The organism is Kitasatospora sp. NBC_01246 (assembly GCF_036226505.1).
Taxonomy (GTDB): Bacteria; Actinomycetota; Actinomycetes; order Streptomycetales; family Streptomycetaceae; genus Kitasatospora.
Genome location: NZ_CP108484.1, coordinates 2058528 through 2115116 on the forward strand (window position 1 = coordinate 2058528; position 56589 = coordinate 2115116).

Sequence of the window (56589 nt, forward strand, 5' to 3'; positions counted from 1 at the left end):
AAAGACGAAGTGGTTCGATGAACATGCTCCGCCTGCGCGACGACTACCGCCGAGCCCAACTGGCCATCGCGGCCCTGTTCTGCTTCCTCGGCTTCCAGTACGCGACGTGGGTCTCCCGCCTGCCCGCGCTGAAGAGCCGGCTGGACCTGAGCGAGGCCGAACTCGGCCTGCTGCTGATGGTCTGCGGGGTGGGCGCGGCGGTGTCCTTCCCGCTGGTCGCGGCGCTGATGAGGCGGCTCGGTTCACGGCTGCTCGCCACCCTGTCGGCGCTCGCCCTGGGCCTGGTGCTGCTCGGACTCACCGTGGCGCCCAACTACCCGGTGACCCTGGTGGTGGCCTGCTTCGACGGCATCGCGGTCGGCTGCCTGAACGTCGCGATGAACGCGCAGGGCGCCGCCCTGGAGGTCAAGTACCGGCGGACGGCGATGTCCAGGCTGCATGCCACCTTCAGCGCCGGCTCGCTGCTCGCCGCCCTGCTCGCCTCCGGCGTCAACGCCTTCACCACCACCCTGTCCGTGCACTTCGGCCTCGCCGCCGTCGTCCTCCTGCTGCTCCTCGGGCTCGCCCAGACGGGCATGCTGACGGATGACCGGAAGGCGGCCGCGGAAGCGCCGGAGGCCGCCGAGCCGCAGGCGCCGAAGAAGCGACGCGGGCTGACGCTGCCCTCGCGGGTGACGATCTGGATGGGCCTGGCGATGGTGTTCGGCACCATCACCGAGGGCGCCATGAACGACTGGTCGGCCCTCTACCTGAAGGACGTCGTCAACGCGGCGCCCCAGCTGGCCCCGCTGGGCATCGCCGTCGTCTCGGTCATGATGGTGGCGGCCCGGATCTTCGCCGACGGCTGGCGCACCCGCTTCGGCGACGGGCGGATCGTCCGCTTCGGCAGCCTGCTGGCGGGCGGCGGCCTGGCACTCGCGCTGCTGGCCGGCGGGGTGGTGCCGACGCTGCTCGGGTTCGCCTGCGTGGGGCTGGGCGTCGCGGCCGTGACCCCGTGCATCTACGTGGCCGCCGCCCGGCAGGGCTCGGACGCGCTGGCGCTGGTCGCCGCCACCGGGACGACGGGCCTGCTCGCGGGGCCGGCGGTGATCGGCTTCATCGCCAACGGCAGCAGCCTGGTGTGGGGCATGGCCGCGGTGGCCGCGTCCGCCGCCGTCGTCTCACTCTGCGCGACGCAGATCCGCTGGCCCGCGCTGGGCGGCGCGGACGACGCGGAGCCCGCCGCGCCGGCCTCCGCCGGCCCCGACGGCATCGCGCCGCCCGAGGCCGCCCTGCGCGAGGCCTGAGCCCGTCGGGGCACCGGGTGGGATCCCACCCGGTGCCCCGGGCCCGACCACCGGCTACCCCGGGGCCGCCCACCGGTGAAACGCGGTGGAACCGGACCGGCCCCGATGGCTAGGGTCGAGGGATGACCACTCGCACCTTCCGCGTCACCGTCCGCGGCTCCTTCGACGGCCTCGACGCCGACCAGCACGCCGAACTCCTCGCCCGCGCGGCCGAACACGACGTGCTGTACGCGTCGTTCACGCCCGAGGGGCACCTCAGCTACGACCTCGCCTCGCGCCCCGCCTTCACCTTCCGCTTCCTGGACTCGGGCGAGGCCGAGGAGGACATCCTGGAGGCCGCCGACCGGGCCGAGGGGGCGGCGAAGTCCTGGCTCGACGAACACGGCTACGGCTACAAGAACCTCCGGTCGCAGGCCGAGGACCTCTCCCAGGCCGCTGTCGGCAAGCGCCAACGCCGAGCCGCCCGCACCGCCTGATCCCACCCCGCACGATCCCGCACCCCCCGCTCCGCCACCTCCTCGACGGCTCAGTCCGCAGCTATACTTGAGCAGTCAAGGAGGTGGCAATGAGTTCCACATTGGACGCGGCCCTGCGCCTGGTCCGGGCGCAGGCGGCCCTGGTACGGCGGTTCGACGCGAGCCTGAGCGGCCTGCACGGGGTCAGCCTGGCCGATTTCACCCTGCTGCTCCGGCTGGGCCAGGCGCCCGGCGGCCGGATGCGCCGGGTGGACCTCGCCGAGGCGCTCGGCCTCACCGCCTCCGGCGTCACCCGGGGGCTCGCCCCGCTGGAGCGCATCGGCCTGGTGACCCGCGAGCCGGACGCCCGGGACGCCCGGGTCGCCTACGCGGCGCTCACCGACACCGGCCGCACCCTGCTCCGGGACATCCGCGCCACCGCCGAACGCGTCGCCGACGAGCTGTTCGCCGCACCCTCCTGGAGCCCGGACGACATCGCCCTGTTCGCCGGCCTGACCACCCGCCTCGGCGGCACCGGCCTCACCGACCGCCCCCTGACCACCGACCCGCCGCCGTCCGCCTGAGCGGATCATGACCGGGTCGTCCCATCTGTCGGGCACCGGGATCGCTGACCTGCTGACCCCGGCGGGCCCCTTCCTGACCGGCGGACCCGGCGCCCACGGCACCGCCGTCCTCACCCGCGCCGAGCAGGCGGCGGCCGACGCCACCGCCGACACGGGCCGCCGACTGCTCCAGCACCTCTGGCAACAGGGCGACCCGACCGAACGCCCCGCCCCGGAGGCCCCCGATGGACCGAGTAGACCGGACGGACCGGATGGACCTGACCGACCCGCCGCTGCTCTGCCACTGGACGTCCGCCGAGGGCACCTCCACGCTCGCCGTCCACCGCACCCCTGCCGGGTGGGAGTTGCTCGCGGCCTCCCCGTACGTGTCCGAGTCGCTGCTGTTCGACACGGCCGACGACGTCCGCGCGCTGGCCCGAGCCCTCGTGGAGCTGCCGTCCGGCCCCGAGCCGTTCGAGGCCGAGTGGTACCTCGCCGCCCCCGACAGCGAGGGCGACCAGGGCCACTTCGCCACCCTCGCGTGCGGCCTGGACCTCCGCGCCGGCCACCGCCCGTACCTCGCCTACCAAGCGGTGCACGGGTTCGGCTCCTTCAGCATCCCCGGTGCGGACCTGTACTGCGACGACCTCCCGCTCGACCGGCTCCGCCACCAGGCCGCCGCACTCCTCGCCGCACTCGCGACGCCCTGACGAACCGGCCCCCGGCAGACGCCGGAGGGCCGGCCGCACCCGCGACCGGCCCTCCTTGCCCCGCCTCCCGGCTACGCCGTCCGGCGCAGCAGCGCCAGGTACATCGCGTCGGTGCCGTGCAGGTGCGGCCAGAGCTGGACGTCCGGGCCCTCGCCCAGCGACGGCACGCCGGGCAGCAGCGGGCGGGCGTCGATCCACTCGACCCGGCCACCCTGCTCCCGCAGCACGTCGTTCACCACGGCCCTGGTCTCGGCGAGGTGCGGCGAGCAGGTCGCGTAGCCGACGACGCCGCCGATCCGGGTGGCGTCGATGGCACCGCGCAGCAGGTCGCGCTGGAGCGGGCCGAAGGCGGCGACGTCCGCCGGCCGGCGGCGCCAGCGCGCCTCGGGGCGGCGGCGCAGCGCGCCGAGGCCGGAGCAGGGGACGTCCACGAGCACCCGGTCGAAGCTGTCGGCGCGCCACGCGGGGCGGGTGCCGTCGGCGGCGATCACGGTGTACGGGCCGGGGTTGCCCTCCAGCGTGCGGGCCACCAGCCGGGCCCGGTGCGGCTGCTTCTCACTGGCCACCAGGGCGGCGCCGCGCTGGGCGGCCAGGGCGGCGAGCATCGCGGCCTTGCCGCCGGGGCCGGCGCAGCCGTCCAGCCAGACCCGGTCCGGGCCGTCGAGCGGCGCGGCGGCCAGGGCGAGCGCGACCAGCTGGCTGCCCTCGTCCTGGACGCCGGCACGGTTCTCCTGGACGGCCGGGAGCGCGCCCGGGTCGCCGCCCTCGGCGAGCCGGAGCGCGAACGGGGACCAGCGGCCGGGCTCGGCCTCGGGCAGCGCCTCGGCGAGGTCGGCGACGGCGATCCGGCCGGGGCGGGCGACCAGGGTGACCTCGGGGCGCTCGTTGTCGGCGCGCAGCAGCTCCTCGATCGCGGTGCGGTCGGAGGCGTCGGGCTGCCAGCGGCCGAGCGAGTCCCAGAGGGCGGCGACCACCCAGCGGGGGTGCGAGTGGACGACGGCGAGGTGGTCCTCGGCGTCCTTCTCGTACGGCGGGGCGACCTTGGCGATCCAGGCGTCCAGGTCGTGGGCGCTGATCCGGCGCAGGACGGCGTTGACGAACTTGGCCTTGCCGTCGCCGAGGACCACCCGGGCCAGCTCGACGGTCGCCGAGACGGCGGCGTGGCTGGGGATGCGGGTGGTGAGCAGCTGGTGGGCGCCGAGCGACAGGACGTCCAGGACCGGCGGGTCGACCTTGCTGAGCGGCCGGTCGATGCAGGCGGCGATGACGGCGTCGTAGGTGCCCTGGAGGCGCAGCGTGCCGTAGACCAGCTCGGTGGCGAGGGCGGCGTCGCGCCGGTCCATGCCCTTCTGCTCGGCTTCGCGCAGGAGGGACGGCAGGATCAGGTTGGCGTAGGCGTCGCGCTCGTCGACGGCCCGCAGGGCGCGGAACGCGACGATGCGCGCCGGGTCCTTCTTGGGACGACGGTGCGGACGGGGCGCGCGGCCGGCGCTGGGAGTGCTCAAAAGGTGCCTCAAAGTGCTGCGGTGGTTATCGAACGAACAGTATTCCCCATGGTCCGGGGAGACTCGTCGCCCGGGGAGACTCGTCCGAAGGTACACCCCGGCCCCGGCCCGTGCCGGACCCCGGACCCGCGCCGGGCCCGGCGGCCCCGCCCGGGCGAGGAGGGACCGGCGGCACGGCATCCGGCGGCACGGCATCCGGCACGGGAGCGCTGTCCCGGCGGAAGCGCCGTCCTACGGGCGCGCGGCGTCCTCGAAGCGCTCGCCGGACTCGATCCGCGCCCCCCGGGCCCAGTCGGCCGCGCGCATCGGCTTCTTGCCCTGTGGCTGCACCTCGCCCAGCTCGATCTCGTGGCTGCCGGTGCCGACCCGGATGCTGTTCTTGCCGACGGCCAACTCCCCGGGGGCGAGCGCGGAGGCGTCCGCCAGCAGCTTCACCGGGCCGGAGACCTTGAGCCGCTCACCGCGGAACAGCGTCCAGGCGCCGGGGGCGGGGGCGCAGCCGCGGACCACGCGGTCGATCCGCAGGGCGGGGTGGGCCCAGTCGATCCGCGCGTCCTCGACGGTGAGCTTCGGCGCGAGCGTGATGCCCTCGGCGGGCTGCGGGACGGCGTGCAGCGAACCGTCGGCGATCCCGTCCATGGTGGCGGCGAGCAGCCGGGCGCCGGAGTGCGCGAGCCGGTCGAGCAGCTCGCCGCTGGTGTCGGCCGGGCGGATCTCCTCGGTGATGACGCCGTAGACCGGACCGGAGTCCAGGCCCTGCTCGATCAGGAAGGTGGAGGCGCCGGTGACCTCGTCGCCGGCCAGCACCGCGTGCTGCACGGGGGCGGCGCCGCGCCAGGCCGGAAGCAGCGAGAAGTGCAGGTTGACCCAGCCGTGCTTGGGGATCTCCAGCGCGCCGGGGCGCAGCAGCGCGCCGTACGCGACCACCGGGCAGCAGTCGGGGGCGAGCTCGGTGAGGCGGGCGATGAACTCCGGGTCGCTGGGCTTCACCGGCTTGAGGACCTCGATCCCGGCCTCCTCGGCGCGCTGGGCGACGGGGCTGGCGACCAGCTTGCGCCCGCGTCCGGCGGGAGCGTCGGGGCGGGTGACCACCGCGACGACCTCGTGCCGGTCGGAGGCGAGCAGGGCGTCCAGGGCGGGAACGGCGACCTCGGGGGTGCCGGCGAACACGAGGCGCATCAAGGGCCTTTCTGGTAGCGGGAATTCCGTGGGAGCGGCGACCGGGGTGGTGGTCAGCGCGCGGAGCCGAAGGTGCTGTGCGGGGAGACCCGGACGACGGGCGCGGGGCCCTCGCCCCAGTCCGCTTCGCGGATCGCCTTCAGCGCTTCCTTGCGCCGCTCACGGTCGAGGCGGTCGATGAAGATGATGCCGTCGAGGTGGTCGGTCTCGTGCTGGATGCAGCGGGCGAGCAGCTCGGTGCCCTCGACCGTGACCGGATCGCCGTACATGGTGAAGCCCTTGGCGACCACGCCGTACGCGCGCCTGGTGTCGTAGCGCAGGCCGGGCAGCGAGAGGCAGCCCTCGGGGCCGTCCTGCTCCTCCTCGGTCAGCGACAGGTCGGGGTTGATCAGGTGCCCGGTGACGCCGTCCACGTGATAGGTGAACACCCTCAGGGAGACGCCGAGTTGGGGGGCCGCCAGACCGGCGCCGGGGGCGTCGAGCATGGTCTCGGTGAGATCCCGGACGAGGTTGCGCAGTTCCTTGTCGAAGGTGGTCACCGGCTTGGCGGTGGCCCGCAGGACGGGGTCTCCGAAGATGCGGATCGGCTGGATCGCCACGGCGTACGGGCTCCTGTCCGTCGGGGAGTTGAGGAGTGCGGGAGGTGCGGGACTTCGGCGTTCGGGTTTCGAGCGATCGGCGTGCCACGGGCGGGCCCCGGGAGTTCGGACCACGGACCGGTCACCGAGCGGTCACCGACCCGCCCACGACCGCCCGACGGGCCGACCACCGGCCAAGTCTATGCAATCGGATCGCGGCACCGCCCGCCCCTCCGCACCGCTCCCGCACAGGCCTTCGACTCCCGGCACCGTGTTCTGGCATATCCCGAGTCGGCCCGGCTGCGTGACCCCGGCGGGCGGTCCGGCGTTGGTCAAGTGAGATTGACCGGGGCCGGAACGCGCGGGACATCACGTTCCGGCCGAGCTGAACCGTACGGAAGGTGGCACGTAGGCCATGGCCGAGCAGATCAATCACGACGCCCGGGCGCGGGCGAGCCTGCACCTGCTGGTGCGGGACATCGAGCGGGTCCGGCGGCAGGTCGACGCGCTGCGGACGCTCACCGCCCAGCTGGGCAACGTCTACCGTCCGCGCCGCCCCAGTACTTCGGCCGGGTTCGTGGTGTACGGGCGGGCGCCCGCGCCGACGGTGCGGCTGGCGCAGGAGCTGCGCGAGAGCGTGGAGACGCTGGTCGCGGCGGCGGTCGAGTTCGACCGCGCGCTGGGTTTCTCCTGGGACTCGGTGGGCTCGGCCCTCGGGGTCACCAAGCAGGCGGTGCACCGGCGCTACGGGATGCGCCGGCCGACCAGCGAGCTGCTGGCGGCCGGCGGGGTGCCGGCCGGCGGCGTCCCGGGGGTGCCCGGTCCGACCCGGCCGGACCGCTCCGAGGAGCTGCCGGCCGCCGCTCCCGCCCCGACCGGACTGGCCGCGACCGTCCCGGCGGCCCGCCAGGGCGGCCTGGACCGCAGCGCCCTGGACCGGGCCGTACTGGAGCGCGCGGCGGCGCACGACCGCCCTACCCACGACCGGGGCGCCCTGGACCGCCCGGGCATCCCCCTGCGCGGCTGAGCCCGACGGCAGCCCGTGCGGTCCGGCCGATCACGCCGAACCGCACGGGCCCCGCCCGGCCGACGCCGACCGAAACCACCCGACACCCCGGCCGACGCCACCCGAACCACCGGCCCACACCCGCCGACGCCACCCGAACCACCGGCCCACACCCGCCGGACCACCCGACCGCCCCCGGACCTCACCCGATGTCCGTCGGATCGATCCGCACCTTCACCGCCTCCGGCGTCCGCAGCGCGATCCGCGCGATCTGCGCCGCCTTCAGCGCCGTCGCCAGCGCCGCGCCCTGCCCGGGCGGCACCCGCAACAGCGCCCGCTCCTGCTCCTCCCCCCGCAACGCGGGCGCCGGCACCGGCCCCAGCACATCCGCCTCGGAGGGCAGCCGGATCAGCCCGAGCAGATCCGCCACCGCCGCCGGGCTGCCACTGACCGAGGCCATCCGCGACACCGGGGGGAAGTGCAGCTGCGCCCGCTCCTCCAGCTCCATCCCGGCGTGACCGAGCGGGTCCCAGCGGACCAGCGCCTGCACCGGCCGCGCGGTCGGCTCGGCCACCACCACCACCGCGCCGCCCTCCGTCGACGGCTTCACCAGCGCGGCGGCGGTCAGCCAGAGCCGCAGCGTCTCCTCACCGGCCCGCAGGTCCGGGCGGCCGAGCAGTGCCCAGCCGTCCAGCAGCAGGGCGGCCGCGTAGCCGCTGCCGCCCTCCACCACCGGCTCGGCGCCCGGGGTGGAGATCACCAGGGCGGGCTCGGCGGGGACGGTCGCCAGCACCGCGTCCCGCCCGGAGGTCCGGACCGGGATGCGCGGGAACGCCTTGCCCAGCTCCTCCGCCGTGCGCCGGGCGCCGATCACCTGGGCCCGCAGCCGGAACGAGCCGCACTCCTGGCAGTGCCAGTCGGCCGCGCCCTCCCCGCACCACCCGCAGTGCAGCGGCGCGTCGGCGGCCGAGGCCTCCAGCGGGCCCTCGCAGCGGCGGCAGCGCGCCGGCGTGCGGCAGTTCCCGCAGGACAGCCGGGGCACGTAGCCGCGGCGCGGCACCTGGATGAGCACGGGGCCGCCGCTCGCCAGGGCCTCCCGGGCCACCTCCCAGGCCACCGAGGGCAGCCGGGCGGCCTGGGCGGCGGCGTCCCGGTGCTGGTCCTGGTCGGTGACGGTACGGACCCTCGGCGCCACCTGCCGGACGGTCTCCCGGTCGGCCACCAGCGGCCGGGCCCAGCCGGTGCTGACCAGCTGCGCGCCCTCGACCGTGACGGCGTGCCCGCCGAGCAGGACGCCGGCGCCCTCCTCCGCCGCGCGCAGCAGCGCGACCTCCCGCACGTGCGGGTGCGGGCTGCGCGGGTCGCTGTGGCTGCTGTCGCCGTCCGACCAGACGACCACCAGCCCGAGGTCGTGCACCGGCGCGAACATGGCGGCGCGGGTGCCGATGGCGGCGCGCACCGAGCCGCGGCTCACCGTGAGCCAGCGCCGGTAGCGCTCGCGGGGGCCGAGGTCGGCCGCCAGGGTCGCGTGCATGCCCTCGCCCAGCAGCTCGGTCAGCGCCTGGTCGACCCGCGCCACCGACCGGCCCTCCGGCAGCACGACCAGTGCGCCCCGCCCGCTCGCCAGCGTGGCGGCGACCGCCCGGGCGATCTCGTAGGGCCAGCCGGGGCCGGGCAGCGCCGTCCAGACCGCGCGCGGCTGGCCGCCGGCGGCCAGCGCGGCGAGGAAGTCGGGCCCGGCGGGGTAGCGGGACCAGCCGCCGGGCTGCGGTGCCCCGGGCAGCGGGCCGGGCGGCGGCGAGGGCTCGGCCTCGGCCTTGGCGTGCCGGGGCGGTACGGCCAGCTGGAGGACGTCCGCCAGGGTGCCGGCGTACCGGTCGGCGACGGTGCGGCAGAGCCGGAGCAGCTGCGGGGTGAGGACCGGTTCGGGCGACAGCACCTGGGCGAGCGGCGCCAGCGGACCGGGGAAGTCGCTCTTCTCCAGCCGCTCGACGATGAACCCGTCGTGCAGCTCCCCGCCCTCGCGCTGGCCCTTCACCACCCGCGCCCCGAAACGCACCCGCACCCGGACGCCGGGCCGGGCGTCGTCCGCCATCGCGGCGGGCACCTCGTAGTCGAAGAACTTGTCGATGGTCAGGACGCCCTTGTCGACCACCACCCGGGCCACCGGCAGGTGCTCGGCCCGCTTGGCGCCGTGCCACGTCCGGGGCTTGGCCCGGCGGACCGTCTCCCGGATGAAGGCAAGCTGCTCCGGCGCCGCCCCGGCCTCGTCACTCCCCTGCGTGCTGCTCATCGCTCCCAGTACTACCAGGTCACACCGACATGACGCCCGCACCGGCCCCCGACCGGGGAACGCCGCAGGCGGCGGCCGCCCCCGTGTCGGGGCGGCCGCCGCCTGCGGTCCGATCGGTCGGGCCGACCGCGGGTCAGTCCTGTACGGCCTTCTTCAGCTGCTCGACCCGGTCGGTCCGCTCCCAGGTGAAGTCCGGCAGCTCACGGCCGAAGTGGCCGTACGCGGCGGTCTGCGAGTAGATCGGGCGGAGCAGGTCCAGGTCGCGGATGATCGCGGCCGGGCGAAGGTCGAACACGTCGGTGACGGCCTTCTGGATGGTGAGCACCGGCACGGTCTCGGTGCCGAAGGTCTCCACGAAGAGGCCGACCGGCTCGGCCTTGCCGATCGCGTACGCGACCTGCACCTCGGCGCGGCTGGCGAGGCCGGCGGCGACGATGTTCTTCGCCACCCAGCGCATCGCGTAGGCGGCCGAGCGGTCCACCTTGGACGGGTCCTTGCCGGAGAAGGCGCCGCCGCCGTGCCGGGCGAAGCCGCCGTAGGTGTCGATGATGATCTTGCGGCCGGTGAGGCCGGCGTCGCCCATCGGGCCGCCGATCTCGAAGCGCCCGGTCGGGTTGACCAGCAGGCGGTAGCCCTCGGTCACGAGCTTGATGCCCTGCTCGGCGAGCGCCTTGAGCTCCGGCTCCACGACGAACTCGCGGATGTCCGGGGTGAGCAGCGAGTCGAGGTCGATGTCGCTCGCGTGCTGCGAGGAGACGACCACGGTGTCGAGGCGGACGGCCTTGTCGCCGTCGTACTCGATGGTGACCTGGGTCTTGCCGTCGGGGCGCAGGTACGGGATCGTCCCGTTCTTGCGGACCTCGGAGAGGCGACGCGAGAGGCGGTGCGCCAGGGTGATCGGCAGCGGCATGAGCTCGGGCGTCTCGTCGGACGCGTAGCCGAACATCAGGCCCTGGTCACCGGCGCCCTGCTTGTCCAGGTCGTCCTCGTCACCCTCCACCCGGGCCTCGTACGCCGTGTCGACACCCTGTGCGATGTCGGGCGACTGGGCACCGATGGACACCGAGACGCCGCAGGAGGCGCCGTCGAAGCCCTTCTTGGAGCTGTCGTAGCCGATCTCCAGGATCTTGTCCCGGACGAGCTGCGCGATCGGCGCGTAAGCCTTGGTGGTCACCTCGCCGGCCACGTGCACCTGGCCGGTGGTGATGAGCGTCTCCACGGCGACCCGGGACGTCGGGTCCTCTCGCAGGAGAGCGTCAAGGATGGTGTCGCTGATCTGGTCAGCGATCTTGTCGGGGTGTCCCTCGGTCACGGATTCCGAGGTGAACAGGCGGCGAGACACAGCGCTCCCTGGGGTTGCAGCGGCTGCTGACTGAAGGCCCCCGGCGGACCGGGGACATCCGGAAAGACTTGATTCCTGGAGTGTAACGGTCAGCTACCGGCTATCGGGACTCGATTCCGGAAAAGGAGACCGGTTGCTCACCTCTTGAGATCACTCGGCGACCGGTTGCCACCGCTTCGCGACCAGGTCCCAGACCACGTCGGCGAGCGCCTCCTTCGGCCCCACCGGCACCCCCGTCTCAGTGCCGTCCGAGCCCAGAATCACGGCCTCGTTGACGTCCGTGCCGAAGGCCTTGCCGTTGCCGACCTCGTTCACCACCAGCAGGTCGCAGCCCTTGCGGGCGAGCTTCGCGCGACCGTTCGCCAGCACGTCGTCGGTCTCCGCCGCGAAACCCACCACCAGTTGACCCGAACGGGGCCGGTGGGCGGAGAGCTCGGCCAGGATGTCCGGGTTGCGGACCAGCGCGACCGGGGCCGGCTCGACCCCCTCGACCTTCTTGATCTTGCCGCTGGCGTACTCGGCCGGGCGGAAGTCGGCCACCGCGGCGGCCATCACCACCGCGTCGGCGTCCGCCGCCGCCTTCGTCGCGGCCTCCCGCAGCTCCAGCGCGGTCGAGACGTGCACCACGTCGACCCCGGCCGGGTCGGGCAGCTCCGCGTTGGCCGAGAGCAACGTCACCCGGGCGCCGCGCGCCGCGGCGGTCGCGGCCAGCGCGTAGCCCTGCTTGCCGGAGGACCGGTTGCCGAGGTAGCGCACCGGGTCCAGCGGCTCACGGGTACCGCCGGCCGAGACCACCACGTGCCGGCCGGCCAGGTCGGCCGCGGCCGCGCCCCGGCGCAGCAGCGCCCGGCAGGCGTCGAAGATCGCGGACGGCTCGGGCAGCCGCCCCTTGCCGGTGTCCTTGCCGGTCAGCCGCCCGACGGCGGGCTCCAGCACCACGACGCCCCGGCGGCGCAGCGTGGCCACGTTCTCCCGGGTCGCCGGGTGCTCCCACATCTCGGTGTGCATCGCCGGCGCCAGGACGACCGGGCAGCGCGCGGTCAGCAGGGTGTTGGTGAGCAGGTCGTCGGCGAGCCCGTGGGCCGCCTTGGCCATCAGGTCGGCGGTCGCGGGGGCGACCACGACGAGGTCGGCGCTCTGCCCGATCCGCACGTGCGGCACCTCGTGGACCCGCTCCCAGGTCTCGGTGGCGGCGGGACGGCCGGAGAGCGCGGCCCAGGTGGCCTCGCCGACGAAGTGCAGCGCGGCCTCGGTGGGCACCACGGTCACCTGGTGGCCGGATTCGGTGAACCGCCGCAGCACCTCGCACGCCTTGTAGGCGGCGATGCCGCCGCTGACGCCGAGGACGACGCGCGGTGCGTCCGACCGGTCCGTGCTCGCGCTCATGCTTCCCACTCTCTCCTCGCTCGGGACGTGCTCACCCTACGACCCCCCGCCGGCCGGCGGCACGGTGCACCCCGCACCGCCCCCGGGCACGCCGAAGGGCCCGCCGGAACGGATCCGACGGGCCCTTCGACAGAACAGACAGGGAGACCGGCTCAGGCCGCCTCGACCGCCTCGGCGGTGAGCATGCCGGCGTTGATCTCGCGCAGCGCGATCGACAGCGGCTTCTCGTGCACGTGGGTGTCCACCAGCGGGCCGACGTACTCCAGCAGGCCCTCACCGAGCTGCGAGTAGTACGCGTTGATCTGACGCGCGCGCTTGGCGGCGTAGATCACGAGGCTGTACTTGGAGTCGGTGGCCTCAAGCAGCTCGTCGATCGGCGGGTTGATGATGCCCTCGGGCGCGGTCATGGAAGAGGACACGCGAAAACCTTCCGAAAGGTGGAAAAGACAGACAGGTCAGACTACACCGAGCAAGGTTAGCAGTTCGGCCGCTACCTGCTCGACCGAGGTGTTGACAAGGCTCGTGTCGAACTCCGTCTCGGCGGCCAGCTCGACCTTGGCCGCCTCCAGCCGCTTCTCGATGACGTCCTGCGGCTCGGTGCCCCGGCCGGTGAGCCGGCGGACCAGCTCCTCCCAGCTCGGCGGAGCCAGGAAGACCAGCTGCGCCTCGGGCATCGACTCGCGCACCTGACGGGCGCCCTGCAGGTCGATCTCCAGCAGGACCGGCACGCCGGCTTCCAGCTTCTCCAGTACGGCCTGGCGCGGGGTGCCGTAGCGGTTGCCCGCGAACACGGCCCACTCCAGCAGCTCACCGTTGGCGATCAGCTTGTCGAACTCGTCGTTGTCGACGAAGTGGTACTGGACCCCGTGCTGCTCGCCGGGCCTCGGGTGGCGGGTCGTCGCCGACACCGAGAGCCAGACTTCGGGGTGCTGCTTCCTCATATGAGCGACGACCGTGCTCTTGCCGACCCCCGAGGGGCCGGAGAGCACGGTCAGCCGCGGACGCTCACTCATGCACCGATTATCCCGGATCGCGGACGCTCCCGGGACCACGGGGGCACGGTCAGGCGGCACCGCCGCCGAACTCCCGCTCCAGGGAGGCGATCTGGTTCGTACCGAGGCCACGGACACGACGGCTCTCGCTGATGCCGAGGCGCTCCATGATCTGCTTGGCGCGGACCTTGCCCACGCCGGGGAGGGACTCCAGGAGCGCGGAGACCTTCATCTTGCCGATCACGTCGTTGTCGGCCTTGCCGGCCTTGATCACCTCGTGCAGGGAGGCGCCGGAGTGCTTGAGCCGATTCTTGACCTCGGCGCGCTCCCGGCGAGCCTCGGCGGCCTTGGCGAGCGCGGCGGTGCGCTGTTCAGGGGTAAGGGGCGGAAGAGCCACGCCGTTCACCTCAGGGTGTGGAAGGAAGGGATTGAGCTATGACTGGTTTGGTTCCCAGGACACCGGCCGCAGGGGAACCTCACGGCTCTGACCTGCGAGAGCAACGGGAATCGCCGCTCTTCGATGACCTATCGCCGGACACTACCCGGATTGCGGCGCCACGTCAGGAAAAGAACACGAAAAGTCCTGGTCAGCCAAGGCCGACCAGGACTTTCCCGGGCAAAATGACCGCGATTGCGGACCTTTGGCACCACCGATGTGACGGCGCTCACGTCAAGTCGTGAGACCCCGCGCCACCCCGTCACGCCATCGCGGCACATCACGCCACCTCCGCGGCGACGCTTCGGGTGCCACCGAAAGCGCTGCGGCGCCCGCTACTTCACCGCGTCCGCGTACTCCTGGACGAAGCGGTCCGCCGCCTCCCGCAGGGCCGCCGGCGACGGGCCGCGCCGCAGGACGTCGCGGCTGACGCTCGGCACCACGTTGCGCACCGAGGCGCCGAACACCCGCGGCAGGTCCGCCATCGTGGCGCCCTGGGCGCCGATCCCCGGGGCCAGCAGCGGGCCGTTGATCGCCAGGTCGACGCCCGCGTCGGCCAGCGTCGCGCCGACCACCGCGCCGAACGAGCCGAGCGGCTCCGCGCCGGCGTTCTCGGCGGCCAGCTGCCGCAGCACCGCGGCCGCCACCGGCTCGCCGTCCGCGCCGGTCGCGCGCTGCACCTCGGCGCCCTCCGGGTTGGAGGTGAGGGCCAGCGCGAACACCCCGGTGCCGCCTGCCGCCGCCAGGTCGAGCGCCGGCCGCAGCGAGCCGAAGCCCAGGTACGGGCTGACGGTGACGGCATCCGAGAAGAGCGGGCTGCCGGGCGCCAGGAAGGCCTCCGCGTACGCGGCCATGGTGGAGCCGATGTCGCCGCGCTTGGCGTCCATCAGGACGAGCGCGCCGGCCGCCCGGGCCTCCTCGACGGACCGCTCCAGCACCGCGACGCCCCGGGAGCCGAACCGCTCGAAGAAGGCGGCCTGGGGCTTGAGCACGGCCACCCGGTCGGCCAGGGCCTCGACCACGGTGCGGCTGAAGGTCTCCAGGCCCGCCACGGAGTCCTCCAGCCCCCAGGCGGCGAGCAGGGAGGCGTGCGGGTCGATGCCCACGCAGAGCTGGCCGCGGGTGTCGAGGGCGTGCCGCAGGCGGGCACCGAAGGGGGCGAGGGTCATGACGTCCTTCCAGGGCGTAGCACGGGGGTGAGGGGGTCCGGCGGGGGTCAGGAGGCCTTGGCGCTGCCGACGGCGGCCGCCAGGTCGCGGAAGCCTCCGGCCCGGACGCGGGCGGAGAGGCCCTTGTGGATGCGCCGGCACCAGAACGGGCCCTGGTAGATGAAGGCGCTGTAGCCCTGGACCAGGTCGGCGCCGTGCACGATGCGCTGCCAGGCGTCCTCGGCGGTCTCGATGCCGCCGACCGAGACCAGGGTCAGCCGGCCCTCGGTCCGGGCGCGCAGGCGCTGCAGCACCTCCAGCGCGCGGGCCTTGAGCGGGGCGCCGGAGAGGCCGCCCATGCCGATCTCCTCGATCCGGGCGGCGCTCGCGCGCAGGCCCTCGCGGCCGATCGTGGTGTTGGTGGCGATGATGCCGTCCAGGCCCAGCTCCAGGGCGAGGTCGGCGACCGCGTCGACGTCCTCGTCGGCCAGGTCGGGGGCGATCTTGACCAGCAGCGGCACGTGGTGCGCGGTGGAGCGGTCGGCGGCCTCGCGGACGGCGGCCAGCAGCGGGCCGAGGTGCGAGACGGCCTGGAGGTTGCGCAGGCCCGGGGTGTTCGGCGAGCTGACGTTGACCACCAGGTAGTCGGCGTACTGGGCGAGCCGCTCGGTGGACTTCACGTAGTCGGCGATCGCGTCGGCCTCCTCGACCACCTTGGTCTTGCCGATGTTGACGCCGACGACCGGTGTGGAGCTGGTGTGCGGGCGTGCGGCCAGCCGGGCGGCGACCCGTGCCGAGCCCTGGTTGTTGAAGCCCATCCGGTTGATCAGCGCGCGGTCCTCGACCAGGCGGAACAGCCGCGGCGCCGGGTTGCCCGGCTGCGGCTCACCGGTGACGGTGCCGATCTCGACGTAGTCGAAGCCGAGCATCGACAGGCCGTCGATGCCGACGCCGTTCTTGTCGAAGCCGGCCGCCAGGCCGAACGGGCCGGGCAGGTCGAGGCCGAGGGCGGTGGTGCGCAGCGCCCGGTCGCGCGGGGCGAGCACCAGCCGGACGAGGGTGCGCAGGCCGGGCACCGAGGAGGCCAGCCGGACCCAGAAGAAGGCCAGGTGGTGGGCCTTCTCGGGGTCCATCTTCTTGAAGACGAGGTCGAACAGGAGCTTGTACACAGCGGGTCCCAACTGAGGATCGGGCGCGGCCCGTCGGGCGAGGGGCGGCGGCGGGCGACGGGTGGGCATGGCAGTGGGGGGCACCCGGCGGTCGGTGCCCCCCACTGCGGTGGTGCTACTTCGCGCGGCCGGCGTTGATCAGCTGGGCGTGCTCCTGGAGCGACATCACCCCGACCTCGTCGCGCAGCAGCGCGTCGATGCCCTGGACGGCGGCGCCCATCGCCTGGACGGTGGTCAGGCAGGGCACCGAACGGGCGACGGCGGCGGTGCGGATCTCGTAGCCGTCGAGACGGCCGCCGGTGCCGTACGGCGTGTTGATGATGAGGTCGACCTCACCGTCGTGGATCAGCTGGACGATGGTCCGCTCGCCGTTCGGGCCCTCGCCCTCGCTGTGCTTGCGCACCACGGTGGCGGGGATGCCGCCGCGCTGCAGCACCTCGGCGGTGCCGGCGGTGGCGAGCAGCTCGAACCCGAGGCCGACCAGCGCGCGGGCCGGGAAGACCAGGTTGCGCTTGTCCCGGTTGGCGACGGAGACGAAGACCTTGCCCTTGGTCGGCAGCGCGCCGTAGGCACCGGCCTGCGACTTGGCGTACGCCGTGCCGAAGACCTTGTCGATGCCCATGACCTCGCCGGTGGAGCGCATCTCCGGGCCGAGCACGGTGTCCACGCCGCGGCCGTAGATGTCGCGGAAGCGGCTCCACGGCATCACGGCCTCCTTGACGGAGATCGGGCAGTCGGCGGGCAGGGTGCCGCCGTCGCCCTCGGCCGGGAGCAGACCCTCGGCGCGCAGCTCGGCGACGGTGGCGCCGAGCGAGATCCGGGCGGCGGCCTTGGCCAGCGGCACCGCCGTGGCCTTGGAGGTGAACGGCACGGTGCGGGAGGCGCGGGGGTTGGCCTCCAGCACGTACAGGATGTCGCCGGAGAGGGCGAACTGGATGTTGATCAGGCCGCGGACGCCGACGCCGCGGGCGATCGCCTCGGTGGAGGTGCGCAGCCGCTTGATGTCGTAGCCGCCGAGGGTGATCGGGGGCAGCGCGCAGGCGGAGTCGCCGGAGTGGATGCCGGCCTCCTCGATGTGCTCCATGACGCCGCCGAGGTAGAGCTCGGTGCCGTCGTAGAGCGCGTCGACGTCGATCTCCACCGCGTCGTCGAGGAAGCGGTCGATCAGCACCGGGTGCTCGGAGATCAGACCGGCGTGCCGCTCCAGGTAGGAGGCGAGCGAGGCCTCGTCGTAGACGATCTCCATGCCGCGGCCGCCGAGCACGTAGGACGGGCGGGCCAGCACGGGGTAGCCGATCTCGTCGGCGATCGCCTTGGCCTCCTCGAAGGAGAAGGCGGTGCCGTGCTTGGGGGCGGGCAGGCCGGCGTCGCGCAGCACGCGGCCGAAGGCGCCGCGCTCCTCGGCGAGGTCGATCGCCTCGGGCTGGGTGCCGACGATCGGCACGCCGTTGTCCTTGAGCGCCTGGGCCAGGCCGAGCGGGGTCTGGCCGCCGAGCTGGACGATCACGCCCGCGAGCGGTCCGGCCTGCTGCTCGGCGTGGACGATCTCCAGCACGTCCTCCAGGGTGAGCGGCTCGAAGTAGAGCCGGTCGGAGGTGTCGTAGTCGGTGGAGACGGTCTCCGGGTTGCAGTTGACCATCACGGTCTCGTACCCGGCGTCGGCCAGCGCGAAGGAGGCGTGGACGCACGAGTAGTCGAACTCGATGCCCTGGCCGATGCGGTTCGGGCCCGAGCCGAGGATGATCACCGCGGGCTTGGTGCGCGGGGCGACCTCGTTCTCCTCGTCGTAGGACGAGTAGAAGTACGGGGTCTTGGCGGCGAACTCGGCGGCGCAGGTGTCGACGGTCTTGAACACCGGGCGGATGCCGAGCGCGTGCCGGACCTCGCGGACCACGTCGGTCCGCAGGCCGCGGATCTCACCGATCTGCAGGTCGGAGAAGCCGTGCCGCTTGGCGTGGCGCAGCAGCTCGGGGGTGAGCTCGGCGGCCTCGGCCAGCTCGTCGGCGATCTCGTCCAGCAGGAAGAGCTGGTCGACGAACCACGGGTCGATCTTGGTGTACTCGAACACCTCCTCCGCGGTGGCGCCGGCCCGGATGGCCTCCATGACGGTGTTGATCCGGCCGTCGGTGGGGACCACGGCCTTCTCCAGCAGCGCGGTCTTGTCGCCGACCGGGCCGGCCCAGGTGAACTGGGAGCCCTTCTTCTCCAGCGAGCGGAGCGCCTTGTTGAGCGCCTCGGGGAAGTTGCGGCCCATGGCCATGGCCTCGCCGACCGACTTCATGGTGGTGGTCAGCGTGGCGTCGGCGCTCGGGAACTTCTCGAACGCGAACCGCGGGACCTTCACCACGACGTAGTCGAGGGTCGGCTCGAACGACGCCGGCGTCTGCTCGGTGATGTCGTTGGGGATCTCGTCCAGGGTGTAGCCGACGGCGAGCTTCGCCGCGATCTTGGCGATCGGGAAGCCGGTCGCCTTCGAGGCCAGCGCCGAGGAGCGCGAGACGCGCGGGTTCATCTCGATGACGATGACCCGGCCGTCCGCGGGGTCGACCGCGAACTGGATGTTGCAGCCGCCGGTGTCCACGCCGACCTCGCGGATGACCGCGATGCCGATGTCGCGCAGGATCTGGTACTCGCGGTCGGTCAGCGTCATCGCCGGGGCGACGGTGATCGAGTCACCGGTGTGCACGCCCATCGGGTCGAAGTTCTCGATCGAGCAGACGACCACGACGTTGTCGTTCTTGTCGCGCATCAGCTCCAGCTCGTACTCCTTCCAGCCGAGGATGGACTCCTCCAGGAGCACCTCGGTGGTCGGCGAGAGGGTCAGGCCCTGGCCGGCGATGCGGCGCAGGTCCTCCTCGTTGTGCGCGAAGCCCGAGCCGGCGCCGCCCATGGTGAAGGAGGGGCGGACCACGACCGGGTAGCCGCCGAGCGTGTCGACGCCGGCCAGCACGTCGTCCATGGTGTGGCAGATCACCGAGCGGGCGGACTCGCCGTGGCCGATCTTGGCGTTGACGGCCTCGACGACGCCCTTGAAGAGCTCGCGGTCCTCGCCCTTGTGGATCGAGTCGACCTTGGCGCCGATCAGCTCCACGTTGTACTTGGCCAGCACGCCGTTGGCGTCCAGCGCGATCGCCGTGTTGAGCGCGGTCTGCCCGCCCAGGGTCGGCAGCAGGGCGTCCGGGCGCTCCTTGGCGATGATCTTCTCGACGAACTCCGGGGTGATCGGCTCGACGTAGGTGGCGTCGGCGATCTCCGGGTCGGTCATGATCGTGGCCGGGTTGGAGTTGACCAGGATGACCCGCAGGCCCTCGGCCTTGAGCACCCGGCAGGCCTGCGTGCCCGAGTAGTCGAACTCCGCGGCCTGGCCGATGACGATCGGGCCGGAGCCGATGACCAGGACGGACTTGATGTCGGTGCGCTTAGGCACGCTGGCCCTCCATGAGCTCAACACTGTCGTTGTCGTCGCCTCGCATGAGCTCGACGAACCGGTCGAAGAGGTACGCTGCGTCGTGCGGGCCGGCCGCCGCTTCCGGGTGGTACTGCACGCTGAAGGCGGGCACGTCCAGTGCCTGGAGGCCCTCGACCACATCGTCGTTGAGGCAGACGTGGGAGACCTCGACCCGGCCGAACGGCGTGTCGCTCACCTTGTCCAGCGGCGCGTTCACGGCGAAGCCGTGGTTGTGCGCGGTCACCTCGACCTTGCCGGTGGTGCGGTCCTGCACCGGCTGGTTGATGCCGCGGTGGCCGTACTTGAGCTTGTAGGTGCCGAAGCCCAGCGCCCGGCCGAGGATCTGGTTGCCGAAGCAGATCCCGAAGAACGGGGTCCGGCGCTCCAGCACGCCCTGCGCCACGGCGACCTGGTGGTCGGCGGTGGCCGGGTCGCCCGGGCCGTTGGAGAAGAAGACGCCGTCCGGGTCGACGGCGTAGATGTCCTCCAGCGTGGAGTTCGCCGGCAGCACGTGCACCTCGATGCCGCGCTCGGCCATCCGCTGCGGGGTCATCGCCTTGATGCCGAGGTCCAGCGCGGCGACGGTGAACTTCTTCTCGCCGACGGCGGGCACCACGTACGGCTCGGTGGTGGCGACCTCGGGGCAGAGGTCGGCGCCCTTCATCTCGGGCGACTGCTGCACCCGGGCCAGCAGCGCGGCGTCGTCCGCCAGCGCCGGGCCGGAGAAGATGCCGCAGCGCATCGCGCCGCGCTCGCGCAGGTGGCGGGTGAGGGCGCGGGTGTCGATGCCGCTGATGCCGACGACGCCCTGGTTGACGAGCTCCTCGTCGAGCGGGCGGCGCGAGCGCCAGTTGGACGTCACCCGGGCGGGGTCGCGCACGATGTAGCCGGCGACCCAGATCCGGCGGGACTCGTCGTCCTCGTCGTTCCAGCCGGTGTTGCCGATCTGCGGGGCGGTCATCGCGACCACCTGGCGGTGGTACGACGGGTCGGTCAGGGTCTCCTGGTAGCCGGACATGCCGGTGTTGAAGACGGCCTCGCCGAAGGTCTCGCCGATCGCGCCGTAGGCCTGGCCACGGAAGATCCGGCCGTCCTCCAGGACGAGCACGGCGGGGACGCGGTCCCGCCGTTGGCGCTGCGTGGTGGGGGCAGGTGCGGTCATTGAGCGGCCTCTTCCGTCTTCGTCTGCGTACGTGTTGCGAGGTGGGCGATCGCCTCGACCCAGGCGGCGTGCTCGCCGGGGTGGTCGGCCCGGAACCCGGAGTCCAGCGCGGTGCCCTCGTGCGTCCAGGTGACGACGAGCAGTCCGGACGGCACGACCTTGCCGGCGATCCCGGAGTCCGTCCGGGCCCCGGTCAGCTGCTCGGCCGGGATCCAGAAGTCGACGTCGCCGGGGCGCTGCACCAGCAGGCCGTCCGCGCCGAGGGTCAGGTCGGCCCGGCTGCGGGTGCCCAGGCCGTGCGCGACGACCCGGTCCAGCCAGTTCCCGGCGGTGGTGGTGCCGTGGTACCGGCCGCTGGTCTCCAGGATGGTCCGGCCGGCCCGGGCCGGCACGGCGGGCAGCGGCGGGATGCCGGACTGCAGGGTGCGCCGCCAGTTCCAGCCCTGGCGCATCAGCCAGTAGACCAGCCCGATCACCAGCAGCAGGCCGATGGCCCAGCCGATGTACCCGGGCCAGTCGGTGACCCTGGCCTGCTCCTGGGCGAGCCCGGTGAAGGCGCTCACGCGAGCCCGCCCTGCTCGACCAGCTCGCCGGCGAGCACCGTGGCGGTGCCGCGCAGGAAGGTGGCGTGCACCCGGCCGGGCAGGTCGAGGCCACGGTAGGGGGTGTTGCGACTGCGGGTGGCGAAGCTGTCGGGGTTCACGGCACCACGGTACGCGGGATCGAACAGCACCAGGTTGGCGGGCTCACCGACCGAGACGGGTCGTCCGTGGCCGGTGAGGCGACCGATCCGGGCCGGTCGGTGCGACATCCGGTCCGCGACGCCCTCCCAGTTCAGCAGGCCCGTGTCGACCATGGTCTGCTGCACCACCGAGAGCGCCGTCTCCAGACCGACCATGCCCATCGCGGCCACGGCCCACTCGCAGTCCTTGTCCTCGGACGGGTGCGGCGCGTGGTCCGTCGCGACGGCGTCGATGGTGCCGTCCGCGAGCGCCTTGCGCAGCGCCTGGACGTCGGCCGCGGTGCGCAGCGGCGGGTTCACCTTGTACACCGGGTCGTAGGAGCGGACCAGCTCGTCGGTGAGCAGCAGGTGGTGCGGGGTGACCTCGGCGGTGACGTTCCAGCCCTTGGCCTTGGCCCAGCGGATGATCTCCACCGAGCCGGCCGTCGAGACGTGGCAGACGTGCAGGCGCGAGCCGACGTGCGCGGCGAGCAGCACGTCGCGGGCGATGATCGCCTCCTCGGCGACGGCCGGCCAGCCGCCCAGCCCGAGCTCGCCGGAGACCTGGCCCTCGTTCATCTGGGCGCCCTCGGTGAGCCGGGGCTCCTGGGCGTGCTGGGCGACGACCCCGTCGAAGGCCTTCACGTACTCCAGCGCCCGCCGCATGATCACCGCGTCGTCGACGCACTTGCCGTCGTCGGAGAAGACCCGCACCTCGGCGGCCGAGTCGTGCATCGCGCCCAGCTCGGCGAGCTTCTTGCCCTCCAGGCCGACGGTGACGGCGCCGACCGGGCGCACGTCGCAGAAGCCGGACTCCTGGCCGAGCCGCCAGACCTGCTCGACCACGCCGGCGGTGTCGGCCACCGGGAAGGTGTTGGCCATCGCGTGCACGGCGGTGAAGCCGCCCATCGCGGCGGCCCGGGTGCCGGTGAGCACCGTCTCGGCGTCCTCGCGGCCGGGCTCGCGCAGGTGGGTGTGCAGGTCGACCAGGCCCGGCAGGACGATCAGGCCGGAGGCGTCGATCTCGATGTCCGCCTCGACCGCCAGGCCGGTGCCGATCTCCTTGACCACGCCGTCGGCGAGGTGGAGGTCCTGCGGGGCGCCGCCGAGGATCTGGGCGTTGCGGATCAGGTAGGTGGTCACTGAGCGGTCTCCACGGAGTCGGTGCGGGGGGCGGCGTCGGCGAGCGTGGCGCCGCCGAGCAGCAGGTACAGGACGGCCATCCGGACGGAGACGCCGTTGGCGACCTGCTCGACCACGGTGCAGCGCGGCGAGTCGGCGACCTCGGCGGTGATCTCCATGCCGCGGACCATCGGGCCGGGGTGCATCACGATGGCGTGCTCGGGCAGCTGCGCCATCCGGCTGCCGTCCAGGCCGTAGCGGCGGCTGTACTCGCGCTCGGTCGGGAAGAAGGCGGCGTTCATCCGCTCGCGCTGCACCCGGAGCATCATCAGCGCGTCCGTCTTGGGGAGCACGCTCTCCAGGTCGTAGCTGACCTCGCAGGGCCAGTTCTCGATGCCGATCGGCAGCAGCGTCGGCGGGGCCACGAAGGTGACCTGGGCGCCGAGGGTGGTGAGCAGGTGGACGTTGGAGCGGGCCACCCGGCTGTGCAGGATGTCGCCGACGATGGTCACCCGCCGGCCGGCGAGGTCGCGGCCGAGGCCGGCGTTGAGGTGGCGGCGCATGGTGAAGGCGTCGAGCAGCGCCTGGGTGGGGTGCTCGTGGGTGCCGTCGCCGGCGTTGATGACGCTGCCGTGCAGCCAGTCGGACTGGGCCAGCCGGGCCGGCGCGCCGGAGGCGTGGTGCCGGATGACGACCGCGTCGGCGCCCATCGCCTGGAGGGTCAGCGCGGTGTCCTTGAGGCTCTCGCCCTTGGAGACCGAGGAGCCCTTGGCGGAGAAGTTGATGACGTCGGCGGAGAGCCGCTTCTCGGCGACCTCGAAGGAGGTCTTGGTGCGGGTGGAGTCTTCGAAGAAGAGGTTGACGACCGTTCGACCACGGAGCGTAGGCAGCTTCTTGACGGCCCGTCCGGAGAGCTGGGCCAGCTCCTCGGCGGTGTCCAGGATCAGCAGCGCGTCGTCGCGGGTGAGGTCGGCGGCGGAGACGAGGTGGCGCTTCACGCGGGTTACTCCGGGAGGTGCGGTTCGGACGGCCGGGCGGCCAGGGCCTGCGAGCTGCGCTCACTGCGCGGGGGACGCGACGCGTCCGCGTGGTCGCGGTCGCCGACCAGCACGGCGTCCACGCCGTCGCTGTCCGCGAGGCGGACCTGCACGGCCTCGCGCAGCGAGGTGGGGAGGTTCTTGCCCACGTAGTCGGCGCGGATCGGCAGCTCGCGGTGGCCGCGGTCGACCAGGACGGCGAGCTGGACGGCGCGCGGGCGGCCGATGTCGCTGAGCGCGTCGAGCGCGGCGCGGATGGTGCGGCCCGAGAAGAGCACGTCGTCGACCAGGACGACGAGCCTGCCGTCGATGCCGCCGGCCGGGATCTCGGTGTGCTCCAGGGCCCGGGCGGGCTTCAGCCGCAGGTCGTCCCGGTACATGGTGATGTCCAGCGTCCCGAACGGGATCTCCCGGCCGGTGATCTGGGTCAGCCGGTCGCGCAGCCGGCGGGCGAGGTGCACGCCCCTGGTGTGGATGCCGAGCAGCACGACGTCCTCCGCGCCCTTGGCGCGCTCGACGATCTCGTGCGCTATCCGGGTGATCACCCGGGCGATGTCCGTGCCGTCCAGCACCTGGTGCGGCGGGCGCGGCGTCGGTTCGTGATGTGTGGTCATGCCGAAGCGGACCTCCTTCCCCGCCTCACTGGACGGGCCTTAAAGGATGTCTGGAACGCCCCCGCCGACGCGGCGCGGGCTCCCGCCATCGTACCAGCGCGCCCGACGGCAAACCGGCGTCCATCATTCCGCTTCACCGGGTTAACGTCCGCGACGCACCGCGGACGCGGGCCATTCGCACGACTGCCCCATTCGGCTTGACGCAGCTACCTCACTCTACGTAACCTCACAGTGAGTTACGAGACTGGCGTCGAACCCACCGGTAACGACGTCGACTATCGCCCGTGACCCACCACTGAACGCGAAGCAATCTCGTCCGGGGAGATCAATGTCCAGCGACTACGCGAAGCAACTCGGAGGAAAACTCCGAGCGATCCGCACTCAGCAGGGGCTCTCCCTGCACGGTGTCGAGGAGAAGTCCCAGGGGCGCTGGAAGGCAGTCGTCGTCGGCTCGTACGAGCGCGGTGACCGTGCGGTCACCGTGCAGCGGCTGGCCGAGCTGGCGGAGTTCTACGGCGTTCCGGTCCAGGAGCTGCTGCCCGGCGGTACGCCCGGTGGTGCGGCCGAGCCGCCGCCGCGCCTCGTGCTGGACCTGGAGAGACTGACCCAGGTCCCGTCCGAGAAGGCCGGTCCGCTGCAGCGCTACGCGGCGACCATCCAGAGCCAGCGCGGTGACTACAACGGCAAGGTGCTCTCGATCCGCCAGGACGACCTGCGCACGCTGGCCGTGATCTACGACCAGTCGCCGTCGATCCTGACCGAGCAGCTGATCTCCTGGGGCGTGCTGAACCCCGACGCGCGCCGTGCGGTGCGCGAGGAGGAGGCGAGCTGAGGCTCGCCCCCACCGGCTCCCACCGCCTCCCACCAGCAGGAACGGGCAGGGCCAAGCAGAAACGTCACGGCGCGGTGCCCCGGAACGGGGGCCGCGCCGTCGCGCGTCCGGCCCCGGACCGAAACCGGCCCGGGCCGCCCGGGCCGGTTTCGGCGGCCTCAGCGGACCGTGCCCAGGCTGTAGCCGGGCTCGGCCGCCACGCCCTCCAGGCGCACCGCGGCCGCGGTCGGCGCCCAGCCCTGCCCAGCGCTGGCCCAGGCCCAGGCCGCCCCGCGGAAGGCCCGGTCGGCGGCTCCGTCACCGGTGGGGTCGGCAGCCCCGTCACCGGCTCCGCGGGCCGCCGCCGAGCCCTGCGTGCCGTGCAGCACCGCCAGCCCCGGCAGCTCCCGGGCCAGCCCCGCGCAGAGCACCGCGCAGACCAGCTCCAGGTCCTCGTCGTTGATCCGCACCACGCCGTCCTCCCACTGGAGCACCCGGGCCGCGGCCGTCAGCCGGCCACCGGGGGCGTCCACCGCGAGGCGCAGCTCGTAGACCCCGCTGCCCGCGCCGACCAGCATCCGCCGGAACACCTCGGCGCCGCGCCGGTAGGCCTCCCGGACGGCCCGGCCGTGCTCCTCGTAGAGCCCGCCGTCCAGCAGCAGGTCCGCGTGGCGCAGCGTCAGCCCGTTCTCGCGGGCCCGGACCAGCCGGGGCAGGAAGTCCCCGGCGAGGTCCTCGCCCTGGTAGGCGAGGAGCTGGGTCTGCAGCGGCGGATTGACCAGGTAGCGGTCGCGGGCGCCCGGCTCGGCCGGGTCGAGGCCGTGCAGGAGGCAGAACTCCTCGAAGTCCTGCGGGTGGAACATCCGGGCCCGGACGGTGTCGAAGCCGCGCCGGGCCTCGGCGAGCAGGTCGGCGGTGTCCCGCAGGTAGGTCTCGTAGTCCGGGGCGTCGCAGAGGCGCCAGGCGGCGGCGCGCTCGAAGTCGGCGGCGCTGGTCAGCACCCCGATGACGAAGGCCTGCCCCGCGCCGTCCGCCCGGCGCCGCTCGTGCCGCAGCCGCGCGCGGGGGCGGGGGCCGGCGGCGGAGCAGTCGGGGGTGCGGCGGGCGCGGCCGTTGCGGCTCATCGGAGGCTCCTGGGGCGGTGGCGGTCGGCGGCGGCAGGGGTGCCGCCGACCGTTGTCCTCCCCAGCCCCGGGTGTCGCACACGTACGGCGTGTCACAGGAATGTAACCGACCGTGAGGCGAGGCACGTCACCCGGTCGGCGCAACCCGCCGGACCGCGCCGCACCCGGCGGGCGGCCGGGCGCGGCGGGTCGCGGGACGGCGGCGGTCAGGCCTGCCGCGGCACCCGGGCGAGCTGACGCGACTGGGCGACCAGGCGGCCGGACTCGTCCCAGACCTCGGCGTCCTCCTCGAAGTAGCCGCCGGCCACGTTGCGGGTGGCGTGGGTGACGCGCAGCCAGCCGGGCGCCGGCTTCGCCCGCAGGTGGACAGTCAGCTCGATGGTGGGGGCCCAGCCGGGCATCCCGAGGTCGAAGGTGACCGGCGGCAGCGCGTCGGCGACCAGCAGGAGCAGCAGCGGGTCGGGCTCCCGGCCGTCGGCGAGCCGGAACCAGCCCTGGATCCGGCCGCTGCCGGAGGGCTGCCCGAGCGCCCAGCCGATGGTCGCCGGGTCGAGCCGCAGGTCGAACCGCTCCAGGAGGGCGGCCTGCTCGATCAGCTGCTTGGGGGCGTGCTCCACGCCGACGCACTGGTCCGGCGGCGGCAGCTGCGGCGGCTGGGCGGTGGTCCGCACCTCGCCGCCGGCGTCGGCGAGGTCGCCGTGGGTGGCCACCACGCGCAGCCGCTCCACGCCGTCCTGGCTGAGCGAGGCGGTGCCGGTGGAGAGCGAGCGGCCGGTGCGGAGCACCTCGGTACGGACGGTGGCCGGGCCGGGGTGGGAGGCGGAGAGGTAGTAACCGCTGATCGAGACCGGGTCGGCGTGGTCGCCGTGCTCCAGCGAGAGGGCGTGGCCCGCCATCGCGAGCAGCAGCCCGCCGTTGACGCCGCCGCCGATCTGCCAGCCGGCGCCCAGTTCGCCGTCGTAGCGGCCCGGCTCGGCCGGGTGCCTGGTGAGGGCGATGCCCTGGTCGAACTCGCTGCGGATCGCCGTGGTCATGGGGGGTGGCCTGCCCTTCGCTGCGGGGTCACCGGTGCGCGTGGGTCACCGGAGCACCAGGTTACTGGCGAGTAGGGTCCCAACATACGCCACCCGGCCCGAACGCACGACGGCCGCCGGACCCTGTCGGGTCCGGCGGCCGTGCGTCGGAGTGCCGCCTACCGGCGGATGCTCGGCTTGAGCTCCAGGAAGCGGGCGAGCAGGCCGTTGACGAAGGCCGGGGAGTCGTCCGTGGAGAACTCCTTGGCGATCTCGACGGCCTCGTCCAGGACGACCGCGTCCGGGACGCCGTCCTCCCAGATCAGCTCGTACGCACCGAGCCGCAGGACGTTGCGGTCCACGATCGGCATCCGGTCGAGCGTCCAGCCCACCGCGTACTCGGAGATGAGGTCGTCGATCCGGCGGGCGTGCTGGACGTACCCCTCGATCAGCTCCATGGTGTACTCACCGACCTGCGGGGTGCCCTCGTCCGGCTTGGGCTCCCGGGCACGGGCCACCCAGTCGGCGAGGACCCGCTGCGGGTCGACCCCGCGGTGGTCGGCCTCGAAGAGGATCTGGAAGGCTCGCGTACGGGCCTTGCTGCGTGCGGCCGACACGGACTTACTTCACCCGGCCGAGGTAGCTGCCGTCGCGGGTGTCGACCTTGATCTTCTCACCGGTGACGATGAACAGCGGCACGGCGATCTCGGCGCCGGTCTCCAGGGTGGCCGGCTTGGAGCCACCGGTGGAGCGGTCGCCCTGGACGCCCGGCTCGGTGTGGGAGATGGTCAGCTCGACCGAGGCCGGGAGCTCGATGTACAGGGGGGCACCCTCGTACATGGCGACCAGGGCCTCGAAGCCCTCCAGCAGGTACTTCGCGGCGTCGCCGACGACGGCGGGCTCGATCGTGGTCTGGTCGTAGGTGTCCGTGTCCATGAACACGAAGTTCTCGCCGTCCTTGTACGAGAACTGCATGCCACGCTTGTCGACGTTGGCGGTCTCGACCTTGGTGCCGGCGTTGAAGGTCTTGTCGACGACCTTGCCCGTCAGGACCTCCTTGAGCTTGGTGCGCACGAAGGCCGGGCCCTTACCGGGCTTGACGTGCTGGAACTCGACGACGGACCAGAGCTTGCCGCCCTCCAGCTTGAGAACCATGCCGTTCTTGAGATCGTTCGTGGAAGCCACGGGCGCACTTACTCCTGGATATAGCTGTCAAGGAACCAAGGGGTGCGTCCTGCCGCCCCCGGCCGCCTCGGGCGGTCGCGGGTCACAGGGCGAGGAGCTCCTTGGTGGTGATGGTGAGCAGCTCGGGCCCGCCCTCTTCGAGGGGGCGCACCACGAGCGTGTCCTCGATCCGGACACCGCCCCGGCCCGGGAGGTGAACCCCTGGACCGACGGTGACCGGCACGCGGCTGTCCAGTTTACCCATGTCCGACGGCCCGAGGCGCGGGGCCTCCCGGATCTCCAGCCCGATGCCGTGACCGACGGGGTGCGGCGAGCTCTCGGTGTGCCCGGCCGCGTGGAGGATCTCCCGGGCGGCCTGGTCGGGCACGTACTGTTCGACGCCCGGACCGAGCGCCTCCCGCCCGGCCCGCTGGGCCCGGAACACCAGGCGGTGCAGTTCGACCTGCCAGGGCGCGGGGGCGGCGCCGATCACGAAGGTCCGGGCGGTCGAGACGCCGTACCCGCGGTACTGGGCACCCAGGACGACGGTGAGGAAGTCACCCTCCTCCACCCGCCGGTCGGTGGGCTGGTGGGACTGCTGGCCGGAGTGGCTGCCGGTGCCGACCGAGACCGGGAAGGCCGCCCGGTCCGCGCCGTGGTCGATCATCCGGCGTTCCAGCTCCATCGCCAGGTGCCGCTCGGTCCGGCCGACCAGGATCGACTCCAGCAGTTCGCCGAGCGCCTGGTCGGCGATCTCGGCGGCGATCCGCAGGTCCGCGATCTCGTGCTCGTCCTTGATCACCCGCAGCTGTTCGACCGCCCGGCCGAGGTCGGCCAGCCGGACGCCCTCCGCCAGACCCGCCACGGCGCGGTGCCGGGCGACGGTCAGGTCGTGCTCCTCCACCGCCAGGTCGGCCACCCCCAGCCGGGCCGCGGCCGCGGCGGCCGCCAGCGCGGTGTCGGCGCCCGCCGCCACCGGCACCCGGGTGACGTCCTCGACGATCAGGTGCTCACCGGTGTCGTCCGGCGGCAGGTCGTCCGGCAGCGCCAGCAGCGCCCGCTCCCGGGTGAGCAGCAGCGTCGCGCCGCACGGCGGGCAACCGGTCAGGTACCGCACGTTCGCCGCCCGGGTGATCAGCGCCGCATCGGCCCCGGCCGCACTGCCGTGCTCCCTCAGACGCTCCCGCCGGACCGCGTACGCATCAGACATGCGTCGAGCCTACGGAGCCCCACCCCGATCCGCCCGCCGAGCGGATCCGACCGGACCAGGACGGCCCTGGTCGGACACCCGGCCGGTCCGCCGGTGCGGCGTCGGCCCCCGGCGCGGCCCCCGGCGCCGGGGTGCGCGGCCGGTCGACCGGCCGCGCACCCGAACGGACGGTGCGGGCGGCGGACCGGAACGACCGGAGCCGCCGGCGGGAGCGTGCGCCGCCCGACGAGCCCCGGCGCGTACGCGGTCGCGCGGCCGACCAGCGCCTCCACCGCCCGCCGGGGAATGGGCGGGGCGGAGGCCGTGTTGGACCCCGTGAAAACGACTTCCATTTCGGCGAAAGCCGTTTCCCCACCGCCCACCCCTCGGAGGAGGAGAACCATGGCCCGCAGCGAACTGCGCCCCGTCGTCAAGCTCAGGTCCACGGCCGAGACCGGCTTCACCTATGTGACCCGCAAGAACCGCCGCACCGACGCCGACCGGCTGGTGCTGCGCAAGTACGACCCGGTCGCGCGCCGGCACGTCGACTTCCGCGAGGAGCGCTGACCTCCCCCGTGGGCCCGGCAGGGCCCGCGGACCACGGCGAGGCGGCGCCCACCCGAACGGACCGGGTGGGCGCCGCCTCGTGACACCGCGGTGCCGGGGGCCGTCGGGGCCGACTACTTGGTGATGACCCCGGCGGCCTCGTCGGCCGCCGCCCCCTGGGCGGGCACCCCGTCGGCCGGTACCACCGGCTTCGGGCTCCAGCGCTGTTCGACGCCGGCGAGGCGCCAGTAGGCGATAGCCGCCCCCCAGACCACCACGAACAGCCCGACGATCGCGTAGCCGACGTTGTCCAGCGAGATGTCCGCGATCCAGCCGCTGACCGGGTCGGTGAGGTCCAGCTTCTCGTGCAGCACGGCGACCAGCTCGATGGTGCCGATGATGAACGCCACCGCGATCGACAGCCCGGTGATGGTCAGGTTGTAGTACACCTTGCGCACCGGGTTGGAGAACGCCCACTGGTACGCGAAGTTCATGAACGTCCCGTCCAGCGTGTCGAACAGGCTCATCCCGGACGCGAACAGCAGCGGCAGGCAGACGATCGCGTACCAGGGCAGCCCGGCGGCCGCGCCGGAGCCGGCCATCACCATCAGGGTCACCTCGGTCGCGGTGTCGAAGCCGAGGCCGAGCACCATGCCGACCGGGAACATCTGGCCGGGCCGCGTGATCGAGCGGGTCGCCCGGTTCAGCACCCGGGCCATCAGACCGCGCGAGTTGAGGTGCTCCTCCAGCTCCGCCTCGTCGAACCGACCGGCCCGCATCGACCGGAACACCTTGAGGATGCCGAACAGCGCCGCCAGGTTGAGCGCGCCGATCAGGTAGAGGAAGACACCGGACGCGGAGGTGCCGACCACACCGAGCCACTGGTGGGTGGTGGACTCGTCGTCCATCAGCGTGTTGGCCAGCTGGGCGCCGCCCGCCACCAGGGCGGCCATCAGGACCACCATCGAGGAGTGGCCGAGCGCGAACCAGAAGCCCACCGAGACGGGCCGCTTGCCGTCCGCCATGAGCTTGCGGGTGGTGTTGTCGATCACCGCGATGTGGTCGGCGTCGAAGGCGTGCCGCATGCCGAGGGTGTAGGCGGTGATGCCCAGGCCCACCCCGAAGACCTGGGTACCGACCTCGTACTTCTCCGGGGCGACCAGGAAGATCAGCGTCCCGAACGCCACTACGTGCATGGCCAGGATCACCCCCATCAACCCGGCCGTGCGGAGGGTGTCCTCGCGCCGCCAGCGGAAGCTCGGCAGGGCGGAGGACGCCGCGGGAGCAGCGGCGGTTTCGGGCAGGGTCATCTTCGGATCACGCTCCAGCACCTCGTGGAAAGACGTTCGTGAGATGCCGTGGCCGGTCTCCTGGCTGACGGGGCTTCCGGATCCGCCTTCCCAGGCGCGCGAGGCGCCCAGTGGCGTCGTGGATACGGACGACTCCCCCGATCACAGTGGCGAGGGCCGCTCCGGACTCCGGACCCTGAGGGTCCGTCACCGGTCTTCCCGAACACCACGGCGGGCAACACCGTAGGGGGCCGCACCTCACCCTTGCAAGGCTGCGCACCTGCGCAGGTGTCCAGGATCACAGCCACGGGCTGCAACAATGTCCGCATGCATCTCGTACCGGCCGACCGCGCGGGCCACCGCACCATCGACGGGCACCGGGTCTGCGAGGCCATCGCCGCGATCGGCGACCCCGGGCACGTCCGGTCCTGGGCCGAGCGGTTCTCGCTGCTCGCCGACCCGGGGCGGCTCGCCCTGCTGCTCGCCCTGCACCGGGCCGGGCCGCTCGCCGTCACCGACCTGGCGGTCGCCACCGGCATGCGCGACCCGGCCGTCTCGCAGGCGCTGCGGCTGCTGCGCACCGCGGGTGTGGTCACCGGCGACAAGGACGGCCGGGTGGTGCGCTACCGGCTCGTGGACGAGGCCCTGCGCCCCCTCCTCGACGAGTGCGCCGCCGCGGACCACCACGAGCACGGCGAGCCCGCCACCGGGAGCGACGCCACCGGCGGCGAGCCCTCCGCACCCCGGGCCGCCGCGGCCGGCTGACCGGCTGGCCGACTCCCGGCTGACCGGCTGCGCGCGCGGAACACCGCCCCGGGCGCCCCGGGCCGTCGCGCCCGGGGCCCGCCTCACCCCTCCCGCACCAGCCGTTCGAAGCGCTCCAGCGAGCGCCGGGCCAGCGGGTCCGTCGCGGGCCGCAGGGCCCGGTCGAGCAGACCCGCGCCGGGGAGCCGGAACGCGCCGAGGAAGGCGAAGCGGGTGCCTCCGGCCTCGGCGCGGGCCGCCATCCCGCCCAGCAGGAAGCGGCTGCGCATCAGGCACCACCCGGGCGTCAGCTCGACGTCGAAACGGGCCCGCAGTCGGGTGTGGCCGGTCACCAGCGCCTCGGTGCGACCGTCCGCCGGGCTCCCGGCCACGCGGACCGACCGGATGTCCGGCAGCCAGCGCGGGAGCCCCTCCTCCAGGTCGGCCGCGGCCGCCCAGACCCGCTCGAACGGCGCGTCGATCAGCGCCTCCCGGACGGCGGCGCCGGGGGTGACGGCGGCGATCACATGCAGCCGGCGGACCGGGTCGAAGGCCGCCGTCGGCCAGGGGGTCGGTGCGCTCACTGCTGCCACGCCCTTCGAAAGCCGAGCCGGGCCCGGGAGAGCCGGGACTTCACGGTGCCGGGTGCCACGCCCAGCAGTTCTGCGGTGGACCGCTCGTCGAGCCCCTCCAGGTCGCGCAGCACCAGCACGGCGCGGTGCTCCGGCGTCAGCCGGGCGAGGACGTCCTGGATGTCGGTGGCCAGCTGCGGGTCGCCGGGGCGGGGCAGCTCGGAGAGGTCGGCCGGGACGCAGCGGGCGACCCGCCGGACGTGCCGGACGGCCTCCCGCACGGCGATCGAGCGGACCCAGCCGAACAGCGCGGCCGGGTCCTGGAGCTGGCCCAGCTTGCGGAAGACGGCGATCAGCGCCTCCTGCGTCGCGTCGGGGCCGTCGTCCAGCGCGATCGGACCGCAGAGCCGGCGGACGTAGGGCGCGACCAGCTCCAGCAGCTCGCTGACGGCCAGTTGGTCGCCGCGCTGGGCGGCACGGACCAGGCCGGCGAGCCGGTCGGCGGTACGGGTGTCGGGACCATCCACACCCGCACCAGAGGCGCCGGACCGGCCGGACGTTCCCTCCCTCCCCCGACTTCCCGCTGTGACGCTCGTCACGGGAACCTCCGGCCGGGCGGGCCGCTCCTGCGGGGTGACCCACCGTCGGAACCCCCGGAGGACCACCGTGAACCGTCGCCGTACCGCCGCCCTCGCCGTCGCCGGCCTGCTCGCCGCCGACGCCCTGCTGCACGTCTACTGGGCCACCGGCCGCACCTGGCCGGCCGCCGACCCGGCGTCACTCTCCCGGGCGGTGCTCAACGCCGAGGTGCCGTTCACCCCGCCGGTCGTCCTGCCGCTCGCGGCGCTGCTGTTCTCCGGCTCGGCCCTGGTGCTCGCCCGCGGCGGCCTGTTGGACGGCGCGGCCCGCCGGCTGCCGGCGGTGGCGCTGCGCTGGGGGCCGCGCGCGGTGGCCGCCGGACTGCTCGCCCGCGGGCTGGCCGGGCTGCTCTGGGCCACCGGGGTCGGCGTCGACACCGGCTCGGCCTTCTACCGGCTCAACCTGGCGTTCTACACCCCGCTCTGCCTGGCCGCCGCGGCCGCCGCCCTGGCGGTGGCCCGTACCGGGGCGGACGGCTGACCGCGCCCCTCCCCCGGCAGCCCCGCGACCGCCCGGGCGGCACCGGGCAGCCGGCGCCGCCTCAGGCCCGCTGGCAGGTGGGGCACCAGAAGAGGTTGCGCGCGGCGTGCGCCTCGGTCCGGACCTCGGTGCCGCAGACCAGGCAGGGCATGCCGACCCGGCGGTAGACGTAGACCTCGCCGCCGTGGTCGTCCACCCGCGGCGGACGGCCCATCGCCTCGGGGGTGTGCTCGGGTCGGACGGTGTCGATCCGCCCCGCGCCGACGCCCTCGCGCATCAGCGCGACCAGGTCGGCCCAGACGGCGTCCCACTCGGCCCGGCCGAGGTCGCGCCCGGCCCGGTGCGGGTCGATGCCGTGCCGGAACAGCACCTCGGCGCGGTAGACGTTGCCCACGCCGGCCAGCACCTTCTGGTCCATCAGCAGTGCCGCGATCGTCGTCCGGCTGCCAGATATCCGCCGCCAGGCCGGCTCCGGGTCGGCGTCGGCCCGCAGCGGGTCGGGGCCGAGGCGCGCCGCGACGGCGGCCTTCTCGGCGTCGGTGATCAGCGCACAGGTGTTGGGACCGCGCAGATCGGCGTAGGCGTCGTCGTTCGCCAGGCGCAGCCGGACCAGGCCGACCGGCTCCGGCGCGGGGCCCTCGCCGAAGGCGAACCCACCGTAGAGGCCGAGGTGGATGTGCACCCAGGCGTCGTCCTCGAAGCCGAGGAAGAGGTGCTTGCCGACGGCCTCCGCCCCGGTCAGCACCTGCCCGTCGACCAGCTTCGCGCCGTCCGCGAACCGGCCCTGCGGGCTGCTCGCACGGACCGGGCGGCCGCCGAAGGCCCTGGCGTTCTCGGCGGCGAGACGGTGGATGATGTGGCCTTCCGGCACGGGCGTCAGCTCCCCCGGGTGTGCGACAGGATGCCCCCATCATCGCAGCCCGCACCGACGGGCCCGGCCGGGCCGCCGGCCGTCGCGGGCTCCCGGAAGGCGGTACCGAATCCGTGCCGGGGCAGCGCCGGAGCCGCCCGGAACAGCCCCGGGCGGCGCGGGCCTCAGCGGACCGGGATGCCCATCAGCCGGGCCAGGATCACCCGGTCCAGCTCGGCGGCGGTGGCCGCGACGTCCAGCTGGGAGTTGTCGATGATCGGCAGCCCGGAGTTGTACCAGCCGGCCATCCGGCCGTGGATCCGGGCCACCTCCTCGTCGCTCAGCCGCCGGTTGCCACTGCGCCGGGCGTTGCGGCTCAGCACGGAGTCCAGACTGGGCAGCAGCACGACCGGGATCATCCCCGGGCCGATGTGCCGCTTCCAGCCGCCGAGGCCGATCGCCGGGCGGTCCGGGAAGACCGCGTCGTCGATGATGCAGGAGATGCCGTTGGCCAGGTAGTTGCGGCAGGCGAAACCGCAGGTGCGGCGGGCCAGCCGGTACTGCGCCTCGGAGGCGTTGTTCCAGCCGGACTGCGGGTTGGCGAAGCCGGACTGCACCCACTCGCGGACGTCGTCGAGGCTGATGTGGGCGGTGGGCGTGGGCCGCCGCTCGGCCCAGTGCCGGGCGACGGTGGTCTTGCCCGCGCCGGCCGGTCCGATCAGCAGCACGGCGAGTGGCCCGGACGGCAGGTGCGGCTGCGCGGGGTGGACCGGGAGCTGGACGGGCGCGCCCGACGGCAGCAGGAAGTGCCCGGTGGCGCCGGCCGGAACCGGCGCGGGCGCCGCGGCGGTGGGAGCCGACGGCGGCACGGGCCGCGCCGGCGCGGGCGGTGCGAGGGGGGCCGCCGGGGTGCCGGCCGGCGGCACGACCGGGCGACCGGCGTACGGGGGCCGACCGGCGGGCTCGCGCGCGGACCGGTCCGCGCCGTGGCGGACGGATTCGGCGTGGGCCGCCGCCCGCGGCACTCCCCGGGACGCGCCCGGCGCGCCACCGGCGGGCGGTGCGACGGTGGCACTGCCGGAGTACGGCGGGGCCGGCGGAGCGACGGGACGTGGGGGGACTTGTCCACCCCCGGCGTACTGCGTCACGGTCACCTCCCGACTTCTTTCAGCGGGGACACTACACGGCGGTCCCGCAGCGGGCACAGTCCGCCGCCGGGCCGCTGACGAGGGCCGGGGTACCGGATCGGGCCGGCCGGGGCCGCGCCGATCCGGTACCCCGGCCCCGGGTGTCAGCGTGCGGTGAGCTGCCCGCCGAGCGCCCGCAGTGCCAGCTCGTACGAGCCCAGGCCGAATCCGGCGATGGTGCCGGAGGCGACCGCGGCGATCACCGAGGTGTGCCGGAAGGTCTCCCGGGCGTACGGGTTGGAGATGTGCACCTCGATCAGCGGCGCGGTCCGCTGGGCGGCGGCGTCGCGCATCGCGTACGAGTAGTGGGTGAAGGCCCCCGGGTTGATCACCACGGGCACCCCGCCGTCGGCCGCCTCGTGCAGCCACTCCACCATCTGCTGCTCGGAGTTGGTCTCGTGCACCTCGACCTCGAAGCCGAGCTCCTTGCCGAGCACGGTGCAGCGCTCGACCAGCCCGGCGTAGGAGGTGGCGCCGTAGACGTCCGGCTCGCGGCTGCCCAGCCGGCCGAGGTTGGGGCCGTTGAGCACCATCACCCGGGTCACGAGGAGACCTCCGCGTAGGCGGCGACCAGCAGGGACGGGTCGGGGCCCTCCAGCATGGAGGTCCGGCCGAGGCCGTCCAGGACGATGAAGCGCAGCAGGTCGCCGCGCGACTTCTTGTCGATCTTCATGGCGTCCAGCAGCTTCGGCCAGGCGTCCGCGCGGTAGCTCAGCGGCAGGCCGACCGAGGCCAGCACGGTGCGGTGCCGGTCGGCCGTCTCGTCGTCCAGCCGGCCGGCCAGGCGGCCGAGTTCGGCGGCGAAGACCATCCCGATCGAGATCGCCGCGCCGTGCCGCCACTTGTAGCGCTCGTTGCGCTCGATGGCGTGGCCGAGGGTGTGGCCGTAGTTGAGGATCTCGCGCTGGCCGGACTCCTTGAGGTCCCCGGAGACCACGTCCGCCTTGACCTGCACGGCCCGCCGGATCAGCTCGACGGTGTGCGGCCCGGCGGGGCTCCTGGCGCCCTCCGGGTCCGCCTCGATGAGGTCCAGGATGACCGGGTCGGCGATGAAACCGCACTTGATGACCTCGGCGAGACCGGAGACGTAGTCGTGCCGGGGCACCGTCTCCAGGGTGTCGAGGTCCGCCAGCACGCCCACCGGCGGGTGGAAGGCGCCGACCATGTTCTTGCCCTCGGCGATGTTGATGCCGGTCTTGCCGCCCACCGCCGCGTCCACCATGCCGAGCAGCGTGGTGGGCATGGAGACCCAGCGCACCCCACGCAGCCAGGTGGCCGCGACGAAGCCGGCCAGGTCGGTGGTGGTGCCGCCGCCGAGGCCGACGATCACGTCGCTGCGGGTGAAGCCGGTCTGGCCGAGCACCGACCAGCAGTACGCGGCGACCTCGGCGCTCTTGGCGTCCTCGGCGTTGGGCACCTGGAGGACGATCGCCTCGTAGCCCTCGCCCAGCAGGTCCTCGCGGATGGCGTCGGCCGTGGCGGCCAGTCCTTCGGGGTGGATCAGCGCGACCCGCTTGGCGCGGGTCCCGATCAGCTGCCCCAACTCGCCGAGCAGCTGGTGTCCGATCAGCACGTCGTACGGGTCGTGGCCCGCGCTGCCGCCGACGTGAATCCTGACGATGTCACTCATGGGGGGTCTTCAGCTCCAGTGCTTCCATTACGGCGTCCGCGACCTGCCCGGGGGTGCGGCCCGCGGTGTCGACGACGGCGGTGGCCACCTCCAGGTACAGGGGCCGACGCGCCTCCATCAACTCACGCCAACGCGCCCGCGGGTTGACCGCGAGCAGCGGCCGCGGCGCGTCCAGCCCCACCCTCCGGACGGCGTCCGCCGGCGGGACCTCCAGGAACACCACCGGCAGCTCGCGCAGCAGTGCCCTGGTGGCCTCGGCCATCACCGCACCGCCCCCCAGCGCCAGCACGCCGTCGTGGTCCCGGGCGGCGCTGCGCACCGCGGCCGCCTCCAGCTCGCGGAAGTGCGGCTCGCCCTCGTCGATGAAGATCTCCGGGATCGGCTTGCCGGCCGACCGTTCGACATCGGCGTCGGTGTCCCGGAAGGCGACGCCCAGGCGCTGGGCGAGGTCCCGTCCGACGGTGGACTTGCCACTGCCGGGCGGGCCGACCAGCACCACCAGGGGCGCGCTCATCGGACGATCAGGTTGTCCAGGTACCCCTGGACGTTGCGGCGGGTCTCGCTGACGTGGTCGCCACCGAACTTCTCGTTCACCGCGTCCGCCAGCACCAGCGCGACCATCGCCTCGGCGACGATCCCCGCCGCGGGCACCGCGCACACGTCGGAGCGCTGGTGGTGGGCCTTGGCCGGCTCGCCCGTCCGCACGTCCAGCGTCTGCAGCGCGCGCGGCACGGTCGCGATCGGCTTCATCGCCGCCCGCACCCGGAGCAGCTCACCCGTCGACAGGCCGCCCTCGGTACCGCCCGACCGGCCCGACGTCCGCTTGACGCCCTCCGGGGTCGGCACGATCTCGTCGTGCGCCTGCGAACCCGGCACCCGGGCCAGCTCGAAGCCGTCGCCGACCTCGACGCCCTTGATCGCCTGGATCCCCATCAGCGCGGCGGCCAGCCGCGCGTCCAGCCGGCGGTCCCAGTGCACGTGCGAGCCGAGGCCGACCGGCACGCCGTAGGCCAGCACCTCGACGACCCCGCCCAGGGTGTCGCCGTCCTTGTGGGCCTGGTCGATCTCCGCGACCATCGCCTTCGACGCGTCGGCGTCCAGGCAGCGCACCGGGTCCTCGTCGAGGCGCGCCTCGTCGGAGGGCAGCGGCAGCACCCCGGCGGGGGCCTTGGCGCCCGCCAGCTCCACCACATGGCTGACGATCTCGATCCCGCAGGTCTCCTTGAGGTAGGCGCGCGCGACCGCGCCCAGCGCGACCCGGGCCGCCGTCTCCCGGGCGCTCGCGCGCTCCAGGATCGGCCGGGCCTCCTCGATCGAGTACTTCTGCATGCCCGCCAGGTCCGCGTGGCCCGGCCGGGGGCGGGTCAGCGCCTCGTTGCGGGCCAGCCCCGCCAGCACCTCCGGGTCGACCGGATCGGCCGACATGACCTGCTCCCACTTCGGCCACTCGGTGTTGCCGACCATCACGGCCACCGGGCTGCCCATGGTCTCGCCGTGCCGCACGCCGCCGAGGAAGGTCACCTCGTCCTGCTCGAACTTCATCCGGGCGCCACGGCCGTAGCCCAGCCGTCGGCGCGCCAGCGCCTCGGCCACCACCGCGGTGGTCACCGGAACACCGGCGGGCAGGCCCTCCAGCGTCGCGACCAGTGCCGGACCGTGCGACTCCCCCGCCGTCAGCCAGCGCAACGTACCCAACGGAGCTCCTTCATCAGCGGACCGGTCACGGCACTTGCCATGACCCGCCCGGGCGTGCTTCCTCTGTCCCTGGATCCTTTCATGCCGTCGGCATGCCCGGGAGCAGAGTCCGGGTGACGGACAGCAACCGGTCGACCCTCGGACGCGGTGGACGGCGGAGCACCCGGGCCCCGCCGGGAGCGCGGCCGGACCCCTCGCCGCGGCACGGCGCGCCGGGGTGGCACGACACGCTGGACGGGCTTGTCAGGTCCAACCGGCACGACGCGCCAGGGTGGCACGGCACGCCCTTCCGGCACGACACGCCGACGTGACGCAGCGCGCCGATCCGGCACGACACGCCACCCCGGCACGACATGCCCGGGCGGCACCGCCCGCCACCCCGCGCACACCGCGTCAGCGACCGGCGAGCGCCGCCTCACCCGCGGCCCGGATGGCCGCCAGCGGCCCGGGCGCGCGGCCGGTGAACCGCTCGTTCTGCAGGACCGCCTGGTGGACGAGCAGGTCCAGGCCGCCCAGCACGGCGGCGCCGCGCTCGGCGCAGGCGGCGGCCAGCGCCGTCGGCCACGGGTGGTAGAGCACGTCGAACAGCGCACCGGGCGCGGCGGGCAGCCCGGCGGCGAACGCGTCCGTCGCCCCCGCGGGGGTGGTCGACACGGTGAGCGGCTGCGCGAGCGCCTCCGCCCCCCGCTCCCAGTCGGCGGTCCGCACGGTCACCCCCAGGCGCTCGCCCAGCTCGGCCATCTCCCGGGCCCGCTCGGCGCTGCGGACGTAGACCGTCACCTCGCCGGTGCAGATCTGGGCCAGCGCCGCCAGCGCCGACGAGGCGGTGGCCCCGGCACCCAGCACCGCCGCCCCCGCCACTTCGGTGATGCCGCGCTCGCGCAGGGCGTTGACGAGGCCCGGGATGTCGGTGTTGTCCCCGGTGCGCCGCCCGTCGGCGGTGAAGACCACCGTGTTCACCGCGTCGACCGAGCGCGCGGTCGCGCTCACCTCGTCGAGCAGCGGGATGACCGCCCGCTTCAGCGGCATGGTGAGCGACAGGCCCGCCCACCGCTCCGCGTCCAGCCCGGCGAGGAAGCCGGGCAGCCCGGCCTCGTCCACCTCGAAGGCGTCGTAGCGCCAGCCGTCCAGCCCGAGCGCCGCGAAGGCGGCGCGGTGCAGGTGCGGCGAGAGCGAGTGGGCGATCGGCGAGCCGAGGACGGCGGCCCGGTACTTGCTGGTCAACGCTGTTACTCCGTGAACTACTGGCCCCTCAGGGCTACTTGGTGGTGCAGTGGACGGCCACCTTGTCGAAGCCCTGGCCGGCCGCCTTGCAGTACTCCTCGACATCGGCCGCGAACTGCTTGTCCGTCTCCGAGAAGCGGGTGTTCTTCGGGTCCATCGCGATGAAGTACAGCCACTTGCCGTCCGCCGGGTTCAGCACCGCCTTGAGCGCCGCGTCACCCGGGTTGGAGATCGGCCCGGGCGGCAGGCCCGCGTTGATGTAGGTGTTGTACTTGTTGGAGGCGTCGTTGATGTCCTTCTTGTCCAGCACCTTGCGGCCCAGCGAGTACTGCAGCGTGGTGTCCATGCCGAGCTTGCCGTCGATCTTGCCCGTGTCGGCCAGCCGGTTCTGGATCGTCCGGGCCATCTTGGCGAAGTCGTCGGGGTTGTTGCCCTCGGCCTGGAGGATGCTCGCCTCGATGACCACCTCGTAGCCGGTCTTGAGGCCGATCTTGGCGGCCTCCGCGTCCAGCCCCGCGTAGCGGTCGACGGCGTTCTTCACCATCTGCTTGAGCAGGTCCTCGGGCTTCATGCCCGAGGCGATCGAGTAGCGGGCCGGCCAGAGGAAGCCCTCGATGTTGCCGTTGGCGTACGCGGGCAGACCGAGGCTGCCCAGCTGCGCCTTGGCCACCTCGGCCGTGGTGCCCTTGGCCAGCTGCAGCTTGTCGTCGATCTTGGCGTAGGTGGCGGCGGCCGTCAGCCCCTCCTGGACGATCAGCTTCTCACCGCCGTTCGCCTCCACCAGGTTGGTGACGGCGGCCTCGGCCGACATCTCCTTGGGCATGGTGTAGGTGCCGTACTGGATGGTGGTGCACTTCGGGTTCTTCCCGCACGCCTGGGTGAAGGCCTCGATGCTCTTGACCACGCCGGCCTCCTTGAGCGTCTTGCCCATCTCGGCCCCGACGGCACCCTTCTTGATCTCCACCATGACCGAGCCGCTGCCCTGGCCGGTGAAGTCCGGGGGCGGCCCGAAGTGGTCCTGGTAGAAGCCGTACCCCCACCAGCCCGCGCCGGCCACGCCGCCGACCATCACCAGCGCGACCAGCAGGCAGGCGCCACCGTTGCGGCGGCCGGACTTCTTGCCCTTCTCCTTGCGCTTCTTCTTGCCCTCGCGGGAGTTGTCCTCCTCGCCGAGGAAACCGTTCTGGTCGTCCCCGCCGTCCTCGGCGTAGTCGTCCTGGTGCTCGTCCCACTCGACCTCGGCCTGCTCGGGCTCGGCTTCCGCCGGCCGGCCGCCGGCCTCCAGCGCGGCGGCCTCCGCCTCCCAGTCGATGCCGTCCGGGCCGGGACCGGCGGGCCGCTCGGGCTCGGGCCGCCGGCGTCGCGAGGCCCGCCCGCCCGGCACCTGCCCGCCCGGAGCCTGCTCGCCCGGCACCCGCTGCTGACCGGGCTGCTGCGGCATCCCGGGCTGGGACGCGCCCTGCTGCGGCATCTCGGACTGGGGCGCGCCCTGCTGGTTCATAACCGACTGCGGCATACCCGACTGCGGCATCCCCTGCTGCGGCATGCCCTGCTGCGAGTACCCCTGCTGCTGCCCCTGGTACCCGGGGGCGCTCTGCTGCTGCCCGGGGAACCCCTGCTGCGGGTAGCCCTGCTGCTGGTCCTGGTACCCCTGCCCACCCGGGAAGCCCTGGCCCCCGCCGTGCCCCTGCTGCGGGTACCCCTGCTGGTCGCCGAAGGTCTGACCGCCGTACTGCTGGGCCTGCTGGGCCTGCTGCTGCCCCTGCGCGAACTGCTGTCCCCCGTACTGCTGGGGCTGCTGGGGCTGGCCGCCCGGGTACGCCTGCTGCGGGTAGCCCTGCTGGGGGTAACCCTGCTGCTGCGCCGCCTGCTGCATCTGCTGCGGGTACCCCTGCTGGTCGACGAAAGCCTGACCGCCGTACTGCTGGGGCTGCTGCCACTGGTCGTCCGTCGGCCCGGGGACCGGCTGCTGGCCGCCGTACCCGGGGTCACCGGGGTGCCACGGCTCGGAGCCCTGGGGGCCGTAGCCCCGACCCAGATCGGTCATTGATCCCCTTACACCGACGGAGACGGCCGGAGGATCGGACCGGCCGTCCGGGACGGCGTCCCGGCTGATTCTCGAACCGGCGTGCTACTGCAGCGCCTGGAGGGAGACGTTACCGTACCGCAGCCTGGCCTCCGGCAGGGGCGATGTGCCCTCACTGCCCGCCCGGAGCGGTCGGCGCACCCGTCGGCTGACTGCCGCCCGCCCCCGCGGAGGCACCGCCCGAACCGCTCGCCGACGGGCTCGGCTGCGCGGCCCGGGCGGCGTTGAACTCGGCCACGTTGCGCTGCTGCACGTCGAAACTGTCGGTGAACCGGGTGTCCCCCGGCTTCACGGTGACGAAGTAGAGCCAGTCCCCCTGCGCCGGGTCCACCGCCGCCATGATCGCCTGCCGCCCGGGGTTGCCGATCGGCGTCGGCGGCAGTCCGGTGTGCAGATACGTGTTGTACGGGGAGTCCAGCTTGGTCTCCGTGACGGTGGTGTTCAGCGTCGAGCGCCCGAGCGCGTAGTTGATCGTGGAGTCCAGTTGCAGCGGCATGTTCTTGGCCAGCCGGTTGTAGATCACCCTGGCCACCTTGGCCATGTCCTCGGTGTTGTCCGCCTCACCCTGCACCATGCTGGCGATGGTCACCAGCCCGTACAGGCTCTGCCCGAGGTTCTGCGCGACGACCTCCGCGTCGTCCCGGGCGAACTCCTTGCCGGCCCGCTCCACCATCTGCTTCAGCAGGTCCACCGCGGTGGTCCCGTCGGTCACGCTGTACGTCGCGGGGAAGAGGTACCCCTCCGGGCTGCCCTTGGCGAACTCCGGCAGCCCCAGCTCGGCGCCCTGCTCCTGGGCGGCCCGCTGCGTGGTGCCCTCGGGCAGGTCCAGCTTCTTGTCGATCGCCGTGTAGATCTGGCTGCCGCGCCAGCCCTCGGGGATGGTCAGGCCGTTGGCGTTGGCGGGGTCGACCAGGATCGCCAGCGCGGCGGCCGCCGACATCTTCTGCTTCAGCGTGTAGGTGCCGGGCTGGATCCGCCCGGCGGCGGCCGCGCTGCCCTTGGCCGCCCGGGTGAAGGCCAGCGAGCTGGCGACCACACCGTTGCGCACCAGCGCGGAGGCGATCTGGGTGAGCCCGGCGCCCTCGGGCACCGAGACCTGGACGTCGCCGGTGCCCGCCCCGTGGTAGTCGGCGGCGGCCGGCGGCTTCTGCTGTCCCTGCAGCCAGGTGTACCCGGTCAGACCGGCCCCGCCGAACACGACCACCAGGGCGAGCGCGGTCAGCCCGCAGGCGAGCCCGTTGCGCCGGCGGTGCGGATCCGGCGCATCGTGGCGAGGACGGGGCGCACCCGGCGGACGGCCCTCGGGTTCGAGCACCGGCGCACCGAGGTGGCCGGGTGTGAGCCCGGGCGTGAAGTCCTGGTCGGTCATTGCGCCCCCTCGGCGGTCCCGGAACGAGCAGAAGGGGCCCGTGCGGACGCGTCCGCACGGGCCCCTTCACCGGGACGTTAGATCAGACCGGTCAGCCGGCCGCCTCGACGCTCTCACCGGGCGGGCGTCCGCTCACCCGTTCGGACTCAAGGGCGGTCTGCAGGATCACCACCGCGGCGGCCTGGTCGACCACCGAGCGGCCCTTCTTGGCCTTGACCCCGGAGGCGCGCAGCCCGTGGGTGGCCGTGACGGTGGACATCCGCTCGTCGACCAGCCGGACCGGCACCGGGTAGAGCCGGTTGGCCAGCCGGGTGGCGTACCCACGGACCTTCTCCGCCGCCGGGCCCTCCTTGCCGCTGAGCGAGCGCGGCAGGCCGACGATCACCTCGATCGCCTGGTACTCGTCGGCGATGGCGGCGATCCTGGCCTGCGACTTCACCCCGGCGGGGACGGTCTCCACCGGCGTGGCGAGCACCCCGTCGGGGTCGCAGGACGCGACCCCGATCCGGGCGTCACCGACGTCGACGGCGATCCGCCGCCCGCGGCGGAAGGGCGGCCTCTCCTCCTGGTCCATCAGCTGGCGCGCTCCGCGACCAGACCGCGCACCGCGGCGATGGCCTCGCCGACCGCGCCCGCGTCGGAGCCGCCGCCCTGGGCGACGTCGTCCTTGCCGCCACCGCCGCCGCCGAGGGTCTTGGCGGCGACCCGGACCAGCTCGCCGGCCTTGATGCCGCGCCCGCGCGCGTCCTCGTTGGTGGCGATCACGGTCAGCGGGCGGTCGTTGGCCACCGTGAAGGCGGCGACCACGGCCGGCCGCGAGCCGAGCCGGCCGCGCACGTCCAGGACGAGCTTGCGCAGCTCGTCGGCGCCGGTGCCGTCGGCGACCCGGGCGGCCACCACGGCGATGCCCTGGACGTCCTCGGCGGAGTCGGCCAGACCCGCGGCGGCGGCCAGCACCTTCTCGGCGCGGAAGCGCTCGATCTCCTTCTCGGCGTCCTTGAGCTTGGCGAGCATGCCCGAGATCTTCTCCGGCAGCTCCTCCGGGCGGCCCTTGACCAGCTCGGTCAGCTGGGAGACCACGGTGTGCTCACGGGCGAGGAACTTGTAGGCGTCCACGCCGACCAGCGCCTCGACCCGGCGCACGCCGGAGCCGATCGAGGACTCGCCGAGCAGCTTCACCAGGCCCAGCTGGGCGGTGTTGCCGACGTGCGTGCCACCGCAGAGCTCCTTGGAGAAGTCCCCGATGGTGACGACGCGGACCGAGTCGCCGTACTTCTCGCCGAACATCGCGATGGCGCCGGCCTTGCGGGCCTGGTCCATCGTCATGACCTCGGCGGTCACGTCCAGCTCGCGGGTCAGCACGTCGTTGATCTTCTGCTCGACGTCGACCAGCACGCTGCCGGGCACGGCGGCGGGCGAGCCGAAGTCGAAGCGGAAGCGGCCGGGGGCGTTCTCGGAGCCGGCCTGGGCGGCCGTCGGGCCGAGCGCGTCGCGCAGCGCCTGGTGGGTCAGATGGGTGGCCGAGTGGGCGCGGGCGATGGCACGGCGGCGCTCGATGTCGATGGTGGCGTACGCCGAGGCGCCGAGCACGACCTCGCCGAACAGCACGCCGCCGGAGTGCACCGTCACGCCCGGGACGGGCTGCTGCACGTCGCGGATCTCCACCACGGCGCCGGAGTCCAGCCGGATCCGGCCGTGGTCGGCGAGCTGGCCGCCGCCCTCGGCGTAGAACGGGGTGCGGTCGAGGATGATCTCGACCTCGTCGCCCTCGCTCGCGGCCGGCGCCGGGACGCCGTCCACCAGCAGGCCGACCACGGTGGCCTCGCCCTCGGTGAGGTTGTAGCCGGTGAAGACGCTGGCGCCGGACTTGTCGGCGACCTCGCGGTACGCGGCGACGTCGGCGTGGCCCATCTTCTTGGCCTTGGCGTCGGCCTTGGCACGGTCCCGCTGCTCCTGCATGAGGCGGCGGAAGCCGGCCTCGTCGACCTGGAGGCCCTGCTCCTCGGCCATCTCCAGGGTCAGGTCGATCGGGAACCCGTAGGTGTCGTGCAGCTTGAACGCCTGCTCGCCGGAGAGCACCGCGCCGCCGGACTGCTTGGTCTCGGTGACCGCGGTGTCCAGCAGGGTGGTGCCGGCCTTCAGGGTCTGCAGGAAGGCCGCCTCCTCGCCGCTGACGACCGTCTCGATGCGCTTGCGGTCGGCCTCCAGCTCCGGGTACTGCGGGGCCATCGCCTTGATCGCGACGTCGGTCAGGTCCTTCGCGACCTGGCCGGTGGCGCCCAGCAGGCGCATGTTGCGGATGGCGCGGCGCAGGATGCGGCGCAGCACGTAGCCGCGGCCCTCGTTGCCGGGGGTGACACCGTCGCCGATCAGCATCAGCGCGGTGCGGATGTGGTCGGTGACCACGCGCAGCGAGACGTCCGACTTGTGGTCGGCGCCGTAGGTGTGACCGGTCAGCTCGGCGGCGCGGTCGAGGATCATCCGGCTGGTGTCGATCTCGAAGAGGTTGTCGACGCCCTGCAGGATGGCGGCGAGGCGCTCCAGGCCGAGGCCGGTGTCGATGTTCTTGCTCGGCAGGTCGCCGAGGATCTCGAAACCGTCCTTGCCGTCACCGTGGCCGCGCTCGTACTGCATGAAGACCAGGTTCCAGATCTCCAGGTAGCGCTCGCCGTTGACGGCCGGGCCGCCCTCCTCGCCGTACGCGGGGCCGCGGTCGTAGTTGATCTCCGAGCACGGGCCGCACGGGCCGGGGACGCCCATCGACCAGAAGTTGTCCTTCATGCCGAGGCGCTGGATGCGCTCGGAGGGCACGCCGATGACGTCGCGCCAGATCTGCTCGGCCTCGTCGTCGTCCTTGTAGACGGTGATCCAGAGCTTCTCCTTCTCCAGGCCGTAGCCGCCGTCCGCGACGGGAGTGGTGAGCAGCTCCCACGCGAACTTGATGGCCCCTTCCTTGAAGTAGTCGCCGAAGGAGAAGTTGCCGCACATCTGGAAGAAGGAGCCGTGCCGGGTGGTCTTCCCGACCTCCTCGATGTCCAGGGTGCGCACGCACTTCTGGACGCTGGTGGCCCGGGAGAACTGCGGCTTGACCTCGCCGAGGAAGTACGGCTTGAAGGGCACCATGCCGGCGTTGACCAGCAGCAGGGTGGGGTCGTCGGCGACCAGGGACGCCGACGGAACGACGGTGTGGCCGCGCTCCTCGAAGAAGCGCAGCCAGCGGCGGCGGATCTCTGCCGACTCCATTAGTGGTCCTTCCGGTTCGGGGTACCGCCCGGCTGCGGCAGTGCGCGGCCGGGCGTCTTTTCGATGGCTGGGGTGGTGCGCGCACCGTCGGACGATGCGCGGGCGCTGCTGGACGGAGGCAGGGCGGCGGCCGGGCTGCCGGGCGCCGCCGAGATAGCTCGGTACTGCGGCTCGCCGCGCAGGACCCGGCGCCGGGGCTCGACGACGGCGGTGCCGTCCAGTCCGAGGTCCTCGCGCAGCTGCTCCTCGCGCTCGGCCATGCCCGCCTTCACGTCCTGGGCGAACCGCTTGGCCGCGTCGCCCAGGTGCAGCGCGCCGCGCGCGGCGGTGCCCGAGAGGCTGTCCGGGGTGAGCCGGTGCACGGCCTCGTTGGCCTTGTTCATGGCCCAGACGGTGGCACCGGCGCCGACCGCCATCCAGAAGATGCGTCGCACCATGCCGTCAGCCCCTCACCGCGCGCCGGACCCGGGCGAGCAGGCCGCTCTTGGCCGTCGTCGCGGCGCGCACCTCGGCCCGGATCAGCCGGGCCAGCTCCTCGCGCTCGCTCGGCTGGGTGGGCAGCGTCACGGTGCCGTTCTGCTTGGCGACGGCCTTGCGGACGCCGTAGCTGAAGGCCGCGACCTTGACCAGCGGCCCGCCCAGGGTGGCCGCGACGGTGGAGGAGAGCGCCTGGGCGTTGGCGGCGGCGTCCTGGACGTTGGCGGTGATCTCGTCGACCCGCTCCAGCTGCTCGTTGGCGCTGCGCACGGCGGCTCCGGCCTCGGTCAGCAGCGGCACGGCCTGCTCGGTCACGGCGGAGACCAGGACGGCGGCCTCCTTGAGCACCCGCGAGAGGTGCACCAGCACGACGGCGAGCAGGGTGACCAGGACCGCCCAGAACACGGCGACGAGCAAGCCGGCCAGCTCTCCCACGGACACCTTGTGCGCTCCCTCGCCTTGCTGTTCTCCGAAGGAGACCCTATCGCGACCACGGCCGGTTTCCGGACCGGATATCGGCCGGGGCGTCCCCGGGCCCGTCCCTGCGGATCCGGTCCGGTGTACGAGCCGCGCGCGTAACCTACCGGCCGGTCACCTCGTTCTGCCGGACGGGCCGTCGCCGGGGCGGCCCGCGGGCACGCCCGAACCGCGACGGTCCGGGCCCGGAGACGGGAGCAGCGCTTGGCCGCGGACCCGACAGCACGGCCCGGAGCGGGGGCGGCGCGGCGGGAGCCGGCGCCCGGCCGGCTCCCGGCCGAGGTGACCAGCTTCGTCGGCCGGCAGCGGGAGCTGACCGAGCTGGCCCGGCTGCTGGCCGCCGCGCGGCTGGTCACGGTGACCGGCCCGGGCGGCGTGGGCAAGAGCCGGCTGGCCCTGCGCGCGGCGGCCCGGGCGGCCGGCGCCTTCCCGGACGGCACCTGGCTGGTCGAGGTCGCTCCCGTGCAGGACCCGCTGCTGCTCGGCCACGCCGTGCTGGAGGCGCTGCGGCTGACCGACGGCACCCCCCGGCCGCCGCTGGACGTGCTGACCGAGCAGCTCGCCGGGCGCCGGACGCTGATCGTGCTGGATGGCTGCGAGCACCTGGTGGACGCCTGCGCGGAGCTGGTCGACGCCCTGCTGCGGGCACTGCCCGGCCTGCGGGTGCTGGCCACCAGCCGGGCGGCGCTGCGCGCCCCGGGCGAGCACCTGCTCGTCCTGGCGCCGCTGCCGGTGGGCCCGGTCGGCCCCGGCGCACTGCCGGACGCGGTGCGGCTGTTCGCCGACCGGGCCCGGGCGGTGCTGCCCTCCTTCGAGATCACCGCGGCCTCCGCCGAGGGGATCGCCCAGCTCTGCCGCCGGCTGGACGGCATCCCGCTGGCCGTCGAGCTGGCGGCCGGCCGGCTGCGGTCGCTCTCGGTCGCGCAGATCGACGCCCGGCTGGGCGACCGGTTCCGCCTGCTCACCGGCGGCGCCCGGACGGCGCTGCCGCGCCACCAGACGCTTCGCACGACCATCGGGTGGAGTCACGAACTCTGCACGCCGCAGGAACGTTTGCTCTGGGCCCGGCTCTCGGTCTTCGCGGGGAGCTTCGACCTGGAGGCTGCCGAGTACGTCTGCGCCGGCGACGGCATCGCACCGGACGACCTGCTCGACCTGGTGTCCGAGCTGATCAACAAGTCGGTGCTGCTCCGGGTGTCGGCCCCCGGCCGGCCGGCCGAGGAGGGGGGCGGCGTCAGGTTCGGACTGCTGGACACCCTGCGCGAGTACGGCCTGCGGTGGCTGCGCTCGACCGGTGAGGAGCAGCGGCTGCGGCGCCGCCACCGGGACTGGTACCTGGGCGTGGCCACCTGGGGCGAGGTCGAGTGGTTCGGCCCCCGGCAGGCGGAGACCGCCGAGCGCACCGAGCTCGCCCACCCCAACCTGCGCGCGGCGCTGGAGTTCTGCCTGGCCGAACCGGGCGAGGAGCAGCTCGCCCTGCTGCTGGCGAGCACGCTCTGGTTCTACTGGGTCGGCTGCGGCCACCTCGGCGAGGGCCGGCACTGGCTGGACCGCGCGCTCGCCCTCGACCCCGAGCCGACCGAGGCCCGCGCCAAGGCGCTCTGGGTCACCGGGTACATGGCGACCCTCCAGGGCGACCTGCTCACCGCCCGCCCGGCCCTGGAGGAGTGCCGCCGCCAGGCGCTGGACACCGGCGACGACCGGGCGCTCGCCTACGCCGTCCACCGGCAGGGCTGCGCCGCGCTGATCGGGGACGAGCCGGCCCGTGCCGCCGAGCTCTTCGAGGAGGCGCTCTGGCACTACCGGACGATCGGCGAGCTCAACAGCAACGTCCTGATGGCCATGTTCGAGCTGGGCATCGCCTACCTGTTCCAGGGCGACCAGGACAGCGGCGAGTTCTGGCTCGGCGAGGTCCGCGAGCTCTGCGAGGAGCACGGCGAGCAGTGGGCGTACGCCTACGGGCTCTACGCGCTCGGGTACTCGCACTGGCTGGACGGCGAGGTCCGGCTGGCCCGGGCGCGGGCCCGCGAGAGCGTCCGGCTCAACCACCTCTTCCACGACCTGCTGGGCATCGTGCTGGCGATCGACCTGCTGGCGCTGCTGGAGACCGAGCCCACCGGGCCCGGCCGGCCGGGCGACCTGCGCGAGGCCCGGGTGCTGCAGGGCGCCGCGCACCGGATCTGGCAGGCGGTGGGCAAGCCGTTCTTCGGCTCGCGCGCCTTCAACGGCCCCCACCGGCACTGCGAGGAGCGGGCCAGGGCCGGGCTGACCGAGCAGGAGTTCACCGAGTGCTTCGACCGCGGTGCCCGGCTGGACCTCGACGCCGCCGTCCACCGGGCGCTCGGCGGCGACGGCCGCGCGGGCGGTCCGGGCCGGCTGCCGGACCCCTTCCCGGTGCCGCCGGCGCCGCACCCCTCACCGGCCAGGAATAGTTGAATCTTGTCCATTGCTACACCGGTCGGCACCTCCCGGCACCCCCGCCGGGCGGACGCCCGGAAGGAGCAATCGTGGCCACCAACACCGCCGACGAGTACCGCCTCGCGACGTTCTACTTCGACTCCAAGGCGTACACCGACGCCGCCCGCATGCTGGAGGGCGTCCTCGCCGAGGAGCCGGCCAACCTGTCCGTCCGGCTGCTGCTGGCCCGCAGCTACTTCCACTCGGCCCAGCTCTCCCGCGCCGAGGCCGAGCTGCGCCGGATCCTGGACGCCCACCCGGCCGAGGACTACGCCCGGCTGATGCTGGGCCGGACCCTGGAGCGCCAGGGCCGCGCCGAGGAGGCCCGCCCGCACCTGCGGCTGGCCGCCGCGATGACCGGCGAGGACGACTGAGCACAACCCGGGAGCACCCGGGAACGGGACGAGCCCCCGCCGCCTCGAAAGGCGACGGGGGCTCGCTGGGTACGGCAGGCGTACCGCTCGCGGGTCAGCGCGAGTAGTACTCGACGACGAGCTGCTCGTCGCAGATCACCGGGACCTCCTTGCGCTGCGGCGCGCGGTCCAGGCGGAAGGCCAGGGCCTTCAGGTTGACCTCGAGGTACTTCGGGGTCTGGCCCTCGCCCGCGTAGCCACCCTCACGGGCGACCTGGAACGGGACCTTCTCCTTGCTGCGCTCGCGAACGGTCACGACGAAGCCCGGCTTCATCTGGTACGACGGCTTGTTGACCTTGCCGCCGTTGACCTCGATGTGACCGTGGACGACCATCTGACGGGCCTGGTAGATGGTGCGGGCAATGCCCGAACGCAGCACCAGGGAGTCCAGACGGGTCTCCAGCTCGGCGACGAGCGCCTCACCGGTCTTGCCCTCGGCCTTCTTCGCGCGGTCGAACGCGCGCGCCATCTGCTTCTCGCTCAGGTCGTACTGGGCGCGCAGACGCTGCTTCTCGAGCAGACGGACCTTGTAGTCCGAGTTCTGCTTGCGGCCACGGCCGTGCTGGCCGGGCGGGTACGGGCGGGCCTCGAAGTACTTGACGGACTTCGGGGTCAGCGGCACGCCGAGCGCACGCGCGATCTTGACCTTGGGACGCTTCTGGTTCGCCATGAACCAAACCTTCCTTGCTTACGAATACGGCTTCACCAGGTGTTGACGGAGGTCGCTCCTCGCGGTCCGGAGACAACCGCACCGCCCGGGGGCAGTGCGATCAGCCGCTCTCCACGACCGGGCACGGATGTGCAAGCACACGAGTGGCCCACCGAACCTGGGTTGGTGGGCTGCACGCGACACCGAAACGGTGCGCGACGCTCCTGGGGCCTCCCGGAGGAGACCACGGCCATTGCCCCGCTGGTGCGGCCGGTCGGTCAGGGTCTCCCCTGCCGCCGCGCCCGGGACACGGCACTCCGGACGAGTATACCCGCCGATCACTCGCCCTTGAGCCGACCCCTGGTCCACTCCACGATGTCCGCGTACCGGGCCTCCCCGCCGTGCCGGGTCGGCCGGTAGTACGCCTTGCCGTGCACGGCGTCCGGCGCGTACTGCTGCGCCGCGATGCCCTCCGGCAGATCGTGCGGGTACTGGTAGCCCTGGCCGTGCCCGAGCTTGCCCGCGCCGCCGTAGTGCGCGTCCCGCAGGTGCGGCGGCACCGCGCCCGCCAGGCCCTGCCGGACGTCCGCCAGCGCCGCGTCGATCGCCAGGTAGGCGGCGTTGGACTTGGGCGCCAGCGCCAGCGCGATCGCCGCCTGGGAGAGGATGATCCGCGCCTCCGGGAAGCCGATCAGCGCCACCGCCTGGGCCGCCGCGACCGCCGTGGCCAGCGCCGTCGGGTCGGCCAGGCCGACGTCCTCGCTCGCCGAGATCATCAGCCGCCGGGCGATGAACCGCGGGTCCTCCCCCGCCTCGATCATCCGGGCCAGGTAGTGCAGGGTGGCGTCCACGTCACTGCCCCGGATCGACTTGATCAGCGCGCTGGCCACGTCGTAGTGCTGGTCGCCGTCCTTGTCGTAGCGCACCGCGGCCTGGTTCACGGCCGTCTCGGTGGTGGCCAGCGTGATGCTCGCCTCGCCCTTCTCCAGCGCCGCCCCGGCGGCCGCCTCCAGCGTGGTGAGCGCCCGCCGGGCGTCCCCGCCGGCCAGCCGGACCAGGTGGTCCTCGGCCTCCGGGGTGAGCTCCAGCGCGCCCTCCAGACCGCGCTCGTCGGCCACCGCGCGGTGCAGCAGGGCGCGGATGTCCTCGTCCGTCAGCGACTCCAGCGTGAGCAGCAGCGAGCGCGACAGCAGCGGGGAGATCACCGAGAAGTACGGGTTCTCGGTGGTGGCCGCGATCAGGGTGACCCAGCGGTTCTCCACGGCGGGCAGCAGCGAGTCCTGCTGGGCCTTGGAGAAGCGGTGGATCTCGTCCAGGAAGAGCACCGTCTCCCTGCCGTTCATGCCGACCGCCCGGCGGGCGCCGTCGATCACCGCGCGGACCTCCTTGACGCCCGCGGTGATCGCGGACAGCTCCACGAAGCGGCCCTCGACGGACTGGCTGATCACGTGCGCCAGGGTGGTCTTGCCGGTACCGGGCGGCCCCCAGAGGATCACCGAACTGGTCGCCGCCGGGCCGCGCGAGCCCGAGACCAGCCGGCGCAGCGGCGAGCCCGCCTTCAGCAGCTGCCGCTGCCCGGCGACCTCGTCCAGGGTGCGCGGGCGCATCCGCACGGCCAGCGGGGCCCGGCCGGGCTCCTTGGCCTGGCGTTCCTCGGCGGCGGCGGTGAAGAGGTCCGGTTCGTCCACACCGGAAGCCTATGCGAGCCGACCGACACCCCGGCCCGGCCGCCGCGCCCCGGCCGGGTCCGCGCCCCGGCGGCCCCGCGGAGCTCCCGGGCGGCCGGGCCTACCCGATCCGCGCCGAGTGGTCCGGTACGTACTTCTGCAGGTCCCGCGGCGGCCGCTGGTAGCCGCGCGTCTCCGGGCGGGCCGGCAGCTCGATCCGCCGCGGGGCCACCTCGTGGTACGGGACGGTCGAGAGCAGGTGGGCGATCATGTTGATCCGGGCCCGCCGCTTGTCGTCGCTCTCCACCACGTTCCACGGCGAGTCCGGGATGTCGGTGTAGACGAACATCTCGTCCTTGGCCCGCGAGTAGTCCTCCCAGCGGCTGACCGACTCGACGTCCATCGGCGAGAGCTTCCACCGCCGCATCGGGTCCTCCAGCCGGTCCCGGAACCGCCGCTGCTGCTCGGTGTCGCTGACCGAGAACCAGTACTTGCGCAGCAGGGTGCCCGACTCGATCAGCATCCGCTCGAACATCGGGCACTGGTGCAGGAACTGCCAGTACTGCTCGTCCGTGCAGAAGCCCATCACCCGCTCGACCCCGGCCCGGTTGTACCAGCTGCGGTCGAACAGCACGATCTCCCCCGCGGCCGGCAACTGCTCGACGTAGCGCTGGAAGTACCACTGGGTCCGCTGGCGCTCGGTGGGCGTGGGCAGCGCCGCCACCCGGGCGATGCGCGGGTTCAGGTACTCCGTCACCCGCTTGATCGCGCCGCCCTTGCCGGCCGCGTCGCGCCCCTCGAAGACGACCACCAGCCGGGCGCCCTCGGCCCGCACCCACTCCTGGAGCTTCACCAGCTCGTTCTGGAGCCTCAGCAGCTCCCGCTCGTACGGCTTCTTCGCGAGCCGCTCCCGCCGGTGCTCCGGGCCGGTACCGGGATCGCGCTCGGCCTTGGCTGCCACCTGGGTGCCTCCGTTCGGCAAAGGCTGATGAGCACTCACCGTAGGCGCAACCCCGGGTTCCCGCAGGCCGGGCGCCGGCCCGGCAGCGGCGGCCCCCTGAACCGCCGCTGCCGGACTCCCCCGTGGCCGGCCCGCGAGGGCCGAGTGATCAACCCTGTCGTAGACCTGCCGGGCCGGTCCAATATCCCGTTCCATAACCTTGGGGCATGGATGTGGACACCCGACTGCTGCGGAGCTTCGCCGCGGTCTGCGAGGAGGGCCAGCTGACGGCCGCCGCGGCCCGGCTGTTCGTCTCGCAGCCGACCCTCACCAAGCAGATCCGCCAGCTGGAGGCGCTGCTCGGGGTGGAACTGTTCGAGCGCTCGCGCCGGGGCATGGCGCCCACCCACGCCGGCCGGGCCCTGGCCGAGCGCACCGGGCCGGTGCTGGCCGGCTGGGACGACGCGCTGCGCGCCACCCGGGCGGCGGCGGCCGAGCAGGGCTCGACGCTGCGGGTGGGCTTCGAGGGCGGCAGCATCAACCTGATGACCCGCAGCACGGTGACGGACTTCGCCCGGCGGATGCCCGGCTGGCAGGTGGAGCTGCGGCAGAACAACTGGTTCGACCCGACCTCGGGGCTCGCCACCGGGGAGATCGACCTGACGCTCTGGCACGCCCCGCCGTCGCTCTCCGAGCAGTACAACGTCGCGGTGCTGGGCGAGGAGCCGCGCTGTGTGGCGCTGCCGGCCGGGCACCGGTTGGCGGGCCACCAGGTGATCCGGTTCGAGGACCTGCTGGACGAGCCCTTCGTCGCGATCCCGCTGGAGGCCGGGCACTGGCGCGACTACTGGCTGGCGGTCCCGGAACGGCGCGGGCGACCGGTGCGGATCGGCGCGGTGGCGCACAACTCCGACGAGTGGCTGGCCGCGGTGGTGTGCGGTCAGGGCGTCGGCTTCGCCCCGGAGGCGATGAGCAGGCTGACGGCGCGGGAGGACATCGCGTACCGGCCGGTGCGGGGGCTCAGCCCGAGCCTGGTCGGGCTCTACTGGCCGATGGGCCGCGAACTGTCGCCCGCCATGGCCGCGTTCGTGCGCAGCTGCCGGGCCACGGTCGGGTTCTCGGCCGGCCCGGCGGTCCCGGGCCAGGCGGAGTGAGCCGGACGGAGCCGGTCCGGCGCGTACGGGGCCGGACCGGGTCAGACCGCCTCGAAGGGCTCCGGGTAGCGGCAGAGCCCGCGCGGACCGCCGTCGTAGGCCGGCAGGGCGAGGGTCTGGAAGTAGGCCTCCGGCACCTCGAACGGGCCGGTGACCTCGTGCCGGCCCGCCGGCGCGAAGCCGAACCTGCCGTAGTAGTCCGGATCGCCGAGGACGACGACGAGCTTCTCCGCCGCCTCCTCCGCGGCCGTCAGCGCGGCCCGGACGACCAGCTCGCCGACGCCCTTGCGCTGCCACTCCGGGGCGACCGCGACGGGCGCGAGCGCCAGGCCCCGGCCGTCGCCGACCGCCAGCCGGGTGAGCAGCGCGTGGCCGACCACCAGCCCGGCCTCGTCCACCGCCACCACGGACAGCTCGGGCAGCCAGGCGGGGTCGCGGCGCAGCGCGTCCACCAGATCGGCCTCGTCGGGGCCGGGGAAGGCCGCCATGTGGACCCGTCTGGTGGCGGGTGCGTCCTCGGGACACTCGATTCTGGTGGTGACCTTCATGGGGGGAGCCTCTCTCCGTCGCACACCGTTGTGGACCGGCCCCGGACGGCGGGTGCGCCGTCCGGGGCCGTGAAAGATTAGCCGATTGGGCGTCAGGCCTGGGGCTGGGCCTCGGGCTTGACCTCGGAGGACTTGGCGTCCTCGCGGACCTTCGGCTGGGCGTCGACGCCGGCCTCGCGACGCTGCGCCGGGGTGATCGGGGTCGGGGCACCGGTCAGCGGGTCACCGCCGGTGGACGTCTTCGGGAACGCGATGACGTCGCGGATGGTGTCGTACCCGCCCAGCAGCGTGACGACGCGGTCCAGGCCGAAGGCGACACCGCCGTGCGGCGGCGGGCCGTAGTTGAAGGCGTCCAGCAGGAAGCCGAACTGCGAGGCCGCCTCCTCCTCGGAGAGGCCGATCGCGTCGAACGCCCGCTTCTGCACGTCCCGCTGGTGGATACGGATCGAACCGCCGCCCAGCTCCGAGCCGTTGAGGACCAGGTCGTAGGCGTTGGAGAGCGCCGAACCCGGGTCGGTGTCGAAGGTGGCGAGCGACTCGGCGGTCGGGGCGGTGAACGGGTGGTGCACCGCGTGCCAGCCCTGGAACTCGCCCTTGTCGTCCTCGATCGGCTCGAACATCGGGAAGTCGACGACCCAGAGGAAGGCCCAGCGGGACTCGTCGATCAGCTCGCAGCGGCGGCCGATCTCCAGGCGGGCGGCGCCGAGCAGCTCCTGCGAGGGGCGCTCCTTGCCGGCCGCGAAGAAGATCGCGTCACCGTTCTTGGCCCCGGCGGCGGCGGCCAGGCCGGCCAGGTGCTC

55 protein-coding genes, 1 pseudogene and 1 riboswitch (2 of these 57 running past the window's edge) are annotated in these 56589 nt (G+C 73.5%); of the genes and pseudogenes, 13 read left to right on the top strand and 43 right to left on the bottom strand.

The features are described 5' to 3' along the window. The 5 genes from OG618_RS08840 to OG618_RS08860 all read left to right on the top strand — a co-directional run. A protein-coding gene (locus tag OG618_RS08840; protein ID WP_329486759.1) for a GNAT family N-acetyltransferase crosses the window boundary here: on the top strand, window positions 1-21 show its 3' end. The gene continues 627 nt to the left of window position 1, outside the view; 21 of the gene's 648 nt are visible here — the last part of the coding sequence; the start codon falls outside the window, past its left edge; its stop codon occupies window positions 19-21. A gap of 2 nt (window positions 22-23) precedes the next feature. After that, window positions 24-1286 (top strand): MFS transporter, encoded by a 1263-nt coding sequence (locus OG618_RS08845; RefSeq protein ID WP_329492045.1) that lies wholly within the window; start codon window positions 24-26, stop codon window positions 1284-1286. A 122-nt stretch (window positions 1287-1408) separates the two neighbouring features. Then, on the top strand, window positions 1409-1762 hold the full coding sequence (locus OG618_RS08850; protein WP_329486760.1) for a DUF6204 family protein: 354 nt from the start codon (window positions 1409-1411) through the stop codon (window positions 1760-1762). 89 nt (window positions 1763-1851) lie between these two features. Further along, entirely contained in the window at window positions 1852-2325 is a 474-nt protein-coding gene (locus OG618_RS08855; RefSeq protein WP_329486761.1) for a MarR family winged helix-turn-helix transcriptional regulator, read from the top strand. Between the two features lie 224 nt (window positions 2326-2549). Then, window positions 2550-3014 (top strand): hypothetical protein, encoded by a 465-nt coding sequence (locus OG618_RS08860; protein ID WP_329486762.1) that lies wholly within the window; start codon window positions 2550-2552, stop codon window positions 3012-3014. Between the two features lie 71 nt (window positions 3015-3085). On the opposite strand, the gene OG618_RS08865 is transcribed toward OG618_RS08860, so the two are convergent. The 3 genes from OG618_RS08865 to def form a co-directional block, all read right to left on the bottom strand. Beyond that, window positions 3086-4519 (bottom strand): RsmB/NOP family class I SAM-dependent RNA methyltransferase, encoded by a 1434-nt coding sequence (locus OG618_RS08865; protein WP_329486763.1) that lies wholly within the window; start codon window positions 4517-4519, stop codon window positions 3086-3088. A gap of 231 nt (window positions 4520-4750) precedes the next feature. Further along, complete coding sequence (gene fmt, locus OG618_RS08870) at window positions 4751-5698, bottom strand: methionyl-tRNA formyltransferase (RefSeq protein WP_329486764.1); 948 nt, start codon at window positions 5696-5698, stop codon at window positions 4751-4753. A 53-nt stretch (window positions 5699-5751) separates the two neighbouring features. Next, entirely contained in the window at window positions 5752-6297 is a 546-nt protein-coding gene (gene def / locus OG618_RS08875) for a peptide deformylase (RefSeq protein WP_329486765.1), read from the bottom strand. Window positions 6298-6691: 394 nt separating this feature from the next. On the opposite strand from def, the gene OG618_RS08880 reads away from it, so the two are divergent. Next, window positions 6692-7303: a hypothetical protein gene (locus OG618_RS08880; RefSeq protein WP_329486766.1), complete on the top strand. Its 612-nt coding sequence runs from the start codon at window positions 6692-6694 to the stop codon at window positions 7301-7303. A gap of 181 nt (window positions 7304-7484) precedes the next feature. Here the strand turns inward: OG618_RS08880 and OG618_RS08885 are convergent, their stop codons facing one another. From OG618_RS08885 to pyrR, 14 genes are all read right to left on the bottom strand, one after another. Beyond that, window positions 7485-9575 (bottom strand): primosomal protein N', encoded by a 2091-nt coding sequence (locus tag OG618_RS08885; RefSeq protein WP_329486767.1) that lies wholly within the window; start codon window positions 9573-9575, stop codon window positions 7485-7487. A gap of 133 nt (window positions 9576-9708) precedes the next feature. Further along, the gene (gene metK / locus OG618_RS08890; protein ID WP_329486768.1) at window positions 9709-10917 is read right to left on the bottom strand and encodes a methionine adenosyltransferase; all 1209 of its coding nucleotides are present in this window, start codon (window positions 10915-10917) and stop codon (window positions 9709-9711) included. 150 nt (window positions 10918-11067) lie between these two features. Continuing rightward, window positions 11068-12303, bottom strand: coding sequence for a bifunctional phosphopantothenoylcysteine decarboxylase/phosphopantothenate--cysteine ligase CoaBC (gene coaBC / locus OG618_RS08895; RefSeq protein ID WP_329486769.1), 1236 nt, complete (start codon window positions 12301-12303; stop codon window positions 11068-11070). Window positions 12304-12455: 152 nt separating this feature from the next. Beyond that, window positions 12456-12722, bottom strand: coding sequence for a DNA-directed RNA polymerase subunit omega (rpoZ, locus tag OG618_RS08900; RefSeq protein WP_030056185.1), 267 nt, complete (start codon window positions 12720-12722; stop codon window positions 12456-12458). Between the two features lie 36 nt (window positions 12723-12758). Next, window positions 12759-13316 (bottom strand): guanylate kinase, encoded by a 558-nt coding sequence (gmk, locus tag OG618_RS08905; protein ID WP_329486770.1) that lies wholly within the window; start codon window positions 13314-13316, stop codon window positions 12759-12761. Between the two features lie 49 nt (window positions 13317-13365). After that, complete coding sequence (gene mihF / locus OG618_RS08910; RefSeq protein ID WP_030056187.1) at window positions 13366-13692, bottom strand: integration host factor, actinobacterial type; 327 nt, start codon at window positions 13690-13692, stop codon at window positions 13366-13368. Window positions 13693-14066: 374 nt separating this feature from the next. After that, window positions 14067-14900, bottom strand: coding sequence for an orotidine-5'-phosphate decarboxylase (pyrF, locus tag OG618_RS08915; protein WP_329486771.1), 834 nt, complete (start codon window positions 14898-14900; stop codon window positions 14067-14069). Window positions 14901-14947: 47 nt separating this feature from the next. Then, a complete protein-coding gene (locus tag OG618_RS08920) occupies window positions 14948-16048 on the bottom strand; it encodes a quinone-dependent dihydroorotate dehydrogenase (RefSeq protein WP_329486773.1) in 1101 nt (366 codons plus the stop codon). Between the two features lie 115 nt (window positions 16049-16163). Next, the gene (gene carB / locus OG618_RS08925) at window positions 16164-19475 is read right to left on the bottom strand and encodes a carbamoyl-phosphate synthase large subunit (protein WP_329486774.1); all 3312 of its coding nucleotides are present in this window, start codon (window positions 19473-19475) and stop codon (window positions 16164-16166) included. Then, on the bottom strand, window positions 19468-20658 hold the full coding sequence (carA, locus tag OG618_RS08930; protein ID WP_329486775.1) for a glutamine-hydrolyzing carbamoyl-phosphate synthase small subunit: 1191 nt from the start codon (window positions 20656-20658) through the stop codon (window positions 19468-19470). Before carA ends, carB begins: the two co-directional genes overlap by 8 nt. Continuing rightward, entirely contained in the window at window positions 20655-21221 is a 567-nt protein-coding gene (locus tag OG618_RS08935) for a PH-like domain-containing protein (RefSeq protein ID WP_329486776.1), read from the bottom strand. Before OG618_RS08935 ends, carA begins: the two co-directional genes overlap by 4 nt. Then, window positions 21218-22522 (bottom strand): dihydroorotase, encoded by a 1305-nt coding sequence (locus tag OG618_RS08940; RefSeq protein ID WP_329486777.1) that lies wholly within the window; start codon window positions 22520-22522, stop codon window positions 21218-21220. The genes OG618_RS08935 and OG618_RS08940 overlap by 4 nt, the downstream gene beginning before the upstream one ends. Next, the gene (locus OG618_RS08945) at window positions 22519-23499 is read right to left on the bottom strand and encodes an aspartate carbamoyltransferase catalytic subunit (RefSeq protein WP_329486778.1); all 981 of its coding nucleotides are present in this window, start codon (window positions 23497-23499) and stop codon (window positions 22519-22521) included. The genes OG618_RS08940 and OG618_RS08945 overlap by 4 nt, the downstream gene beginning before the upstream one ends. 5 nt (window positions 23500-23504) lie before the next feature. Then, entirely contained in the window at window positions 23505-24152 is a 648-nt protein-coding gene (gene pyrR / locus OG618_RS08950; protein WP_329486779.1) for a bifunctional pyr operon transcriptional regulator/uracil phosphoribosyltransferase PyrR, read from the bottom strand. A gap of 328 nt (window positions 24153-24480) precedes the next feature. On the opposite strand from pyrR, the gene bldD reads away from it, so the two are divergent. Beyond that, window positions 24481-24984, top strand: coding sequence for a transcriptional regulator BldD (gene bldD, locus OG618_RS08955; RefSeq protein ID WP_031072501.1), 504 nt, complete (start codon window positions 24481-24483; stop codon window positions 24982-24984). A gap of 158 nt (window positions 24985-25142) precedes the next feature. Here the strand turns inward: bldD and OG618_RS08960 are convergent, their stop codons facing one another. The 5 genes from OG618_RS08960 to OG618_RS08980 all read right to left on the bottom strand — a co-directional run bounded on the left by OG618_RS08960 (window position 25143) and on the right by OG618_RS08980 (window position 29474). Continuing rightward, entirely contained in the window at window positions 25143-26087 is a 945-nt protein-coding gene (locus OG618_RS08960) for a hypothetical protein (RefSeq protein ID WP_329486780.1), read from the bottom strand. A 206-nt stretch (window positions 26088-26293) separates the two neighbouring features. Further along, complete coding sequence (locus OG618_RS08965) at window positions 26294-27121, bottom strand: thioesterase family protein (protein ID WP_329486781.1); 828 nt, start codon at window positions 27119-27121, stop codon at window positions 26294-26296. 158 nt (window positions 27122-27279) lie between these two features. Beyond that, entirely contained in the window at window positions 27280-27717 is a 438-nt protein-coding gene (nusB, locus tag OG618_RS08970; protein ID WP_329486782.1) for a transcription antitermination factor NusB, read from the bottom strand. Between the two features lie 4 nt (window positions 27718-27721). After that, window positions 27722-28285 carry an elongation factor P gene (gene efp / locus OG618_RS08975; protein ID WP_329486783.1) on the bottom strand — a complete coding sequence of 188 codons (564 nt, stop codon included), beginning with the start codon at window positions 28283-28285 and terminating at the stop codon, window positions 27722-27724. Window positions 28286-28367: 82 nt separating this feature from the next. Next, complete coding sequence (locus OG618_RS08980; protein ID WP_329486784.1) at window positions 28368-29474, bottom strand: M24 family metallopeptidase; 1107 nt, start codon at window positions 29472-29474, stop codon at window positions 28368-28370. Between the two features lie 381 nt (window positions 29475-29855). Here OG618_RS08980 and rpmG point away from each other — a divergent pair, with 381 nt between their 5' ends. Continuing rightward, entirely contained in the window at window positions 29856-30020 is a 165-nt protein-coding gene (gene rpmG / locus OG618_RS08985) for a 50S ribosomal protein L33 (RefSeq protein ID WP_329486785.1), read from the top strand. Between the two features lie 113 nt (window positions 30021-30133). Here rpmG and OG618_RS08990 read toward each other — a convergent pair whose 3' ends face one another. Next, on the bottom strand, window positions 30134-31309 hold the full coding sequence (locus OG618_RS08990) for a HoxN/HupN/NixA family nickel/cobalt transporter (protein ID WP_329486786.1): 1176 nt from the start codon (window positions 31307-31309) through the stop codon (window positions 30134-30136). Between the two features lie 33 nt (window positions 31310-31342). Then, window positions 31343-31534: riboswitch (cobalamin riboswitch) on the bottom strand. An 81-nt stretch (window positions 31535-31615) separates the two neighbouring features. Here OG618_RS08990 and OG618_RS08995 point away from each other — a divergent pair. Continuing rightward, window positions 31616-31954 (top strand): annotated as a pseudogene (locus OG618_RS08995) (ArsR/SmtB family transcription factor); the annotation flags it as partial. 182 nt (window positions 31955-32136) lie between these two features. Here the strand turns inward: OG618_RS08995 and OG618_RS09000 are convergent. Both OG618_RS09000 and OG618_RS09005 read right to left on the bottom strand, forming a co-directional pair. Next, window positions 32137-32616 (bottom strand): SRPBCC family protein, encoded by a 480-nt coding sequence (locus OG618_RS09000; protein ID WP_329486787.1) that lies wholly within the window; start codon window positions 32614-32616, stop codon window positions 32137-32139. Then, complete coding sequence (locus tag OG618_RS09005; RefSeq protein ID WP_329486788.1) at window positions 32613-33131, bottom strand: RNA polymerase sigma factor; 519 nt, start codon at window positions 33129-33131, stop codon at window positions 32613-32615. Before OG618_RS09005 ends, OG618_RS09000 begins: the two co-directional genes overlap by 4 nt. A 139-nt stretch (window positions 33132-33270) precedes the next feature. Here OG618_RS09005 and OG618_RS09010 point away from each other — a divergent pair, with 139 nt between their 5' ends. Beyond that, the gene (locus OG618_RS09010; RefSeq protein ID WP_329486789.1) at window positions 33271-33723 is read left to right on the top strand and encodes a DUF3995 domain-containing protein; all 453 of its coding nucleotides are present in this window, start codon (window positions 33271-33273) and stop codon (window positions 33721-33723) included. A 61-nt stretch (window positions 33724-33784) separates the two neighbouring features. Here the strand turns inward: OG618_RS09010 and OG618_RS09015 are convergent, their stop codons facing one another. The 13 genes from OG618_RS09015 to OG618_RS09075 all read right to left on the bottom strand — a co-directional run bounded on the left by OG618_RS09015 (window position 33785) and on the right by OG618_RS09075 (window position 47925). Next, on the bottom strand, window positions 33785-34594 hold the full coding sequence (locus tag OG618_RS09015; RefSeq protein WP_329486790.1) for an Fpg/Nei family DNA glycosylase: 810 nt from the start codon (window positions 34592-34594) through the stop codon (window positions 33785-33787). A 164-nt stretch (window positions 34595-34758) separates the two neighbouring features. Beyond that, a complete protein-coding gene (locus OG618_RS09020; protein ID WP_396489633.1) occupies window positions 34759-35442 on the bottom strand; it encodes an AAA family ATPase in 684 nt (227 codons plus the stop codon). A gap of 422 nt (window positions 35443-35864) precedes the next feature. Next, on the bottom strand, window positions 35865-36293 hold the full coding sequence (gene aroQ / locus OG618_RS09025; RefSeq protein ID WP_329492047.1) for a type II 3-dehydroquinate dehydratase: 429 nt from the start codon (window positions 36291-36293) through the stop codon (window positions 35865-35867). A gap of 8 nt (window positions 36294-36301) precedes the next feature. Then, complete coding sequence (aroB, locus tag OG618_RS09030) at window positions 36302-37390, bottom strand: 3-dehydroquinate synthase (RefSeq protein WP_329486792.1); 1089 nt, start codon at window positions 37388-37390, stop codon at window positions 36302-36304. Continuing rightward, on the bottom strand, window positions 37383-37904 hold the full coding sequence (locus OG618_RS09035; protein ID WP_329486793.1) for a shikimate kinase: 522 nt from the start codon (window positions 37902-37904) through the stop codon (window positions 37383-37385). Before OG618_RS09035 ends, aroB begins: the two co-directional genes overlap by 8 nt. Further along, the gene (aroC, locus tag OG618_RS09040; protein ID WP_329486794.1) at window positions 37901-39085 is read right to left on the bottom strand and encodes a chorismate synthase; all 1185 of its coding nucleotides are present in this window, start codon (window positions 39083-39085) and stop codon (window positions 37901-37903) included. The genes OG618_RS09035 and aroC overlap by 4 nt, the downstream gene beginning before the upstream one ends. 393 nt (window positions 39086-39478) lie before the next feature. Beyond that, window positions 39479-40309: a shikimate dehydrogenase gene (locus OG618_RS09045; RefSeq protein WP_329486795.1), complete on the bottom strand. Its 831-nt coding sequence runs from the start codon at window positions 40307-40309 to the stop codon at window positions 39479-39481. Window positions 40310-40343: 34 nt separating this feature from the next. Beyond that, complete coding sequence (mltG, locus tag OG618_RS09050) at window positions 40344-42356, bottom strand: endolytic transglycosylase MltG (protein ID WP_329486796.1); 2013 nt, start codon at window positions 42354-42356, stop codon at window positions 40344-40346. Between the two features lie 151 nt (window positions 42357-42507). Continuing rightward, window positions 42508-43764: an endolytic transglycosylase MltG gene (gene mltG, locus OG618_RS09055; RefSeq protein ID WP_329486797.1), complete on the bottom strand. Its 1257-nt coding sequence runs from the start codon at window positions 43762-43764 to the stop codon at window positions 42508-42510. A 91-nt stretch (window positions 43765-43855) separates the two neighbouring features. Next, window positions 43856-44338: a Holliday junction resolvase RuvX gene (gene ruvX, locus OG618_RS09060; RefSeq protein WP_329486798.1), complete on the bottom strand. Its 483-nt coding sequence runs from the start codon at window positions 44336-44338 to the stop codon at window positions 43856-43858. Next, the gene (alaS, locus tag OG618_RS09065; RefSeq protein WP_329486799.1) at window positions 44338-47007 is read right to left on the bottom strand and encodes an alanine--tRNA ligase; all 2670 of its coding nucleotides are present in this window, start codon (window positions 47005-47007) and stop codon (window positions 44338-44340) included. The genes ruvX and alaS overlap by 1 nt, the downstream gene beginning before the upstream one ends. Next, window positions 47007-47444, bottom strand: coding sequence for a DUF6167 family protein (locus tag OG618_RS09070; protein WP_329486800.1), 438 nt, complete (start codon window positions 47442-47444; stop codon window positions 47007-47009). The genes alaS and OG618_RS09070 overlap by 1 nt, the downstream gene beginning before the upstream one ends. Before the next feature lie 4 nt (window positions 47445-47448). Next, window positions 47449-47925 (bottom strand): DUF948 domain-containing protein, encoded by a 477-nt coding sequence (locus tag OG618_RS09075; protein WP_329486801.1) that lies wholly within the window; start codon window positions 47923-47925, stop codon window positions 47449-47451. A 318-nt stretch (window positions 47926-48243) separates the two neighbouring features. Here OG618_RS09075 and OG618_RS09080 point away from each other — a divergent pair, with 318 nt between their 5' ends. Both OG618_RS09080 and OG618_RS09085 read left to right on the top strand, forming a co-directional pair. Then, window positions 48244-50397 (top strand): ATP-binding protein, encoded by a 2154-nt coding sequence (locus tag OG618_RS09080; protein ID WP_329486802.1) that lies wholly within the window; start codon window positions 48244-48246, stop codon window positions 50395-50397. Window positions 50398-50468: 71 nt separating this feature from the next. Then, window positions 50469-50792, top strand: coding sequence for a tetratricopeptide repeat protein (locus OG618_RS09085; protein WP_329486803.1), 324 nt, complete (start codon window positions 50469-50471; stop codon window positions 50790-50792). 94 nt (window positions 50793-50886) lie between these two features. Here OG618_RS09085 and rpsD read toward each other — a convergent pair whose 3' ends face one another. The 3 genes from rpsD to ppk2 all read right to left on the bottom strand — a co-directional run bounded on the left by rpsD (window position 50887) and on the right by ppk2 (window position 54024). Continuing rightward, window positions 50887-51501, bottom strand: coding sequence for a 30S ribosomal protein S4 (gene rpsD / locus OG618_RS09090; protein WP_063346792.1), 615 nt, complete (start codon window positions 51499-51501; stop codon window positions 50887-50889). 317 nt (window positions 51502-51818) lie between these two features. Next, window positions 51819-53168 (bottom strand): replication-associated recombination protein A, encoded by a 1350-nt coding sequence (locus tag OG618_RS09095; protein WP_329486804.1) that lies wholly within the window; start codon window positions 53166-53168, stop codon window positions 51819-51821. A gap of 100 nt (window positions 53169-53268) precedes the next feature. Then, window positions 53269-54024, bottom strand: a complete 756-nt coding sequence (gene ppk2, locus OG618_RS09100) for a polyphosphate kinase 2 (protein ID WP_442906936.1) — start codon at window positions 54022-54024, stop codon at window positions 53269-53271. A gap of 290 nt (window positions 54025-54314) precedes the next feature. On the opposite strand from ppk2, the gene OG618_RS09105 reads away from it, so the two are divergent. Beyond that, the gene (locus tag OG618_RS09105; RefSeq protein WP_329486806.1) at window positions 54315-55241 is read left to right on the top strand and encodes a LysR family transcriptional regulator; all 927 of its coding nucleotides are present in this window, start codon (window positions 54315-54317) and stop codon (window positions 55239-55241) included. Between the two features lie 41 nt (window positions 55242-55282). Here the strand turns inward: OG618_RS09105 and OG618_RS09110 are convergent, their stop codons facing one another. Both OG618_RS09110 and aspS read right to left on the bottom strand, forming a co-directional pair. Further along, entirely contained in the window at window positions 55283-55789 is a 507-nt protein-coding gene (locus tag OG618_RS09110; RefSeq protein WP_329486807.1) for a GNAT family N-acetyltransferase, read from the bottom strand. A gap of 92 nt (window positions 55790-55881) precedes the next feature. Beyond that, window positions 55882-56589, bottom strand: the 3' end of a protein-coding gene (aspS, locus tag OG618_RS09115) for an aspartate--tRNA ligase (RefSeq protein WP_329486808.1). The gene runs 1098 nt beyond the window's last position; the window shows 708 of its 1806 coding nt (coding positions 1099-1806); its start codon lies beyond the right edge, outside the window; it ends in the stop codon at window positions 55882-55884.

Bases quoted from the DNA above. Each gene is read 5' to 3' on its own strand.
- OG618_RS08845 (WP_329492045.1), top strand. From the start codon at position 24: ATGCTCCGCCTGCGCGACGACTACCGCCGAGCCCAACTGGCCATCGCG.
- OG618_RS08850 (WP_329486760.1), top strand. From the start codon at position 1,409: ATGACCACTCGCACCTTCCGCGTCACCGTCCGCGGCTCCTTCGACGGC.
- OG618_RS08855 (WP_329486761.1), top strand. From the start codon at position 1,852: ATGAGTTCCACATTGGACGCGGCCCTGCGCCTGGTCCGGGCGCAGGCG.
- OG618_RS08860 (WP_329486762.1), top strand. From the start codon at position 2,550: ATGGACCGAGTAGACCGGACGGACCGGATGGACCTGACCGACCCGCCG.
- fmt (WP_329486764.1), bottom strand. From the start codon at position 5,698: ATGCGCCTCGTGTTCGCCGGCACCCCCGAGGTCGCCGTTCCCGCCCTG.
- OG618_RS08880 (WP_329486766.1), top strand. From the start codon at position 6,692: ATGGCCGAGCAGATCAATCACGACGCCCGGGCGCGGGCGAGCCTGCAC.
- OG618_RS08885 (WP_329486767.1), bottom strand. From the start codon at position 9,575: ATGAGCAGCACGCAGGGGAGTGACGAGGCCGGGGCGGCGCCGGAGCAG.
- coaBC (WP_329486769.1), bottom strand. From the start codon at position 12,303: ATGAGCGCGAGCACGGACCGGTCGGACGCACCGCGCGTCGTCCTCGGC.
- gmk (WP_329486770.1), bottom strand. From the start codon at position 13,316: ATGAGTGAGCGTCCGCGGCTGACCGTGCTCTCCGGCCCCTCGGGGGTC.
- pyrF (WP_329486771.1), bottom strand. From the start codon at position 14,900: ATGACCCTCGCCCCCTTCGGTGCCCGCCTGCGGCACGCCCTCGACACC.
- carA (WP_329486775.1), bottom strand. From the start codon at position 20,658: ATGACCGCACCTGCCCCCACCACGCAGCGCCAACGGCGGGACCGCGTC.
- pyrR (WP_329486779.1), bottom strand. From the start codon at position 24,152: ATGACCACACATCACGAACCGACGCCGCGCCCGCCGCACCAGGTGCTG.
- bldD (WP_031072501.1), top strand. From the start codon at position 24,481: ATGTCCAGCGACTACGCGAAGCAACTCGGAGGAAAACTCCGAGCGATC.
- OG618_RS08960 (WP_329486780.1), bottom strand. From the start codon at position 26,087: ATGAGCCGCAACGGCCGCGCCCGCCGCACCCCCGACTGCTCCGCCGCC.
- OG618_RS08965 (WP_329486781.1), bottom strand. From the start codon at position 27,121: ATGACCACGGCGATCCGCAGCGAGTTCGACCAGGGCATCGCCCTCACC.
- OG618_RS08980 (WP_329486784.1), bottom strand. From the start codon at position 29,474: ATGTCTGATGCGTACGCGGTCCGGCGGGAGCGTCTGAGGGAGCACGGC.
- rpmG (WP_329486785.1), top strand. From the start codon at position 29,856: ATGGCCCGCAGCGAACTGCGCCCCGTCGTCAAGCTCAGGTCCACGGCC.
- OG618_RS08990 (WP_329486786.1), bottom strand. From the start codon at position 31,309: ATGACCCTGCCCGAAACCGCCGCTGCTCCCGCGGCGTCCTCCGCCCTG.
- aroQ (WP_329492047.1), bottom strand. From the start codon at position 36,293: ATGGTGCTCAACGGCCCCAACCTCGGCCGGCTGGGCAGCCGCGAGCCG.
- aroB (WP_329486792.1), bottom strand. From the start codon at position 37,390: ATGAGTGACATCGTCAGGATTCACGTCGGCGGCAGCGCGGGCCACGAC.
- OG618_RS09035 (WP_329486793.1), bottom strand. From the start codon at position 37,904: ATGAGCGCGCCCCTGGTGGTGCTGGTCGGCCCGCCCGGCAGTGGCAAG.
- mltG (WP_329486796.1), bottom strand. From the start codon at position 42,356: ATGACCGATCTGGGTCGGGGCTACGGCCCCCAGGGCTCCGAGCCGTGG.
- mltG (WP_329486797.1), bottom strand. From the start codon at position 43,764: ATGACCGACCAGGACTTCACGCCCGGGCTCACACCCGGCCACCTCGGT.
- ruvX (WP_329486798.1), bottom strand. From the start codon at position 44,338: ATGGACCAGGAGGAGAGGCCGCCCTTCCGCCGCGGGCGGCGGATCGCC.
- alaS (WP_329486799.1), bottom strand. From the start codon at position 47,007: ATGGAGTCGGCAGAGATCCGCCGCCGCTGGCTGCGCTTCTTCGAGGAG.
- OG618_RS09070 (WP_329486800.1), bottom strand. From the start codon at position 47,444: ATGGTGCGACGCATCTTCTGGATGGCGGTCGGCGCCGGTGCCACCGTC.
- rpsD (WP_063346792.1), bottom strand. From the start codon at position 51,501: ATGGCGAACCAGAAGCGTCCCAAGGTCAAGATCGCGCGTGCGCTCGGC.
- OG618_RS09105 (WP_329486806.1), top strand. From the start codon at position 54,315: ATGGATGTGGACACCCGACTGCTGCGGAGCTTCGCCGCGGTCTGCGAG.
- OG618_RS09110 (WP_329486807.1), bottom strand. From the start codon at position 55,789: ATGAAGGTCACCACCAGAATCGAGTGTCCCGAGGACGCACCCGCCACC.